Origin of the sequence: Maribacter sp. (genome assembly GCF_049667165.1) — a bacterium.
Taxonomy (GTDB): domain Bacteria; phylum Bacteroidota; class Bacteroidia; order Flavobacteriales; family Flavobacteriaceae; genus Maribacter_A.
On sequence record NZ_JBATHS010000224.1, the window covers coordinates 1 to 47,178 of the forward strand.

The 47,178-nt window shown below is 42.1% G+C and carries 43 protein-coding genes; 12 read left to right on the forward strand and 31 right to left on the reverse strand.

The features are described 5' to 3' along the window. The 4 genes from WBM98_RS11105 to WBM98_RS11120 form a co-directional block, all read right to left on the reverse strand. Window positions 1-795: alpha-L-fucosidase (locus WBM98_RS11105; RefSeq protein WP_424366086.1), on the reverse strand; the 795-nt coding region annotated here is incomplete at its 3' end. Between the two features lie 265 nt (window positions 796-1,060). Beyond that, window positions 1,061-3,421, reverse strand: a complete 2,361-nt coding sequence (locus WBM98_RS11110) for a glycoside hydrolase family 95 protein (RefSeq protein WP_424366087.1) — start codon at window positions 3,419-3,421, stop codon at window positions 1,061-1,063. An 18-nt stretch (window positions 3,422-3,439) separates the two neighbouring features. Beyond that, window positions 3,440-4,849 (reverse strand): sialate O-acetylesterase, encoded by a 1,410-nt coding sequence (locus WBM98_RS11115; RefSeq protein WP_424366088.1) that lies wholly within the window; start codon window positions 4,847-4,849, stop codon window positions 3,440-3,442. Further along, window positions 4,846-6,453, reverse strand: a complete 1,608-nt coding sequence (locus WBM98_RS11120; protein ID WP_424366089.1) for a sulfatase family protein — start codon at window positions 6,451-6,453, stop codon at window positions 4,846-4,848. Before WBM98_RS11120 ends, WBM98_RS11115 begins: the two co-directional genes overlap by 4 nt. A gap of 262 nt (window positions 6,454-6,715) precedes the next feature. On the opposite strand from WBM98_RS11120, the gene WBM98_RS11125 reads away from it, so the two are divergent. Beyond that, entirely contained in the window at window positions 6,716-8,101 is a 1,386-nt protein-coding gene (locus tag WBM98_RS11125) for an exonuclease domain-containing protein (RefSeq protein WP_424366128.1), read from the forward strand. Window positions 8,102-8,198: 97 nt separating this feature from the next. On the opposite strand, the gene WBM98_RS11130 is transcribed toward WBM98_RS11125, so the two are convergent. The 11 genes from WBM98_RS11130 to WBM98_RS11180 all read right to left on the reverse strand — a co-directional run bounded on the left by WBM98_RS11130 (window position 8,199) and on the right by WBM98_RS11180 (window position 19,577). Further along, on the reverse strand, window positions 8,199-8,381 hold the full coding sequence (locus WBM98_RS11130; protein WP_424366090.1) for a hypothetical protein: 183 nt from the start codon (window positions 8,379-8,381) through the stop codon (window positions 8,199-8,201). Window positions 8,382-8,541: 160 nt separating this feature from the next. Beyond that, on the reverse strand, window positions 8,542-8,673 hold the full coding sequence (locus WBM98_RS11135) for a hypothetical protein (protein ID WP_424366091.1): 132 nt from the start codon (window positions 8,671-8,673) through the stop codon (window positions 8,542-8,544). 393 nt (window positions 8,674-9,066) lie between these two features. After that, a complete protein-coding gene (locus WBM98_RS11140) occupies window positions 9,067-9,273 on the reverse strand; it encodes a YgaP family membrane protein (protein ID WP_424366092.1) in 207 nt (68 codons plus the stop codon). A gap of 105 nt (window positions 9,274-9,378) precedes the next feature. Then, window positions 9,379-10,791, reverse strand: a complete 1,413-nt coding sequence (locus tag WBM98_RS11145) for an MBL fold metallo-hydrolase (protein ID WP_424366093.1) — start codon at window positions 10,789-10,791, stop codon at window positions 9,379-9,381. Between the two features lie 70 nt (window positions 10,792-10,861). After that, window positions 10,862-12,583, reverse strand: coding sequence for a SulP family inorganic anion transporter (locus WBM98_RS11150; RefSeq protein ID WP_424366094.1), 1,722 nt, complete (start codon window positions 12,581-12,583; stop codon window positions 10,862-10,864). 265 nt (window positions 12,584-12,848) lie between these two features. Next, on the reverse strand, window positions 12,849-14,669 hold the full coding sequence (locus WBM98_RS11155; RefSeq protein WP_424366095.1) for a hypothetical protein: 1,821 nt from the start codon (window positions 14,667-14,669) through the stop codon (window positions 12,849-12,851). Window positions 14,670-14,853: 184 nt separating this feature from the next. After that, the gene (locus WBM98_RS11160) at window positions 14,854-15,309 is read right to left on the reverse strand and encodes a GNAT family N-acetyltransferase (RefSeq protein ID WP_424366096.1); all 456 of its coding nucleotides are present in this window, start codon (window positions 15,307-15,309) and stop codon (window positions 14,854-14,856) included. Window positions 15,310-15,311: 2 nt separating this feature from the next. After that, on the reverse strand, window positions 15,312-15,905 hold the full coding sequence (locus WBM98_RS11165; protein WP_424366097.1) for a DinB family protein: 594 nt from the start codon (window positions 15,903-15,905) through the stop codon (window positions 15,312-15,314). Then, window positions 15,886-16,680 carry an aldose 1-epimerase gene (locus WBM98_RS11170; RefSeq protein WP_424366098.1) on the reverse strand — a complete coding sequence of 265 codons (795 nt, stop codon included), beginning with the start codon at window positions 16,678-16,680 and terminating at the stop codon, window positions 15,886-15,888. The genes WBM98_RS11165 and WBM98_RS11170 overlap by 20 nt, the downstream gene beginning before the upstream one ends. A 198-nt stretch (window positions 16,681-16,878) precedes the next feature. Beyond that, entirely contained in the window at window positions 16,879-18,273 is a 1,395-nt protein-coding gene (locus WBM98_RS11175) for a CotH kinase family protein (RefSeq protein WP_424366099.1), read from the reverse strand. Between the two features lie 65 nt (window positions 18,274-18,338). After that, window positions 18,339-19,577 carry an ABC transporter permease gene (locus WBM98_RS11180; protein WP_424366100.1) on the reverse strand — a complete coding sequence of 413 codons (1,239 nt, stop codon included), beginning with the start codon at window positions 19,575-19,577 and terminating at the stop codon, window positions 18,339-18,341. 3 nt (window positions 19,578-19,580) lie between these two features. Between WBM98_RS11180 and WBM98_RS11185 the strand changes: the two genes are divergently transcribed. Continuing rightward, complete coding sequence (locus WBM98_RS11185) at window positions 19,581-20,807, forward strand: exo-beta-N-acetylmuramidase NamZ family protein (protein ID WP_424366101.1); 1,227 nt, start codon at window positions 19,581-19,583, stop codon at window positions 20,805-20,807. Window positions 20,808-20,819: 12 nt separating this feature from the next. Here WBM98_RS11185 and WBM98_RS11190 read toward each other — a convergent pair whose 3' ends face one another. After that, complete coding sequence (locus WBM98_RS11190; RefSeq protein ID WP_424366102.1) at window positions 20,820-21,314, reverse strand: YkgJ family cysteine cluster protein; 495 nt, start codon at window positions 21,312-21,314, stop codon at window positions 20,820-20,822. Beyond that, window positions 21,307-21,828, reverse strand: coding sequence for a DUF2059 domain-containing protein (locus tag WBM98_RS11195; protein WP_424366103.1), 522 nt, complete (start codon window positions 21,826-21,828; stop codon window positions 21,307-21,309). The genes WBM98_RS11190 and WBM98_RS11195 overlap by 8 nt, the downstream gene beginning before the upstream one ends. Window positions 21,829-21,885: 57 nt before the next feature. On the opposite strand from WBM98_RS11195, the gene WBM98_RS11200 reads away from it, so the two are divergent. Continuing rightward, window positions 21,886-22,608 (forward strand): class I SAM-dependent methyltransferase, encoded by a 723-nt coding sequence (locus WBM98_RS11200; protein ID WP_424366104.1) that lies wholly within the window; start codon window positions 21,886-21,888, stop codon window positions 22,606-22,608. Between the two features lie 44 nt (window positions 22,609-22,652). Then, window positions 22,653-23,474 carry a hypothetical protein gene (locus WBM98_RS11205; RefSeq protein ID WP_424366105.1) on the forward strand — a complete coding sequence of 274 codons (822 nt, stop codon included), beginning with the start codon at window positions 22,653-22,655 and terminating at the stop codon, window positions 23,472-23,474. A 128-nt stretch (window positions 23,475-23,602) separates the two neighbouring features. Here WBM98_RS11205 and WBM98_RS11210 read toward each other — a convergent pair whose 3' ends face one another. After that, window positions 23,603-24,235 carry a 7-carboxy-7-deazaguanine synthase QueE gene (locus tag WBM98_RS11210; RefSeq protein ID WP_424366106.1) on the reverse strand — a complete coding sequence of 211 codons (633 nt, stop codon included), beginning with the start codon at window positions 24,233-24,235 and terminating at the stop codon, window positions 23,603-23,605. A 73-nt stretch (window positions 24,236-24,308) separates the two neighbouring features. Here WBM98_RS11210 and WBM98_RS11215 point away from each other — a divergent pair, with 73 nt between their 5' ends. The 4 genes from WBM98_RS11215 (at window position 24,309) to WBM98_RS11230 (ending at window position 27,840) form a co-directional block, all read left to right on the forward strand. Next, window positions 24,309-25,814, forward strand: a complete 1,506-nt coding sequence (locus WBM98_RS11215; RefSeq protein WP_424366107.1) for a helicase HerA-like domain-containing protein — start codon at window positions 24,309-24,311, stop codon at window positions 25,812-25,814. A 7-nt stretch (window positions 25,815-25,821) separates the two neighbouring features. Next, the gene (locus WBM98_RS11220; protein WP_424366108.1) at window positions 25,822-26,376 is read left to right on the forward strand and encodes a hypothetical protein; all 555 of its coding nucleotides are present in this window, start codon (window positions 25,822-25,824) and stop codon (window positions 26,374-26,376) included. Between the two features lie 60 nt (window positions 26,377-26,436). Next, entirely contained in the window at window positions 26,437-27,276 is an 840-nt protein-coding gene (locus tag WBM98_RS11225) for an alpha/beta fold hydrolase (RefSeq protein ID WP_424366109.1), read from the forward strand. A gap of 120 nt (window positions 27,277-27,396) precedes the next feature. Continuing rightward, window positions 27,397-27,840: a VOC family protein gene (locus WBM98_RS11230; RefSeq protein WP_424366110.1), complete on the forward strand. Its 444-nt coding sequence runs from the start codon at window positions 27,397-27,399 to the stop codon at window positions 27,838-27,840. Window position 27,841: 1 nt separating this feature from the next. Here the strand turns inward: WBM98_RS11230 and WBM98_RS11235 are convergent, their stop codons facing one another. The 8 genes from WBM98_RS11235 to WBM98_RS11270 all read right to left on the reverse strand — a co-directional run bounded on the left by WBM98_RS11235 (window position 27,842) and on the right by WBM98_RS11270 (window position 36,100). Further along, window positions 27,842-28,813: an aldo/keto reductase gene (locus WBM98_RS11235; protein ID WP_424366111.1), complete on the reverse strand. Its 972-nt coding sequence runs from the start codon at window positions 28,811-28,813 to the stop codon at window positions 27,842-27,844. 1 nt (window position 28,814) lies between these two features. After that, complete coding sequence (locus tag WBM98_RS11240; protein WP_424366112.1) at window positions 28,815-29,003, reverse strand: hypothetical protein; 189 nt, start codon at window positions 29,001-29,003, stop codon at window positions 28,815-28,817. A 9-nt stretch (window positions 29,004-29,012) separates the two neighbouring features. After that, window positions 29,013-29,867, reverse strand: coding sequence for an alpha/beta hydrolase (locus WBM98_RS11245; RefSeq protein WP_424366113.1), 855 nt, complete (start codon window positions 29,865-29,867; stop codon window positions 29,013-29,015). Between the two features lie 168 nt (window positions 29,868-30,035). Continuing rightward, on the reverse strand, window positions 30,036-30,992 hold the full coding sequence (locus WBM98_RS11250; RefSeq protein WP_424366114.1) for a glycoside hydrolase family 43 protein: 957 nt from the start codon (window positions 30,990-30,992) through the stop codon (window positions 30,036-30,038). A gap of 132 nt (window positions 30,993-31,124) precedes the next feature. Next, entirely contained in the window at window positions 31,125-32,819 is a 1,695-nt protein-coding gene (locus WBM98_RS11255; protein ID WP_424366115.1) for a DUF2207 domain-containing protein, read from the reverse strand. 236 nt (window positions 32,820-33,055) lie between these two features. Further along, entirely contained in the window at window positions 33,056-33,607 is a 552-nt protein-coding gene (locus WBM98_RS11260) for a LemA family protein (protein WP_424366116.1), read from the reverse strand. A gap of 134 nt (window positions 33,608-33,741) precedes the next feature. Beyond that, the gene (locus WBM98_RS11265) at window positions 33,742-34,365 is read right to left on the reverse strand and encodes a DUF2306 domain-containing protein (protein WP_424366117.1); all 624 of its coding nucleotides are present in this window, start codon (window positions 34,363-34,365) and stop codon (window positions 33,742-33,744) included. 4 nt (window positions 34,366-34,369) lie between these two features. Then, window positions 34,370-36,100, reverse strand: coding sequence for a hypothetical protein (locus WBM98_RS11270; RefSeq protein WP_424366118.1), 1,731 nt, complete (start codon window positions 36,098-36,100; stop codon window positions 34,370-34,372). Between the two features lie 142 nt (window positions 36,101-36,242). Here WBM98_RS11270 and WBM98_RS11275 point away from each other — a divergent pair, with 142 nt between their 5' ends. Continuing rightward, window positions 36,243-36,392: a hypothetical protein gene (locus WBM98_RS11275; RefSeq protein ID WP_424366119.1), complete on the forward strand. Its 150-nt coding sequence runs from the start codon at window positions 36,243-36,245 to the stop codon at window positions 36,390-36,392. 34 nt (window positions 36,393-36,426) lie between these two features. Here the strand turns inward: WBM98_RS11275 and WBM98_RS11280 are convergent, their stop codons facing one another. The 5 genes from WBM98_RS11280 to WBM98_RS11300 form a co-directional block, all read right to left on the reverse strand. Next, window positions 36,427-38,472: a M13 family metallopeptidase gene (locus WBM98_RS11280; protein WP_424366120.1), complete on the reverse strand. Its 2,046-nt coding sequence runs from the start codon at window positions 38,470-38,472 to the stop codon at window positions 36,427-36,429. 109 nt (window positions 38,473-38,581) lie between these two features. After that, a complete protein-coding gene (locus WBM98_RS11285) occupies window positions 38,582-39,466 on the reverse strand; it encodes a bifunctional 5,10-methylenetetrahydrofolate dehydrogenase/5,10-methenyltetrahydrofolate cyclohydrolase (RefSeq protein WP_424366121.1) in 885 nt (294 codons plus the stop codon). Window positions 39,467-39,624: 158 nt separating this feature from the next. Continuing rightward, entirely contained in the window at window positions 39,625-40,962 is a 1,338-nt protein-coding gene (gene ffh, locus WBM98_RS11290) for a signal recognition particle protein (protein ID WP_424366122.1), read from the reverse strand. A 189-nt stretch (window positions 40,963-41,151) separates the two neighbouring features. Next, window positions 41,152-41,610, reverse strand: a complete 459-nt coding sequence (locus WBM98_RS11295; protein WP_424366123.1) for a hypothetical protein — start codon at window positions 41,608-41,610, stop codon at window positions 41,152-41,154. Window positions 41,611-41,682: 72 nt separating this feature from the next. Continuing rightward, on the reverse strand, window positions 41,683-43,446 hold the full coding sequence (locus WBM98_RS11300) for a hypothetical protein (protein WP_424366124.1): 1,764 nt from the start codon (window positions 43,444-43,446) through the stop codon (window positions 41,683-41,685). Between the two features lie 107 nt (window positions 43,447-43,553). On the opposite strand from WBM98_RS11300, the gene WBM98_RS11305 reads away from it, so the two are divergent. The 3 genes from WBM98_RS11305 to WBM98_RS11315 form a co-directional block, all read left to right on the forward strand. Next, window positions 43,554-44,066 carry an RNA polymerase sigma factor gene (locus WBM98_RS11305; RefSeq protein ID WP_424366125.1) on the forward strand — a complete coding sequence of 171 codons (513 nt, stop codon included), beginning with the start codon at window positions 43,554-43,556 and terminating at the stop codon, window positions 44,064-44,066. A gap of 384 nt (window positions 44,067-44,450) precedes the next feature. After that, window positions 44,451-45,362 carry a FecR family protein gene (locus WBM98_RS11310; RefSeq protein ID WP_424366126.1) on the forward strand — a complete coding sequence of 304 codons (912 nt, stop codon included), beginning with the start codon at window positions 44,451-44,453 and terminating at the stop codon, window positions 45,360-45,362. Then, window positions 45,343-47,178: TonB-dependent receptor (locus tag WBM98_RS11315; RefSeq protein WP_424366127.1), on the forward strand; the 1,836-nt coding region annotated here is incomplete at its 3' end. The genes WBM98_RS11310 and WBM98_RS11315, both read left to right, overlap by 20 nt.

A 47,178-nucleotide genomic window follows, 5' to 3' on the forward strand; every position in this document is an offset into this window, starting at 1 on the left:
CATGGTCATACACAGTTCCCAGTAGGTGCTTTTGGGCCTGGTGATGGGCATACCCTGTTCCGGGGTGGCGTAGTCCCCTTGATCATTAAGCCTTGAATTCAAAATGGTGTTGGGATTCTTATCGAGCAATAACTGTCTCACCTTTGGGGCTTGCCATTCTTCGGAAGTATGTTCCCAATCCCCATCGAACCAATAGAGGTCGGGGTTATAGTTTTCGGAGAGCTCCTTTAACTGTCCTTGGCAATAGTCCAAAAATCGTTGCCAACGTTGGGGTTCGTCCTTTATATCGTATCGTATGGAATCCCTTGTAAAATGCGTATAATCAGAATAAGACCAATCGGGCAATGAAAAGTAGATGCCGACTTTTAGGTCATTTTTACGAAGGGCATTCACAAAGGGGGTCAGAACATCCTTTTTCGCAGGGGTACTTTTTACCACATTTAAATCCCCGAACTTTGTGTTCCACAACGCAAAACCATCATGATGCTTGGAGGTGATGACCGAATATTTTGCCCCACTTTCCTTGATCAGATTTGCCCAAGCCACAGGATCATAGTGTTTTGCGGTGAAACCCTTGGTCTGTTTTAGATAATCCTCATGGGAAATATAACCGTTGAAGAATGACCAGGATTCATCGATGCCGTCTACCGCATACAATCCCCAATGAATGAATATTCCCAGTTTGGCATCTTGGAACCATTGCATTTTTTGCTGATGGACGGGTAGGGAATCCTGGCTTTGGGCATGCATCAACAACCCTGTCAACAGTACGACTATGCTAATCAGTTTTTTCATACGATTAATATTTCTTTAAGCTCCTTTTATAATAACATTACAATTTAAATCTGTTGTGCTTTTCGATAGTTTGGTATTGACTACAGGAGTCAGTTCGAGTGTTTTTTCGGAATGCAATGAAGAAAAAATGTATCGAGAACCAATTCAGTCATAAAATCGTTCTCGATACGCTCGATTTCCGATGAAAAAATCGGTAAATCAAGCACTCGAACTGACATTCTTCCAAAATCAATCAAAATACGCCAAAGATAATTTTAACTATTATTTATCGACTAAGATTTCCATTCAAAAGTACTTTTTTGTTCTTGGGTAGAGTAACCTCAACGTCCCTCTCTGTATACTTCACCCGAATGGATTTTTTTTCGTTGGCCCTTAATCCCACTTGCCATAATACCCCATCTTTCCATTCGATATCGACTTCGATGTCTCCCCGGGCCTTTAGACCCGTAATACGACCATTTTTCCAATGGGAGGGAAGTGCGGGCAATACTCGGAGGAAACCCTCATGGGATTGCAACAACAACTCCGCCACTGCAGCGGTATATCCAAAATTACCATCGATTTGAAAGGGGGGATGCTCATCGAATAAATTATCCGCAATTGAAACCTGGAAGAATTTTTTGATATTTTCCTCGGCGGATGTTGCATCCAATAATCGGGCATTCAAATTGATCATCCAAGCCCTGCTCCAACCCGTGCCTGCCCCGCCATGCAGCAAGCGGTAATCAATCGTCTTTTGAGCTGCTGCAAACGCTTCCATAGTATTCGAAGTAATTTCATCCCCAGGGTGTAAGGCATATAAATGTGACATATGTCGATGGCCTTTTTCGGGTTCTTCGTAAGGTTCGTTCCATTCCAGCAACCTTCCATCGGCGCCCACAACAACTCCTGGGAACAATTTATCCCGTTTGGCACGTACCTCTTTTGTAAAATCATCTTCTATTCCTAAAATTTTGGAAGCTTCCAAAACATTGTCGAACACTTCCCCAATGATCTGATGTCCCATGGCACTCCCATAGGATACCGCCGCTGAATTGCCCGCTGCATCAAAATAGGAGTTTTCAGGAGACGTCTCAGGCGTAGAGACCCAGCTCCTACTTTTTTCATCCCATACCAGCCAATCCAAATAAAACTCAGCAATACCCTTCATCGTAGGATATGCCCTCGTTCTTAAAAATTCCCGGTCTTGGGTAAATCGGTAATGCTCCCAATAGTGCTGTGCACCCCAACCGCCACCATGGATCCAAGAACCCCAATAGGCCTGTTCGGCCCGCATAAATGGCGTTGCCCATAAATCCGAAGCGTGATGTGACATGGTTCCCCTTTCGATACCATATTGTTTTCGGGCCGTTACTTTTCCACGTTCCAAAACCTTATCCAAAAAATCAAAGAAGGGTTGGTGCAATTCGCTTAGATTGGTCACCTCGGCCGGCCAGTAATTCATCTGTAGGTTGATGTTCAAATGATAATCGGCATTCCATGGGGCGGTGATATGCTCATTCCAAATCCCTTGTAGGTTCGCAGGATTGGTTCCTGGGCGTGATGAGGCTATCAATAAATATCGTCCGTATTGAAACAATTTGGCCGCCAAATCCGGGTCGTCAAAACCATCTTTAATTCGTTGTAAACGTCGATCGGTCGGTAGACTGTCCAACTCCTTTCCTCCTAAATCCAAATCTACGCGATCGTATAACTGCTCATGGTCTTCTATATGGACTCTTAAAAGGGATTCAAAAGATTTCGTTGAGGCTCTGGCCAAGGTTTCAGTATTCTTTTGTTCATACTGTTGGGCAAGATAAAAGGAAGTGTTCCCTACGATCAAGAGCTTGGCTCTTTTTACCCCTTGCAACACCAATTGACCGTTGTTCGGGCGAATTGTCCCTGATTCACGCTCCACACGCACCCGTGTCTCAAATTGCACCCCATAATCAAGCGGTAAGGGTTTGGAGTCCCTTTTTCCGTTCAATTGGGTCACCATGCCTTTCATACTGATTTCATTATTGGACGGATTTCGCGTCGTCACTGTTGGTCGGCCTTCATCCTTGGGGCGGTCGAGTTTGATGCTGAAATCCATGCCTTCCGGATTTGTGGTCGACAATTCAACCACCAACACATCATCCGGATGTGAAGCGAAGACTTTCTGGGAATACTCATGGCCTCCTGAAGTATACGTCGCGGTTACCACGCCATCATCCAAATTCAACGCACGGGAATAATTCTCAAAACTTTTGTCCTCTAGAAAATCAATGAACAGATCCCCCATGGTCTGGTGGGAACGTACAATGGTTTTATACGAGAACCGCTCAACCATTAAACTATCAACTTCCTTTGTTCTGCCTTCTTTTAAAAGCTTGCGTATTTCTTCCAAATCTTTTGGTGTACCCCGCCCATCGCCCCAATCGGGTGCACCTGGCCACATAGAATCCTCATTCAATTGAATGCGTTCATGATTGGGATCGCCAAAAACCATGGCCCCAAGGCGACCATTGCCCACAGGTAAGGCCTGCATCCATTCTTCTGCAGGTTGGTCATACCACAGTTTATCAGCGTATTTTGCTTTTTCCTCTTTACAAGTGGTCAGCAATAAAAGGAAACAAATGAAAAAGGAACTGTATCGCATATTCATTGGTTGGGTTTGGTTGGGTTATTCTTGAAACTCCCAAGCGTCCGTTCTAAATGCAGAAGCTGGGAGACCTTCGGCATTGTATAAATTGGGTTGTGCCGTATCGGTAAAGGCAAATCGTACCGCGACGGGGTCTTTAACGTTTTTTGCCGAAACGATGACCTTCTGCCCTACTATTTTTGCCTTGGCCGGATGAAAGACCCGATCGGGTCCTGCCACGGTAAAATCGGTCAGCTTTTTCCCTTTCATCATCAATCCCATACCGGCATGATCGAACAGCAGTGTGATTTTATCCTTGTTTATTTCCATCGTCTTATAGACAGGTCCCGAAAACTCCAATGACGAGACTCCATAATCCTTGGCCAAAGCCCATAAGGCCAAGCGTCGACCTACCTCCTGTTTATTTTTAGGATGTATATCTTCCAGATTTCCAATATCATTGGTCACCGCCATTCCAGTCTTGGGAACCTGTAATTGGGTCTGTAATTGGGCATCCCTGACAATGGCGGCATCCAAAGCATCGGCAGCGTCATAGTTGAATGGGGCTATTTGAGCAAAATAGAAGGAGAATTCATTGCCCCAAACCTCGCGCCATGATTTGATCAACAAGGGAAAGGACTTGTAATAGGACGTGGCATTTTGCCGGTTCGATTCTCCTTGATACCATATACACCCTGCAATCTTGAAATTAACCAATGGATGTATCATGGCGTTATAGGCCCATCCAGATTCATTCGGCCACCACTTTTTTGGTTCGATTTTTTTTGCTGCCTCCATCAATTCGGAATCCTTGGAAAGTACCGCTTCTGGAATCCAGGTCTCTACTGGGGTGCCCCCCCAGCTCGAACTGATCAACCCTATGGGCAACCCAGTTTTTATATGGATGTCCCTTCCAAAAAAATAGGCAATAGCACTGAAATCCGCCATGGTTTGGGGCGTACATTCCACCCAAAACCCGGGAGTGTCATCCTGTGGATATTGGGCCAAATGTCTTTCAACATGAAAAAAACGGATGTTCGGATACTTCGCATTGGAAATTTCTTCCTCAGCGTTCACGATCTTTGAGTTGGCGGTCCATTCCATATTGGATTGTCCTGATGCCACCCATACCTCACCGATCAACACGTTATTAATCACCAATTTCTCATGCCCCTCTATGGTCACCGTATACGGACCCCCTGCAACAGGTGTTGGCAGGCTAACCGACCAAACCCCTTGATAGGCCTCAGTGGTCACTGGAACATCGTTCCAAGAGCCTTTTACCGTTATGGCATCGGAGGTAGCCGTGGACCATCCCCAAATCGTCACATTCGACTCTTGCTGAAGCACCATATTATCAGATAGAATCGAAGGAAGCCATAGCTTGGCCGAACAAATCTGGACCGTGCCAATCAGCATTACAATGGAAATGTACTTTCTTAGGTTTCTCATGTTTTATTTATTTTTTCTTTTAACATTTCGAGTTGCTTCCAATCTTTGGAACCGTAACCTTCAGGGTCGTTCTCCTGTTTTGTTCCCGGAGTGCTTCGCCCATCTTCGATATATCGAAGCATCAATTGCTGTAATTGATGTTCCACTTCGGGATGGTTGCCGTAGAGATTGGTCTGTTCCCCTGGGTCGACCGCCAAATCATAGAGTTGGAAAACTGGAAGATCGGCATTCCCCCCAGCGTTGGGTTTGGGATCGCTCCAACCCCCGGAGCCAAGGCAAAATATCATTTTCCATTGGTCCTTACGAATAGCGAAACTACCATTGATGGAATGGTGTACGGTCGCTTCCCGTTTAAAGTCGGTGGTGTTGGAGTCCATAAAAATGGGCAACATTGAATAACTATCCTCCCCCTCATTGTCCCCTAAGTCTATCTTAACGATATCGGCCAGCGTAGCCATCAGGTCCGTTGTGCAAATGGTTTCTTCCGAAATGCTGTTTGCTGCAATATATTTTGGCCATTGTACTACAAAGGGCACCCGATGTCCCCCTTCGAAAATATCGGCTTTATGGCCCCTAAAATTCCCGCTCGGATCATGGCCTTTCCCCCTTAAAATCTCAAAATCGGCCTGTGGGGAGCATCCGTTGTCGCTTGTAAAGATCACTATAGTATTTTCAGTTAGTTCATTTTGCGCCAGTACTTCTACCAATTCCCCAACATAATCATCCATCATAACCACAAAATCCCCATAAGGATTCAAGCCACTTTTACCCTGCCATTCCTTGGTTGGTACTATAGGGGTGTGGGGTGAGGGCAAGGCCAAGTACAGAAAGAACGGATGGTCTTGAATGGCTTTTTCTTCAATATATGAGATTGCTTTTTTGAAAAAGTTGGGGGTAACCTCCTCATGTATAAAATCAGAAGCTGTCGGCCCCTTACGCCACCAGGTGTACTTCCCTGTATCTACGGTAATTCGATCCACGGGAGCCGTTGGCCGGCCATTTTCTATATAAATATAAGGTGCCATATCCAAGGATCCGGAGTGCCCATAGGCATAATCGAAGCCCAGATCATTGGGTCCGTTGGTTATGGGCTGGTCAAAGTCCATAGTATCAAAATCCTCAAAATTCCATCCTTCACCCCCAAAATCGGTGGAATCCTTAAAGGCCCAGTCCCACCCAAGATGCCATTTTCCGATAAAAGCCGTAGTATACCCTTTGCGCTTTACTAAGGAAGCCACCGTTGTTCTTTGTTTGGGGATCAAGGCTTTTGATTTTCCGGTGAGTACACCACTTTTTATCGGGCTTCGCCAGTTGTACCGCCCCGTCAGTATGCCATATCGTGTGGGTGTGCAAACGGCTGAAGAGGTATGGGCATCCGTGAATTTAATACCATTTGTTGCCAAGGCATCTATATTCGGCGTGGCAATTTTTCCATTGGGATTAAAAGCGTGGATATCGCCATACCCAAGATCATCGGCCAAAATATAGATAATATTCGGGAGTTGTTCGGCTGTCTTAACCGCTTTAGGAGCCTCCTTACAACCGCCCAAAAAGAAAACACCTAAAGAAACCAATAGTAAAAAAAGCGATGGAATGGTCTTCATAATATAGTATGCACCTTTGATTATCGGGATTCACTTTAAAAATAAGCAATCATTGCATTTCTGCCCTATAATATTCTTAAAGATTGCACTTTAGATCTTCGGCCTTTATAAATACCCTATTTTTATAATTCAGGTCTGTTCAAGGACGAAAAAACCTACTCCGCTACGTATTGAAACCTAAGTGACATTTGTGTTTTAATGGCCCAACAATATATTTTCAAGTAACTTTGATAAAATAAACCAGTTTATAAAAATCATTGATCTGTATTCAATAGTTGACATAGAGACAACCGGAAACGGTATTAAAGGGAACAAAATCACGGAAATCTCCATTTTTAAGTACGATGGATACGCTATCGTGGATGAATTCACCTCTTTGGTCAATCCCGAATGTGAGATTCCTTATTTCATTACCAGATTAACGGGAATAGACAATGATTTGGTCCGCGATGCCCCTACCTTGGTTGAAATAGCCGAACAGATTCTCGAAATCACAAGGGACACCATATTTGTGGCGCATAGTGTGGGTTTTGATTATAATGTCATTAAGAATGAATTTAAATCCTTGGGGCTCGAGTATACCCGAAAAAAACTCTGTACGGTGCGGTTGTCCCGAAAATTGATTCCCGGCTATAATTCATACAGTCTGGGCAAATTGTGTTCTGCCTTGGATATTCCTCTGACCGATAGGCATAGGGCCCGGGGTGATGCCCATGCCACGACCCTATTATTTCAAAAACTCTTACGCATAGAAGGTGCTGAAACCGTTTTCAAGCATTTTTTAAATGCCCGTTCCCAAGAAACCACCTTACCCCCTGCGTTGCCCAAACATATCTATGATGATTTGCCCAATACACCGGGCATCTATTATTTTAAGAATGCCAAGGGCAAGATCATTTATGTGGGCAAGGCCATCAATATTAAAAAAAGGGTATTGAGCCATTTTTACGACAAGGCTACCAAAGAGATTCAAATGTGCGCCATAACCGCAGACATCGACTTTGAGCTCTCTGGAAGTGAACTGGTTGCCCTTTTAATGGAATCGACAGCTATAAAACACCATTACCCGGAATACAATCGATCGCAAAAAAGAAATGTACAACGGTATGGTATCTTCACCTATGAAGATCGGAACGGTATTTTTCATCTGGCATTCAATAAAATAAAACAGGCCCCTGATCCTGTTGCTATCTTTTACAATACAACGGATTGCAGATTGTATTTGGAGGAGGTATGCAAAACCTTTTCGCTATGCGCCAAATTCTGTCATTTGCAGGAAAAAGTGGACACCTGTTCACACTATCGAATAAAAAAATGCGATGGTATTTGTCGTGGGGACGAAACCGTGGATGCCTATAACAAAAAAGTGGAGGAGGCCGTTTCCTTTATGCGGGATAATAATGAAAGCCTTCTAATTCGGGAGAAAGGAAGGACATATAGTGAAAGTGCCTTTGTACTACTACAAAATGGAATTTATAAAGGCTATGGTTTTGTGGATAAGGATACTCAAATCAGTAGCTTCGATGATTTGGAAGCCTATTTGATCCCACAGAAAAACACCTTGGAAACCGAACGGATCATTCAATCTTATCTTACAAGGAACCCACAAAAAGTAAAGCAGTTTACGGAGACCTACGACGCTAACTGAACTCAATCATTCAGTTTGTTATACATACGTATAACAAAGAGGATCCATATCACAAAAAATATGGATACGATAATAGAGTAAATCAGGATAAACTCCATTACTTCCTATATTTTAGATAGTTCATAAAACCCAAAATGGTAGGTGCCCAGAATGCAATGAATATGGCGTCCAACTTGTCCCCGGTAAGAAACATAACTTCTGAAACTATAATTATTGAAATAACAACGAGCAGCATAATGCCGTTCATGACCCCAATCCGCTCAATAAAATTCTTCATCATTACAAGTAATATTACGATTTAAATATAAGTATTTAAAGCTAATAATAAGGAATACTGAAAAAATAGGGGAAATGGGGTCAAAAGTTCAAAACCGTCGCCATGAATATTCAAGGTGTGGCAATCCAACCCTGCCAAGCAGACCGGAAACAAAGGGTATGTTTTAGTTTTTGTCCTTTTTGCCGCTATTCATAAAAATAAGTAGAGTGATGACCAGCCCTAGCACGACAGCACCAAAAACACCGATCATAATAATTCCGTTGCTCCAATTTACCAAAGGTAGTATGTATGCCATTGTATTAAGATTTTATCAAAAAGTAAAAATAGAATGTCAGACAATTTCAAAATATGATAAAAGTCAGGAATGACCTAAATCAACAAATAAAGTATGGTCTTATCGTTATTTTTAACCTATAGTGTTTATAGTTGTTGGTTGATAGTTGTTGGTTGTTGGTTGACAGGGGCAAGGAGACCGAAGACCGAAGACGGATGACTGATAGAAGACGTTAGAGACTCGATGCTAGACTTTGAACTTTTTACTTCGGACTTTGTACTTCTGATTACTGATTACTGACTACTTAAAACTGACTACTGGCTTCTGATTTCTGACTTTAAACTCCTGTTACACCGCTTCCATATATGGCATTGCACCCCTGATCTTCGAGGCAAAACCAATGAAACCGATCAACTATCCTTTCTTACTACAGCTGTCTATACCCAGAATCCCATATAAAGGGCAAAAACCAACCAAGCTCGTGAGTACGAAAATTGCAGCTATGGCCAATAACAAGTAGGCCAAGGTATCTTCGACCACATTGAAATAAACCAGAAGTCCTGCGACCAATGCCACAAGCACACGAATGAGTTTATCCGTACCCCCCATATTTTGTTTCATAACATCGTAATTAGGTAACTAAATACTCAATGGTCATCACCATTATTGTAATGAGTGATAGGCATAACAAACAAGCCATTGCAATTTTTAACGTCTTTGATAAACTCATTTCAAAGTGGTTGGGCACACATAATCAGTTACTTTGATTCCCGATTCCTTAATGGCCGAAAATCCTTCGGATATATCGATCAAATTATGAATACCCCTCGCCTTTAAGATCGAGGCGGCTATGACGGAACGGTAACCACCTTCGCAATGTAATAAGAATATTTTATTTTTTGGAAATTCCATAAAGTGATCATTTAAAAAATCCAAGGGTATATTGATGGCGTTGACCACGTGTTCTTTCATGTATTCATTTTCCTTACGAACATCGTATAACGGCACCTTGTTCGCATTGATTTCCTCGCTTACCTCATCCGCAACGACCGCCGTGATATTATCATAATCTTTCCCAGCATCTTTCCAAGCTTCGAATCCTCCTTTCAAAAAGCCAAGGGTACCATCAAAGCCTACCCGTGACAAACGGATTACAGCCTCATTTTCCTTACCCACGGGGGCCACCAATAAAATAGGTTGTTTTACATCGGCGATCAACGCCCCCACCCAAGGTGCGAAATCACCATTTAAACCTATGAAAATGGATTGTGGTATATGGCCTTTTACAAATTCATCCTGATGCCTGACATCCAAGACCACGGCACCGGTTTCGTTTGCGGCGGTTTCAAAGGCTTCAGGGTCCATAGCCGTATTCCCACGTTCGAGGACGTCCCCAATATCCTCATACCCTTCTTTGTTCATTTTTACGTTCAAAGGAAAATATTTTGGAGGTGGCAACAACCCTTCGGTCACTTCCGCAATGAACTCTTGCTTGGTCATATCGGGACGTAAGGCATAATTCATCTTTTTCTGATTCCCCAAAGAATCGACAGTTTCCTTCATCATGTTCTTGCCACAGGCCGATCCTGCACCATGGGCAGGATAGACGATAACATCATCTGCCAACGGCATTATTTTAGTGCGTAGACTATCAAACAAAATACCCGCTAAATCCTCTTTGGTCATATCGGCCGCTTTTTGCGCCAAATCTGGTCGACCTACATCGCCTAAGAATAAGGTGTCCCCCGAAAAAATGGCATGGTCCCTACCCTCCTTATCCTTTAAAAGATAGGTAGTACTCTCCATGGTATGCCCGGGAGTATGCAGCACTTTGATTGTTAGATCCCCGAGTTTGAATTCCTGGTTATCAGCCGCAATAATTGCATCAAAAGTAGGATTGGCCATAGGCCCGTAAACAATGGACGCCCCGGTCATTTTAGCCAAGGTGACATGCCCACTTACAAAATCGGCATGAAAATGGGTCTCGAAAATATACTTGATCTTAGCGTTGTCAGCCTTGGCCCTTTGAATATAGGGCTCTACCTCCCGCAAGGGATCAATAATAGCAGCTTCTCCCTTGCTTTCGATATAATAGGCCCCTTGGGCCAAACATCCTGTATAAATCTGTTCAATGTTCATCTTCTTCCAATTCTAATATTTGTTCAAAAGTAAGGCTTGAGGGTCCTATCTTCAGTAACAATAGTTACGCTTATGTTTTCCGCTGATGGGCTACTTTTTGACAGGTATCCCCTATGTTGTTGGGATCATCAAAACAGGCCACAGCTTCCTTTGTACGAACATAAAGAAAATCCTTACCCAATACCTCCGCGATACCACTATTGAAAATGATATCCCTTGTGGGCCCGATGGCACCCACAATATAAAACTGAATATTCCGATTATGCAATTCCCCGATTACGGATATCAGCATACTTGCAGCCGTTGAATCGATGTAATTGATCGGTTCGGCATTCAGGATGACCCCTTTTAAGGACGGACCCTTTGCATTGACCTCCTTAAGTAATTTTTTCTTGAAATAATTCTTATTTCCAAAAAACAGTTGTGAATCAAAGCGTATGATCAGCAGGTCATCCCGTTGTTCTATATCCTCCCCAAATCGGCTGATATTCTTATAATATTCAGACCCCCTCACTTTTCCCAAAACCGCATAATGGGGTTTGGAGATACGGTACACCATCAGCAACAAGGAAATAAGAACCCCTATGAGCACCCCTTCCTTAATCCCAACAAATAGGGTAATCAAAAAAGTGAGCATCAACACGCCATATTCATCCTTTCTAAATTTAAACAATGTTTTGGGATAGGCAAAATCAATTAAACCGTACACCGAAACCATGATAATACTCGCCAGGACCGCATTGGGTAAATAATAGAACAATGGGGTCAAAAACAACAGGGTAATGACCACCATAACTACACTGAACAGTGCAAAACCATTCGTTTTGCCCCCGGCATCCTTACTGATCGCAGAGCGTGAAAAGCTCGCAGTTACCGGATACGAATGAAAGAACGAACCCACCATATTCGAGGTGCCCAACGCAATGAGTTCCTGATTGGCATCGATACGATCTTCCTTGGTTTTTTCTTCGATCGACTTGCCAATCGAAATCATCTCCAGATAACCGACCAAAGCCAATGTCAAGGCCATAGGCCAAAGGGCAATACCTTTCTGTATATCGAATTCGGGGACTTTGAAGTTAGGGAGCCCTTGGGGAATTTCACCCACAATTGCAACTCCGTAGTGCTGTAGGTCAAAAAAGTATACCGCCAAGATTCCCAATATCACCACTACTAATACCGATGGTATTTTTTTGTTCCATTTTTTAAGAAGTACAATGACCACAATACCGGCCGTACCAAGAGCCAGGTCATAGATGTTCGTACCCCCGAGCTTCCCGATGACATTAAGTGCCAATTCATGGAACTTACTACTATTTTCCATCTCTATCCCCAATAGATGTTTTAATTGACTGAAAATGATTACAAAGGCCACGCCAGAGGTAAAACCACTGATTACCGGCCTTGATAGGAAATTGACCAAAAAACCCATTCGCAACAGCCCCAGTATAAATTGGATCGACCCCACCATAAAAGCCAAAAAGATGGCCATGGCAATGTAATTTTCAATCCCGGTTATGGCCAAGGCACCCAAACCGGTAGCCACCAATAAGGAATCCATGGCGACCGGTCCAATCGCCACTTGTCTGGAGGTACCTAAAAAGAGATATACCAAAAGTGGAAAAACCGAGGCATATAACCCATATACGGGCGGAAGTCCGGCCACCATGGCATAGGCCATTCCTTGTGGAATAAGAACAATACCCACGGTTAGTCCGGCTAACATGTCATTTAACAAGAACCTTTTATTGTAATTGGAAATCCAATCTATAAAGGGGAAAAACTTTCGCATTTGTCAAAATTAATCAAATCGAGCGTTATTCACTGTAAAAATCATACAACGACAAAAGCGATTATTTTTTTACAGTCCTTTAAGTCAAATGGGCAAGGTTATGGTTTATTGGATTATTCCGACCCTATGGAAACCTTGTAAGCGAACCGTTACCAATACGGTTACCTTCAAAGTTCATTTGCCCGATAGGTCATTGATCGAAGTCAATTTAGTAAAAAGAAAGGTTCCCAAGTTGTTTTCAAACACCACACCGTAACACCACGGCCTATGTGCTTATCGCATTGAATTCAACAAGTTGTCCGATTTCTAAATGCAAAAGCTGTATTTTTTTCTTATTCACTTCCAATTCACTCATGATCAAATCCTTAGTTTCCCTGAAGGCTTCCTTCGAAGAATTGAACAAGGACTCGTAATAGGCGATACCTTGGTTCAAGTTGTTGGCAAAGGTCGTCAAGTAGCTTTCTTGTTTTTTATTGAAGGTATCCTTTAGTTCCTCTATTTTATTTTCCAAATAATCTATATAGAGCATAAGTTCTTTAACGAACATATTTGGACGATCGACTCTTGAAATCACATTGCCCCTTCCATAGATATGGTCGGTGATCTCTTTAAGGCTCATCAATTTTGAAAAATAAGCCATATTGGGTCCAGGACAGATGGAGACCCCTGTGCCTTCTACCCGTGTATCCAAATTGTTCGCCAATAGCACGGAGGTTCCCAAGCCAACGCAAATACAGGATTTATCGACTATTTTGGAATATTGTGCTTGGTGTTGCTTTTCGGGCAATCCCAAAGAATCCAATTGCTTTAATTTCAAGTGCTGATATTGTCGCGAAGCCACGCAAATGTCCTTTTCTGTAAATTCATTGTTCAACGAAACGAATTTTCGCGGACAGGGACTACCCGGTCTTCCCTGGGCGATCCATGCGTTTTTTTCCTCATCCTTGGTATTCCCTTTTAAACTATTGAAGGGTACCCCTAATGGGGAGATATTGCTTAGGTACAGATCTTTCTCGGTCGCACCCATCAATTTTTCCAAGGTAGGGTTATCAACCGTGGTGGCTTCGGGCACTAAGAGAAAAGGAGTGCCCCAACCTACGGAATCCAATTCGTAGGTATCAATTAAAAACTGATGTTCCTCAGCGGTGCCAACCCCACCTTGGGCTGTTATCCTCAGTGGTAAAACGGTTTTGGGTATTGGGCGATTTTTGACCTCTAGTGATTGCACCAGAATTTCATAAGTCGACGTGATCAATTCTTCCCTTTTTTCTTTGAATTCCTCAAGTACGGGACCTAGAAGATAACCATCACTTGCAAAGGCATGACCACCACAATTCAGTCCAGACTCAACACGATATTCCGATACCCATAGTCCTTTTTTAGCCAAGTACTTCCCTTGGATGGATGCAGAGCGAAAATCGCTCACCTTTAAAACGATCTTCTTTTTCAAATCCCCATTCCCATCGGGATAGAAATCCTCAAATTGCTCCATATATCCATATAATCTGGGGTTCATACCCGCTGAAAGGATTACGGATGACTTTAGGTCACTTTGTGCAAAACCCCTTAGGGCTGCATGGGCATCATTGTATTCGGATGGCAGTTTTTTACCTTTCGAATAATTCACTTTATCTACCTTGGTCATTATATTCACATCAATGCTTCCGAGGCTTAATTGATCCTTTATCCAGTTGCCGGCTTCATTAAGGTTCATATACTTATCCGACAGGTTCTTGAATTCCTTTTTTATGGAATTTCCATCGGGCAACATGCTAATGTATTCCTTCAGTTCGTTGCCTTTATTGATCGTGGTATCTTTTAACTCCTCAAATTTTCGCTCCGCCAAACTGTTGATCAAATTGAGATAGGAAGTGATTCGTTTTGCCCTAAAATCCTCGATTTTATCCGTAATTTCCTTATAGGGAATCTCATATAACTCGCAATACATTTTCCGTAACTTCTCAAGAAGAATATCATCAACGAGGGAGATTACCGAATCCATGCCATATTGGGCGACTTTAAGAGGGGTATCTGCCGTAAATCCAATGCCCATTACAGGGATATGGAATGTGTGTTTATTTGTCATAGTACACTAATTGCCTTGGAAGTTTCCGAAACTATTCCCAAGGGGTTAAATGAATTCGCAAAGTTACAAAAAAACCGACAATTGGGTTCGAATAAACAGTATGACCGTAGACTTTAACAGGTTTCAGTGGCAATAAAGCAAAATGACCAGCAGGGGACCGCCCAAAATAAGCCTTGCCGAAGATTCATTGGCGCAGTGATTTCTTGAAACAGACACTATTTTCCACCCCCTTGTATTGCCCATAATTTGCAATGGACCGATACCCATTTTTAACATAAAGGGAAATCGCCTCAGGTTGCCTTTTGCCTGTTTCTAGCATACACGTGGTATAACCCATCTCCGCGGCCCATGTTTCCAACTCGGTCAATATTCTGCTGGCAAAACCCTTACCCCGACTTTCAGGTAAGGTAAACATTCGTTTGACTTCCATCACTTTTGAATCGATTTCCTTAATGGCCCCACAACCTTGTGCTTTTCCATTTTCGAAAAGTACGATGGTATAAGCAATGTTTTGGATCTTATTGAACTGATCATAAAAAGCATGGTCTTCACCATCCCTTTCGGCCAAATCGGCATCGAGCAACCGTACAAGGGCCTTAAAATCGCTGTTCTTTGAATTGGTTCTTACTATTTCAACCATAGCTACTCCCTAACCTTACCTAATAGGACATTTGCTTTTGAATTATACGGATTCCCTGCAGAACGCCGCATCAATACGATTTGGCCCGTATGCCAAACCGCATCCTCTATGGGTCCGTTGATCTGGTTCCAAAATGGAAATTCAGAGGTCCCCTTTTCACTTTTGAATATCATGGTATGCTGGGACAAATCATCGGAGGCCTTGATCAATTCACTGGCATTTTTAAAATTTGTCAGTGTGATGGCACGCAATTCTTTCCCCGCCGGCTGTTCATGTGCCACCGTTCGGTCATTGGGCATTTTCTTTGCTGCATTAAGTATTATTACGGATAAGCCATAAACATGTTCCATGGTTTCGGCAATACTTCTGCCCTCCGTACTTGGCCTATATTTCAAATCCTCCACGTTAAGCCCTTCTGTTGCCCAGTAATAACGAAATCCGAGACCATCGATCATTCTAGCAGTTACCGTTACTGCGGTATATGCAGATGGGGCTTCGGGTATTTCGTAATAGGGCAGTTCTTTTTTCATGGTTTCTTGTGCGCTCACAGCTATGGCTGTAATTAAGAGGATATAACTAATATAGATCTTTGTCATTGTTGGGATATAAATGTATCATAAAACGCGTATTTTGATGGTCTAAATGCATGAACCCTTTGTCAAGCCTATCCTGTTCCACGGCATAGGGATAAAACGTTATGGGTTCAATACAAAGCATGTTGGGCACTTCTGTCCAAAGCATGAAATTACCGAACCCTTCGGTCGTGATCGTTAGGTGTTTCGTATCCTTCAACCTAATCGATTGGCAATCGGCAATTTCCATGGCCCTACTACCCACCGCTAGTATTTCGGGAATCGTTATGCTACTGCCCTTGGCTTCGACAACCGTATTTTCACTCTGTAATTTAAAGGCAGGATGATACCCCAACATAAAGGGCATCCCCAGCTCCCCTGAAATCTTAAAGGTTATTGTCAGTCCATTTTCATCGAGTTGCACGTGTTTTTCAACTGTGAAGGTATAAGGCCAAAACAATGTTTCAACTGAGGAAGCATCTGGAAATTTGGAGTTTTTTATACGCGTATTCGCCATGTACTTCTTTTGAAAAACAGCATGAAGTTCTGAATGTCCCACAAGTTCATACCCAAGCTCCCTTAAAAGTCCATGTTGGTCTTGAAGCGCCTTACCTCGAGGTGTTTTCACCTCGAAATCGGCACCTGCCGTGGGTCCAATAATCGGAAACATTTCGGTATCGGAACTGCGCCAACCCGGACTCCCTTTTTGATGGATGTACTCATGGCCCCCAACCCTATACCCGACCAATTCCCCCTTGTCAAGGGTTGCCTTTTGATTATCCTTAGAAAGATGTATCATATTGTGTTGCATAAGTTGACTGGTCTATATATAGTGAACGATGCTAGATGTTAGACGCTAGATGCTAGAATAAAAAGTACAAAGTCTAATGTCTAATGTCTAATGTCTAATGTCTAATGTCTAAATGTATAAAATCCTTTTATAAATAGGTGTTCCATATTCCCTTGACGAAATCAATCTAACACCCATGGCAAAGAATTACAGATCTCCTATCGCTTGATCCAACCAATCCAAGCGATTGCCTATCCAGCTTTTTAGATAGTCCATTTCATCCGCATGACTTTCACCAATATAGTTGTTGGGCCAAATATAAATCCCCAAAACATCCCAAGTCTCAAAATTAGTGTCCAAGGCGCCGGCCTTATCCAACGTGGTGATATAGCCATCGACTTTGGCCAGTATAGCTCCTTCGGCGAATACCCCGGCCCGTAATGCAGACCAACGGGTCTTGACTTTAGCTACAAATGACGGGTCCTCCAAGAACCTATCCCACCAAAAGGGAACTTGCCAATAATCCTCAGAACAGCGTTGGTTAAACCTATAGGCCCAAACATCATAATCCCCACCACCACAGTAATCCGCATTGCCAAAGGCGAGATTGAAATCCCAAATAGGTCCCATATTGAGTTTTTCATTTTTGTCCTTATACAAAAACGTACTCAGGCGATAGCCATCCACATTATTGGAAAGTTCGTTCAAGAGGAAAAAATCGATAAAACTATCCACATCGATAAAGGCATTGTACCCCACCTCAGGGTCCATAAAATCGTCACTGGCCAGGGCATTCTCAAATTGGGTCACATACTCCGAAATATAGGTTCGTTGTTCCGCTGTGATATCCTCGGGTTTCGGTTCTTCATATTGAAATGCAATCGTCTGGTTCATGGTGGCGTTACTCGGTGGATATGGGGAAGTAAATGAATTTAGTTCGTTCAATGCCCCACCAGAAATCCCAGTGGTTTTATCGATTTTTAAAATATACCCACCAGTAAGGTCTTCCCCTGTATTTTCATCGATTTTCAATTTGTTGATATTGACCCGGAAATCATCCCGTTTTATTTTCTCCATTACTACATAAACACCCAAATAGGCATCATTTATATTCAATTCGACAAATTCAGTGCGACTGGCATACCCTCCTAAATCCCTTGCAAGGTCGAAAATCAATTTGTTGCGCACCAAACTCTTATCGCTATAGGGCGCATAGAGAATCCAGTCTTCTTCCTCGGGAAAACCAAGAAAGGGCACATCGATATCCTCATTATTGGCATCCCTCGTTTCGAAGCCATAGGATTTTTTTGGAAACATCTGGGAGGATGATCCCCGTATCTCCACACCAATCAGGCCCGTAAAGGTTTCTTCACCTTTCTCCAAGACTGTGACCTGCGCATCGATTTTCGGTTCATCCGGAATTTTTGTCCCATTGGTATTGATCGTGATAAGCGGTATTCTATCGGCATCCGCTATGGTTATTTTTTCCTTTTCCTTTTCCGTCTTTGCCTCATCTTTGTTACAGGCCGAAGCCAGTAAGAGTAAAATCAACAACGGAACAGGGGAAACCAAGGAAGAAAAATGACGGGAAAGTATTTTCATATGCGTATAATTTAATCGAAGCTATTATTTCTTTACCAATCTTTTTTTTATTTGACACATGGTCCTCATTCAAATTTTATCGCTTTTACCGGACTGATCCTTGTAATGATGTAGGAAGGAACCAAAAGCATCAACAAACATAAAATCAATACGCCAAGGTTCAACAAAACCACCGTAACAACATCAATATGTACAGGAATATACTCCATATAATACTCCTGTGGGTTTGGAAATTTCAGGAGGCGGTACTTTCCTTGGATCCAAACAAATCCCAATCCCAATAGATTGCCCCAAAAGAGTCCAATGGCAATCAAATAGGCGGCATTATACAGAAATATCTTTCTAATACTCCAATTTACGGAACCCAAAGCCTTCAAGATACCGATCATCTGGGTACGTTCAAGGATCAATACCAAAAGGGCCGTAATCATATTAATACCTCCAACAATGATCATAATGCCTATAATCAAGGCAATATTGAAGTCGAAAAGCCCGATCCATTCAAAAATCTTATAATACTTATCAGTGATCGTTTGAGTATCCAAAGTTGAAAGAATGGTGCCATAAATCTCCCGATTCTTTTGCTCCAAATCGTCAAATCCGTTAAGAAAAACCTCGAAATTACCCACTTGGTTTTCCTCCCATTTATTCATGCGTTGAATATGTCGAATATCGACAAAAACGTACATGCTATCAATTTCCTCAAAACCGCTATCATAAATACCAACGACCAAAAATTTTCTTTGATTCGGTTTTAGGGGATCTTCCTCTTTCGGGAAAAACGCCGAAAAGGTGTCCCCGACCTTTAATTGCAACCTATTGGCCATTAATCTTGACAGCATTACTTCGGTATTCAATGCGCCGGAATAATCAGGCAAGGTGCCCTCGACCAGGTATTCCCTCAAAACCTCCCAATTATAATCGGCACCAACCCCCTTTGCAATAAAACCCTCAAAGGTATCCTCCGTACGGATTATACCCCCTTTGGTGGCCACGGCCTGCACGTGCACGATACCATCAACAGTCTTGAAATCAGGGTAAAAATCCTGTTCTTTTGAAACCGGAACCACGGAAATGTCCGAGGTATTGTTATCATAATTATAAATTTGAATATGCCCATTAAAAGCAGCAACTTTTTCACGTATCTTGTGCTTGAGTCCAACGCCGGTGGCAATGGCGATCAGCATCATAAAAACGCTAATGGCTATGGCTGCTATGGCTATTTTTATTATCGGTGCGGATATACTGATTTTATGGGCCGCCCCTTTAATAAGTCGTTTGGCTATAAAATATTCTAAATTCAAATTATGGCAATTTTATCCAGTTTCAAAAATACAGTTTTCTTATGGGTTTTAATTGTGTCGGCATGTGGAAACACTGAAAAACAGTCGAAAAGCAATCAGGAGGCAGCATTAGACACTACCCAAAAACCGATCATCGTAGGTGCCAATAGCACCGAGGCCTATCTAGAATTGTTAAAAGGTAAAAGAGTGGGTGTGGTTGCCAACCAGACCAGTGTGATCTTCAAAAAAAACGGCCACACGCATCTTGTAGATTCGCTATTGAGTTTGGATATCGACATTAAAAAGGTATTTGCACCCGAACACGGATTTCGGGGACAGGCCGATGCCGGGGAAAAAGTAAAAGACGGATTGGACTCCAAGACCGGATTACCCCTGATTTCATTGTACGGGAAAAATCGAAAACCTTCTAAGGAGCAACTGCTAAATCTAGATGTGGTCCTCTTTGATATCCAGGATGTCGGCGTTCGTTTTTACACGTATATCGCTACGCTGCAATTGGTCATGGAGGCCTGTGCGGAAAACGGCATTCCTATCGTGGTGTTGGACCGACCCAATCCGAATGCCCATTATGTGGACGGTCCCACCATGGAAAAGGAACACATGGGTTTCCTCGGCATGACCCCCATACCCCTGGTCTATGGCATGACCATAGCGGAATACGCCATAATGATCAATGAAGAAGGCTGGTTGGCGAATAAGGAAAAGGTTGATTTGACTTTTGTACCCTTGGAAAATTACACGCATACATCGGAATATAGCCTGCCTATTCGACCTTCGCCCAACCTACCCAACGATACCGCCATCAGTCTGTATCCCAGTCTGGGATTGTTCGAGGGCACCCATATCAATGCGGGTAGGGGTACCGAGTTTCAGTTCCAACGGTATGGTGCATCTTTTCTTGATAGCAGCCAATACAGCTTCAAATACTGGCCCAGACCCAATTTCGGTTCAAAAAACCCGAAAGAAAATGGCAAGGTCTGTTATGGGAAAGATCTTTCCAAAATTCCTAAAATGAACGAGGTTTCCTTAAAGTGGATTATCGATGCCTATAAAAATGCCAACGATAAGTCCAAGGTTTTTATCACCAGTGGATTTACTAAACATGCCGGAACGGAAAAATTACAACAACAAATCGAAGCCGGATTATCCGAAGCGGAAATCAAGGCGACCTGGCAAAATGATCTGGACAAATTCAAGGCGATTCGAGCGAAGTATTTATTATATAAATAGGGACAATTACGCTTACGGTTTTATTCTTTTTTTCATTGCCTCGACGATATTGTAAGCTGCCGGGCAAATGGCCACATTCTGGAGCGTGAGATTACTTATTTGATGGAATTTTTTACGGTCGGTATGTGGAAACTCCCGACACGCCTTAGGTCTGACCTCGTAAATAGCGCATAGATTGTCCGACCCCAAAAAAGTGCATGGAAGTTGCTGTAATACATAGTCATTCTCTTCATCTACCTGCAAAAAATCCGATATGAATTTATGTGGCTTCATTCGAAAATGTTTCGAAATACGTTCAATATCCGAATTGGTAAAAAGAGGTCCCGTGGTCTTGCAACAATTGGCACAGGTTAAGCAATCGGTCCTTTGAAATTCGGCCTCGTGCAACTCCTGCATTACGTAATCCAAATGCTTCGGGGGTTTCTTTCGTAATTGGGCAAGGAATTTTTTGTTTTCCTTATGTTTTTCAGCGGCCTTTTTGGGGAGCTGTCGTATCACCTCATCCATTTTTCAAAAGGCTCATTGCCGTTTCATACAATTCACGACTCCAGTTTTCCGATACTTTTGAAATCTCCGCGGTAAGTACCTCTTGTTTCCCAATTATCTTTTGACCAACCGTTGTATTGTAAAAGCTGTTCAATTCCTCTTTATGCGCATCGGTCATTTTTGAACGATCGTTCATCAACAAAACGCCGGCTTCGGTTTTATAGAAAGTGACCATTTGCCTGATATCATCCTGGGTGAAATGTGCTTGATAGATGGGCACCAACAAGCTTTTGATCTCTTCCAGGGCCTTGTTGCCATGCTCCTCCATATAGGCCCAACCTTCGGTATTGGTATCATCTTTGGGAAACTGTCCCTCGAGCATTTTCAGTAATTGCCCATAGGCAAATTCATATTGTTGCATTGTACCATTATGCTCCAAATAATCGGCGACATCCTTTGAATAATCCGATTCTTGTGCCATAAAGGCCATCGGGGCCAAAAGCAAGCAAAAAAACACAATCTTGATTTGTTTCATCTTCGGTTTTTTAAAACGGGTTAAAAATCCCAATTTTGTCCGCAAAGTACAAATTATATGGAAACCGATATTTTCGGAAAGGCCTTATTGGATTATATGAATGGGAATTACAAGGAGGATATCGTTACGTACTCGTCCTTGGATGAGGAAGATACAATTCCCATTCCCTATCTTTTCAGAACCTTTGATGACATGCCCGGCATAGAACAAAAGGCACTGGGCTTGTGTCGCGGGAACGTATTGGATATTGGCTGCGGTGCGGGTAGCCATAGTCTTTACCTTCAAGAAAAAGGAGTACAGGTGACCGCCTTGGACCATTCGTTGGGCGCTATAAAGACCTGCATTCGACGGGGTATAACCAACACGATAAACTGCCCCATACTTGATTTAACCCTACCGAAGTTCGATACCCTGCTCCTGCTCATGAACGGCATCGGTATCGTGGGCAATCTCGATGCGTTAAAGAACTATTTAATGCATTTTAAATCACTGCTACGCCCCAAGGGTCAAATCTTGTTGGATTCCAGTGACATCATCTACATGTTCGATACCGATGAAGGCGATTCCGCCGACAATCGGGATGATCTTGTTGCTGAAGATGGGTATTATGGGGAGGTTTATTTCACCCTTAGGTATCGAGAATTGACCAGTGCATCATTTCCTTGGTTATATTTGGATCAAAATACATTAAAGAAGGTGGCCTTGGCGTGTGATTTACGCTGTGAGATAGTAAGCTTAGGCGAACATTACGACTATTTAGCCAGATTATCTTGCCTTTAATACCAATGGTATTATTTTTGCGTTATATTTTTAAAAGAAAAGCTATGAAAAATCGATTTTTGGCATTGGTGCTCCTTTTTTTGACGGTGATCATCAGTTGCTCTAAAGACTCGAATGACACCGAAGATCCAAAAACGGTCAATCATTCTGCCAACTATAAAGCTTCTGGTGATTCTGCCAACGATATCCTCTCGAATACCACCTTTGACAAACTGCTCATTGAAATTGCCTATGTATCCGGGTATAGACCAACCGCAATAGCAATGACCGATTTTGTCGCCTTCTTGAAACAATATACATACAAGGATGATATTGAAATCATATACAATGAATTACCTTCCCCCAATGAAGAAAAATTGACGCTGGAGGAGATCAACGACCTGGAAAAAAAGAACAGGACCGCCTTTAATGATGGTAGTACCTTGGCCATTTTCATCTATTTTGCCGACGCCCCTTCTGAAGAAGATGTTGAAGAGGAGGACCTGGTTACCTTAGGCGCTGTTTATTGGAATACTTCGATGGTCATCTATGAAGAAACCATAAGAAACTTGGCGGCGAAAAGTTCTGCTGTTGACGTTGACGATGTGGAGACCGCCACCATGAACCACGAATTCGGTCATTTAATGGGGCTGGTGAATCTTGGTACGGTTCCCGTAAATGAGCATGAAGGCACGACTACCGATGATGACAACAATGAGATTGGTGATAATCACTGTACCGTTGAAGGTTGTCTTATGCGGGCAGAATTACAGTTTGGCCCAAGTATGAAAAAACTATTGGAAAAAAGAGTGGCAAAAGGGTTGGTCAGTATTCCCGATCTCGGAGCTGAATGTTTGATGGACCTTCAGGCCAATGGTGGTAGATGAACTGTACTAAGTCTAAAGTCTAAAGTCAGAAGTCAGAAGTCAGAAGTCTAAAGTACAAAGTCTAGCATCGGTCTTCCGTCTTCGGTCTCCCGTCAACAATTAGCCATCAACCAGCTTCGTACTTCCGACTACGGAATGTTCAAATATTTATGGGTCTGCAAGGATACTTTCCATTTAGGATGTGCCATCACATAATCTACGATAAGGGGAATGGTCTTCTCACGTACGCTCCATTCCGGCTGTAAATATAAAATACAGTCTTTCCCCACCTTTTCGGCCTGTTCCTCTGCAAAAAGCAGATCGTGTTTATTATACACAATTACTTTCAGTTCATGCGCTTGCTTATAAACTTCGGCCGTGGGAAGTTTGTTTTTCTTTGGGGAGAGGCATATCCAATCCCAAGTGCCACTTAGTTCATAAGCCCCGGAGGTCTCGATATGGGTCTGTAAATTTCTGGCCTTTAGTGCCGTGGTCAGCGGTCCCATATCCCAAGTAAGGGGCTCTCCACCCGTGACAACAATGGTATCGGAAAAAGTTGCCGCTTTCGCCACAATGCTCTCGATATCGGTTGGTGGATGTGTATCCGCATTCCAACTTTCCTTCACATCGCACCAATGACAACCTACATCGCAACCCCCAACACGAATAAAATAGGCGGCTGTACCCTTGTGGTACCCTTCCCCTTGGATCGTATAAAATTCTTCCATAAGCGGAAGCATCAATCCCTTGTTCACCAATGCTAAAACCTCCATATTCATCATTTGGCAAAGATAGTACTTACATATCGTTTTATTGTTGCCTAAAAATGCCCTATTTTTATCGAAAATTAGACGCATGAGCTCCAAAGACGAATTCTTTGCACATATCGAAAAAGGGTATACAACCAAAGGCGATTCCATAATCATGGGCGCCGCCATGCTCGATGGGGAGGCCGTGACCAATGCCCTCGTCAAAATACCCCTTAAAACCTTAAACCGGCATGGATTGATCGCCGGAGCTACTGGAACGGGGAAGACCAAGACCTTGCAAGTCCTCGCCGAGAATTTATCCGATAAGGGAATTCCCGTGCTTCTAATGGATTTGAAAGGCGATCTTAGTGGTCTGGCCCAACCCAGTCCCGGACATCCTAAAATCGATGAACGACATGCAAAAATAGGCATCCCCTTTGAGGCGAAAAGTTTTCCTGTAGAAATCCTTTCCCTGTCAGAACAGGATGGGGTAAAATTACGCGCAACAGTTTCGGAATTTGGGCCGATACTCCTCTCAAGAATATTGGATCTATCGGAAACCCAAGAAGGCATAGTTGCCGTGGTATTCAAATACTGTGATGACAATAAATTGCCGCTTTTGGATCTTAAGGATTTCAAGAAAGTGCTTCAGTATGCCACCGGTGCAGGCAAACAGGAATTCACGAAGGATTACGGACGAATTTCCACCAGTTCCACAGGCACCATACTAAGGAAGGTCATTGAATTGGAACAACAGGGTGCCGAACTGTTTTTTGGGGAAAAATCGTTCGAAGTCGATGATTTGACACGTATCGATGAAAACGGCAGAGGATATATAAACATTTTACGATTGACAGACATCCAAGATCGCCCTAAATTGTTTTCAACATTCATGTTAAGCCTTTTGGCAGAAATATATTCCACTTTCCCAGAACAAGGTGATAGCGACAAGCCTGAGCTTATTCTGTTTATAGACGAGGCCCATTTGATCTTCAAGGAAGCCTCAAAGGCTTTATTGGATCAGATTGAAAGCATTGTTAAATTGATCCGCTCCAAAGGCATCGGCCTTTATTTTGTAACACAAAACCCGACCGATGTACCCAATGAGGTTTTGGCACAATTGGGACTAAAAGTACAGCATGCCTTGCGTGCCTTTACGGCAAGGGACCGAAAGGCCATTAAACTGACCGCTGAAAACTACCCCATATCGGATTATTATGACACAAAGGAAGTCCTGACTTCGCTAGGTATCGGGGAAGCCTTGATTTCTGCCTTGGATGAAAAAGGAAGGCCCACCCCGCTGGCCGCCACTTTGTTACGTGCCCCCATGAGCCGTATGGATATACTTACGGATGGCGAACTGAAGTCGGTTATCAAGAATTCGAACCTGGTGGGGAAATACAACGAAGAAATTGATCGGGAAAGTGCTTATGAAATACTGAACGAAAAAATCGTAAAGGCTGAAAAAGAAGCGGAAAAAGAAAAAACAAGTTCTTCGGGTAGACGTACATCGACCCGAAGAAGTACAAGACAGAACCCGGTTATCAAAGTATTGACGAGCGCCACTTTTATCCGTGGGGTTTTAGGGGTTTTAAAAAAGGTAATGCGATAATCAGCCTATGAAAAAAATAGTTGTAGTTATGGGCATCTGCGCTATTGCCTTATTGGCGCAGTGCGAAAAAGAAAAAGACACTACATTCCTCATTACCAATAACAGTGTAGGTCAACTTGAAAAAGTCAGTTTGATACGGGATCTGGAAGTTATTTTTTATCAGGATTCCATAGTAAAGGATACGATGAAATTAACTTCGGGCTTGGGTGCCAGAAGTATCAAAATATATGAAAAGGGAGGAAATCATCTTTTAACGTTGACCCCCAGTTCCGATAGTATTCCAAGAATCCAGAATGTTAGGATCAATGACCCACGTTTCAAAACTGAAAAAGGCATTGGCCTCAATAGTACGTTCAAGGACATCAAGGAAAAGTATACGATTCAAAAAATCGTAACCGCAATCAACAACATCGTTATTTTCGTCAAGGACAGCGATATCTATTTTACCATAGACAAGAGCCAACTGCCCGAAAGCCTTCGTTATGTATCAAGCCCTAATATTGAGGCCGTTCAGGTGCCTGATCATGCGAAAATAAAATATTTGATGGTGGGTTGGGAATAATATTTTTACCATCACCGACCAAGCCTTTACCCAAATCCTATCCAATTGCCTAAATACATAATGCAAAAAACACTTCATAAATTCATTCCCCTTGCCTACGGAGCTTATTTTAATTCATTGGCACTTTTTTCCCAACAAAATACGGCAAAAAAGGCTTTTGGATTATTCTGTAGTCCTCGGAAAGGCAAGGTACTTCCCGAGCAAGCAGCTTTCCTTGACGATGCCAGGCACCAGCGTGTAAAGACGATGAACATTGAACTACAGACCTATCAATGGAAAGGGGACCGAGAAACCGTGCTTTTGTTGCATGGATGGGAAAGCAACACCTTTCGGTGGAGAAATTTAATAGCATTCCTAAAGGATGAAAACTATAATATCGTGGCTTTTGATGCCCCGGCACATGGGAATTCAACTGGGAACATCTTCAATGTTGCCCTTTATACGGAATGCACCAAGGTTATTGTAGATGCTTACAAACCACAAATTATAATTGGTCATTCGGTAGGTGGCATGAATACGCTGTACCATCAGGAAAAATATCCCAATCCTGAAATTGAAAAAATCGTAACCATAGGTTCCCCGTCAAAACTTCAGGACGTAATGCAACACTACCAACAAATCTTAAAATTCAATGATGTTGTCTACGAAGCGCTGGATGATTACATATTGAAAAACTATGGTTTTAGAATCCATGAATTCAACTCGTCGGATTTTAAGGGACATTTAGATAAAAAAGGGCTCATCATACATGATAGGAGGGATACCATTGTTCCTTTCAGCGCATCTGAAGGGGTACATGCCTCATGGAAAAACAGTGCGTTTTATATCACAGAGGGCTTTGGGCATTCCATGCATCAAAAAGAGGTGAATCTCCGTATTATGGATTTTATTAAATCATAGGAATAAGGTAATTTTATGTTTCGATTGATTCCTTCAGGGATCGGCCGAAAGAAGGGGTGTCAAAAACATCCCTCTTAATCCCCCTTTTAAGGGGGAATCTATCAAATTAAACTTTTATATATGCAAAATGTAACTCCTTTCCACATTGCGATACCCGTCCACAATTTGGCCGAATGCCGTAAATTCTATGGTGAGATCCTAAATTGTGAAGAAGGCCGTAGCAGCGAACATTGGGTTGATTTCAACCTATTTGGCCATCAGTTGGTCATTCATTATAAACCCAAACCTGCCACGCCGGCAGGTAGGTCCAAGGAAGCACTGCACACGAATCCCGTCGATGGTAAAAATGTACCCGTACCCCATTATGGCGTGGTCTTACCCTGGGATACGTTTCAAACCTTTTCAGAGGAGTTGAAATCTAAAGGTGTGAAGTTCGTTATTGCACCTTATATTCGTTTTAAGGGGCTTGTCGGGGAGCAGGCCACCATGTTCTTTATGGACCCTGCAGGAAATGCATTGGAATTCAAGGCTTTTAAGGATATGGGGCAGTTATTCGCCAAATAACTTATTGAGACCAAGCGGTAGGTACTCTATCCCAACGATGTTTTCGTAATTCATTGAATAGGGTTTCTGGGAGTCCTTTTCCGTCACTAACAGCGGTATTGGCCAAAACATTCCTTTCTTTTCTCATGCCCGGAATCATCGTACTAACCGTTTTATTCATCGTGATAAAACGCAAGGCCATTTCGGCCATGGTCATTCCTTCAGGAATTAAGGGCCTCAACGCATCTGCCCTTTCTACACTTGAAATCAAATTTTCAGGAACAAAATAGGTGCCTCGCCAATCTCCTTCTGGAAAGGTAGTTTCTTTGGTCAAACTTCCTGTTAAGGTACCCTCGTCAAAAGGAACTCGGGCGATTACAGCTATGTCAAGCTCATCACATAATGGAAAAAGAGCATCTTCAGGGGCTTGGTCAAAAATGTTGTAAATCACTTGTACGGCATCCAACATTCCGGTTTTTATTGCTTTTATTCCATTTTCGGGTTCCCACCGGTTCATACTAATACCCATTGCTGCAACCTTGCCAGCTGTCTTCAAATCTTCAATGGCCCGTTGCCATTCTTCCCGTTCGGCCCAAACATCATCCCATGTATGTAATTGCATTAGGTCAATTTGCTCCAATCCTAAATTCTGCAAGGTCTTATGGGTGTATTCCATAATATGGGCCGCTGGATAAGAATCCTCGAAGTTATATTCCGGTTTTGCGGGCCACTTAAAATTTTTGGGTGGAATCTTACTTGCTGTATACAATTTTCTATATGGATGCCTTCGAACCAATTGGCCTAATAATCTTTCGCTATGACCTTCGCCATAACCCCAAGCCGTATCAAAGAAATTAACACCGTTTTCCACGGCTAGATCGAGGGATTTGGCGGACTGAATATCGTCTGAGTCCGTCCATCCACCCATACCCCACATACCATATCCAACTTCACTAACTTTCCAAGCAGTTCTTCCAAATCGTCTATATTCCATATTATTCACTTTTGTTTCTCCATTTTTCCCTGAACCAGATAAATAGGCCATATAGAAGACCGAAAATCAGACCTTCGATAACTTCGCGAAGAATTATATCATTGGAATACTCTTTTTCCAATATCAATGAGATGATGACATATAATAGGATCGCCGCAAGGACTTGTAGTATCAATCTTTTCTTATTCATTTTTTGCGCTTAATACTGATGAAATGCTTGTGAAACAAATTCCAACACCTTAGGTAAAGATTCCCGCCAGTAGGTCCAACTGTGCCTTCCTTCCCTAACCCGGTATTCATGGGGTATCTCTTTCTTTTTCATGGCTATATGTACCAAACTGTTCCCCTCGTACAAGAAATCATCATCACCACAATCGATATACCATCGTACAGATTTTATATCTTCAATGGGAACACTTTCAATTAAATTAATGGCATTGTGTCGTTCAAAATATGTTTGGATCTCTTCCTCCGTATATTGTTGATCATCTCGTTTGAACCGCTCTTTTAAATCCTCAATAGTCAATGGACCCACATAGGCACTTAAAGGACAGGCCGAAGAAAACAATTCAGGGCGATGGAGTGCATACATGAATGACCCGCCCCCGCCCATGGAAAGTCCAGCCACAGCACGGTATTTTTTTTCACCCTTGATGCGATATCTCTGTTCTACAAAAGGCATGAGTTCCTCAAAAAAGAAATCCTCATAACGCCAATTCCCTTGGTTAAAATAACCTCTTTGGCCGGTATTGGCATCGGGCATGACAATAATCATGGGGGTTGCCGTACCATCCTTAATGGCATTATCGGTTATTCGAAGCACCTCCCCAAATTGCACCCAACCCGTCTGGTCGTCGCCAGCACCATGTAAAAGGTAGAGTACGGGATAACTACGCTCCGAAGTTTCATAGTCCGGTGGTAAGTACACTGCATATTTGCGTTCACCCTTAAGAATTTTGCTGGTCATGGCAAGGTCGTCGCATACCTTACCGCTTTGGGCACTTGAACTTAAAATACCCAAACAAATGCAGAGTACTGACAATAGATTTTTCATGTTCAATTATAAGGATTGATTATATAAAATTAAAAGGAATACAAGATAAGAAAACGAGACGTATTTTTAGTGCATTTGACATTAAGAAAGAACCTTTAAAATTACTTTATCCGAATACATATAACCCCAATCATACAAGAATAAAAGTTATACGAACCATTAAAAAAATCAATACCCTTCAATAGGCGTTTTATGCATTCCTGTAAAGGTCATTTGTACCGGTTTTATCGTTCCATCCGAATTAAATTCCATTTTATCCATACAGGTAACACGGTGGTCGCGATCTTCATTGGGTATTGGCCTGCGATGATACACCATAATCCACGCATCGGTATTGGGAATGTTGATCACTGAATGATGGCCTGCTCCGGTTGCGATATTTTCATCGGACTCCAAAACGGTGCCTATACGTTTATAAGGTCCTATGGCCTTATCGGCTATGGCATAGACCACCCTATAACTATCATCGGTCCAATTACCTTCGGACCACATAAAATAATAAATACCTTTTCTTAAAAACATAAACGGACCTTCTACATAGCCATCCGGGGTTATTTCCTTGAAAAGAGCCCCATTTTCCCAAGGTATAAAACCGGTAAAATCGGAATTCAATTTACCGAGGTTACAATGGCTCCATCCCCCATAGAATAAGTAAAACGTGCCATCCACATCCTTAAATACAAATTGGTCTATCGGCTGGGCATTGTTGTAGAAATCAGAAACCAAAGGTTTGCCCAAATAATCTTTAAATGGGCCAGCAGGAGAATCGGAAACGGCAACACCAATACCCCCAAAATGATTGATATCGTTATTGGGGTCGTATGAATCCCTTCCGGGTCGTTGAATATCATTGGCCCCAAAAAAGAGATAAAATTTACTTTCCTTTTCTATCACTGATGGCGCCCATAAGGCCTGTCGGCACCACGTTATGATCGTCGTATCCAAAATATGTTCATGCTTTTGCCATGTGATCAAATCTTTGGAAGAAAAAGCATCCAAAAACACTTGTTTTTCAAAATCATCGGAATAGGTAGGATATACCCAATATTCGTTATTCAACACCGCACCTTCCGGGTCAGCATACCATCCTTCGAAAATAGGATTGCCCGATGTAGTTGTATCCATGCTGGCAGGATCTTTTTTTGGAGACTCCTTGCAAGCCATAAAAAGAAAAACCATCATGAATAGGGTAAATTTAATCTTCATCATTATTGTTTATATCCAATAAAAATCGCCATCCAAAAATACCACCGGAAATTACCAACTTCCGCCACCGCCACCGCCGAAGCCGCCCCCTGAAGAACCGCCTCCAGAAGAACCACTGCTCGAGGGGGTACTCACCATATTGGATTTAGCCATTGCCATAGAACTCGAGAACGATTTTGAAAAATTGTGCATGGTTAGGGTATTGTATGATGGGGAACTATACCATTGTGGTGGTGGCACGTTTAAAACTTCGAACTTTCTGGCCCATTTATCGAACATACCGAAGGCAAGGGCATACCCCATGGTATTCTCAAAATAGCTTGGGTCGTCCTCTAACAACAGCTTCAATTTATTTTCCTCTGCTATTTTAATAAATTGCTTGAATCCCTTTAATTCCGAAAGCGTGCGGTTACCTCTTGTATTTTTTTTAACCATATAGACATTGAGGATCATCAATAGGATGCAGGTAATTAAAAGGGCTATGGCAGCTAGAATACCCCAATAAACCAATCCCACAAAGGTCAATACTATGGCCATGAAGACTAAAACGGCCCAAGTAATGCCCTGTATTTTCCTTGATTCGGCCACATAATAGGGTTGTGCCTTTTTCTTTAGGATGCTCCGGGCTTCTTGCATGGTGCTATAAAAGGTGTCTTTTAGACTACTTACCAGCACTTCGACCCCTTCTTTGTCCTGATCATTTCCAAACAGCCCATTGAACACCTTAAGTTCATAATCCCCCACCTCGTTCGGTAGTGGTTTTATGCGGATAAGTTTGGTATCCTTTTTTCCGAACAGTCCTTTTTTGGGTACTTCCTCAATCCGTAAATATCCTTTGGACCCCCAAAAAGGCAACAATGAAATCAAATCCGCATTGTCTGCTTTATCATCAATGAGGAAACCTGCCATTGCGGGATCTATATTCTCGGGTGCATAGTAACTCGTAGTGCGCACCACCCGTTCGTCCTTGCCAAATTTCCGCCATATCAAAAAGAATGCGATAATCAATGCACCAACGAAGAAAAGCCAGCCATACGCGTTCCAAAATGGCCATAAGGGTTTTATTTCTTTAACAGCATTGGCCGGAAGGTTGATCAATACGGTCACACTTTCCCCTGGGTGCGATACGAAATTTTCGATACTCCTACCTTCCATAACCCCCTTGTCAAAATGTACTGTGAAATCACTACTCAGGGTAGAGGTCCCTCTATCGCCCGAATACACAAAACCAGTCTCCTTGCTGAGTGTTATTTCATCGGGAACGTGTACCTTAAAAGTTATTTGATGGAAATCGGCCTGCCAGCCATCGGGTTTTATATTCCAATAAAACCGTATTTGGGAATCTCTAAATAGAAAGGCATTGTAGACCCTATAGCTGATTTCATAATGCTGTGGGCCTATAAGGGTTTTATTCTTATCCCCGATTTTGATATCGATCTTATCACTTAACTTTTGGACAAAATCAAATGGGGCATCGAATTTGTACTTGGGCACCTCTATATCGCTGATTTTTATTCGCCTTTTCTGGGCGTTCCCTGCTTCATCAACAAGATCATAGTTGGTTTGAATGGTCCGGTAAATACCATGCTTATAGGTTTCAAAGTTGAGGTCGTAATTTTCAACAACATCAAAGTAGCCCTCTTGATGAATGAAGATTTCGACGGAGTAATTATGCACCGTGAAATCCTGTGCATACCCGTTTAAAATGGGAAGCATGGCGAACAGTACCAAAAAAATCCTTTTCATCGCTTTAAATTCAGTTTTCTTAAACACCACTATAATTAACGACCACGAATTGTTGACGAATATTAGGTTGCAAGATTCCCATGCTTATTTTTAGGGTTTGGTACGGAGGGATGATCAAAAGCGTAACACTACCTTAATTATGCCATATGGTATCACCAACTAACTTCTTGGTGCGCTATGATAGCCCTAGAATTGTTTCCACAAAATCTTGGTTATCTCCCCCATTTAATAAGCATCTAAGAAAAATCCACTTTTACATTGGCCCTGCTTACCTCATCTACTTCGAAAAAGTCAAAATGCTGGTATTTGAACATTCCAGCAAAAAGCACTCCAGGGAAGCTTTCGCCATAGGTATTATTTTCCCTTACCGTTCCATTGTAATAACGACGGCTGCGCTCCAGATTCTCTTCTATTGCATTCAATTTCTCCTGCAAATCCAGATAATTTGCATTGGCCTTTAAATCGGGATAAGCTTCCCCAAGGGCAAAAATACTTCGCAAGCTTTGTTGTAATTGATTCTCGGCCTTGATCTGGGCGTTAATGTCCCCTTTAGGGACCTGCATAGCGGCATTTCGGGCATTGGTCACATCTTCCAGTGTCGATTTTTCATGTTTTGCATACCCCTTTACCGTTTCCACCAAATTCGGAATCAGATCGTACCGCCGTTTCAAGGCCACATCGATATTGCTCCAGGCATCATTTACCGTATTCCGATTTTTTACGAATCGATTGAATATCCCAATAAGTAATAGTACAACTAGAACCAGTACACCGAGTAAAACTATCATAGTTATCATATTCGTTTTATTTTATTATTGATCAATTGTGTAAAGACATACTAAATTACATTTATTTAAGATCATCTAATAGGAAAGCCCCGATTTTCCTTAAGCCTTCCCGTGTGGTCCCAACATAGATTCAATCAGCCCAAGATCAGCCCTTTTTTCCGAACCCAGAAATAAGCGAATATGATATTGGGCACCCAACATAACCAAGCAACAATTCGATATGCCACAATGAAATCATCAAAAACCAAGTTCAAAATGGGCAACCAAATACGCAGGGTTACTGCTGCAAAGCAAGCGGCGTAGCTATAAATCATAAACCCCTTATGCAATGAAAAATCCTTTTTTCGTGCCGCATTGTAGGCCATGCCTGTTGTAAACAACCAAATAATCCCCAAGGAAATAAAACCTAAAGAAGCGATCATACCACCAGTGGCATAACCCCCGATATATAGTGCACAAATTCCACTTATAAATACTGAAATAATATAAATCTTACCTACCAACCGGTGCCTCTTGGGATGTGAGCGCCTTATTTTTTCGCTAAACTGAAGCCATCCTATAAGTAGGGCCAATCCACCAAACAGAATATGTCCATAAAATCCGATATTCCAAAACGTATTTGATAGCAATGCCTCACTTTTCGATGCCAAGAGACCAAACTTTCGATCTACCACAAAATACACCAAAGGATATACCCCGATGGTCACGGCCAAAACCGCGAAAACCACCCATGATACTTTATTGGTTGTATTTTTCATTATACTATTTATAGCGCCAACTCGTTACATCGGCCCCTTTGGGGGCACTTTCGGCAATGCGCTTCATGATCTTGGGCACATACATCGAATTGTATCGCATTCGACTTATCGCATTGGGTTGATCGGGATCGCCATTCCAGCAATGCTCTGCCCGATCCCCATAGGTTATCTCACCATCATAATAAGGTTCAGTAGTACTTTCCAAAAAGTCCTCCATCAAATAGACCGCATTGTTCAGATAGTAGTTATCCATGTCACCACAGAAGAGATGTATTTTACCTTTAAGATTATCACCCAACTTATCCCAATCACGTTCCAAGATATGCCGTAAATCATAATTCTCTTTCCAATATTCAGCCACTTTATGATCGATATCCCCCGAATATTTATCCCATAAACGAACCGGATAGCCATCTTCCCCTTGGGGCGAGTAAGTCGCTTCCCAAATATCCCATTGCTGACCAGACCTAGATCTATCACCTAAAACCAATTCTAAATGATTGCCTTGTCGTAAAGTCGATTGAATTTGACCCAAATAATTCCTATGCGATGGGACTTCCAATTTTTTATGATCACTTTTATAATAATAGGCATTATCATCCTCGTAGATATTGGTCAAGCAATAGGCCCTAAAATCTATGGGGTCGGGACAGGCTGCGAAACAACCATTGTATTCGTTGGGGTATTTGACCTGCACCGCCAAGGCTTCCCATCCTCCAGTAGAGCCTCCATATAGAAACCGTGACCAACCTTCGCCCATGCCCCGAAACTGTCTTTCTATCTCAGGAATCAGCTCATAGGTTATGGCATCGCCATAGGGCCCTTGACTTGCAGAATTTACTGCGTAGGAATCGTCATAATAAGGGGTCGGATGCTGTATTTCTATAATGAGAAATCGTGGAAAATCAGGATCGATCCATCGCTTATAGAAATCATAGGATTCTTGTGCCTGAATAATGTTATACCCTTCCAGATTAAAACGTGCTGAATATTCGGGCTTCATGTTCGGATCGGGCGGGGTGGTACTAAACCCGCCAAAATCGGATGGGAAATGGCCGTGGAATACCATCAACGGATATTTGGCTTCCGGATGCTCCTTGAATCCTTTTGGCAATAGAACATGGGCCCCCAAATAAATATCCCTACCCCAAAATTCAGATAATTTTTCAGATTTCACCTTAATATGCTTGACCCATTCCGTATCTGCGGGTTCTTCGATGGGTGGGATTACTTGATCCATGACCACATCAACATTTTGGATACCCTGTTCTGTTATGGTAATTTTAAAAGGTTGGCTGTATAAGTTGCCTGGAGATTTATTCCATTGTTGACCCTCCCCATTATCCATGGGCAACTTTACCGTATGTCCTGTTGATAAATTGAACGTTTCGTACACATGTAAAAGTGCCTGAACGTTGTATTCGCCCGCAGGTACGTCGGCCAGACTTGAAAAGGGGTATCCAAATACCGTTTCATCAAATACCATCGCTTCCCTTGCCGCCATTCCCTCAACATTCATCCCAAAAATCAATTGCGTCTCGAGCCCGTCATTGATTTGAAATCGGGGTTCAATTTCATCGTTGCTTGAAAGCATCAATAGCAATCTACCGTCTTTATTTTCTGGGCTCACAGTTTCAGAAAAGGAAACATTGATACTGTTTTTATTTGTTTTATCGGACGCGCAGCCAACAAGGCCAAAAACTATTGAAAGAAAAAAAGGCATCAGTTTTTTCATAGTAAGTATTGATTTTAAACAAAAGATACTGATTTGCAGCCAATCATTCAAACTAAATCGGGCTCTTCGAGTAAGAATTCAAGGAATATTACGTTAAGGAATAACAGCAACTTGGTACGTATACCTACTAAAATCATTGATGATGAAAAAGATACTACTTCTAGGAATCGTGTTGGCCAGTGTGATCGGAATGGGCAGTTGTGACTATGATGATAGCAATGATATCGATGTGCTTACACCAAATGACAGCATAACATCGGGAATTGACCTGAATCAAAAAACCCTCAATTAAGAGGGTTTTTTTAATTTCCATTATTCCTTGAGCGCTACCAAATCTTCACTCTTTCCTCAGGTGCCAAATACAAAGAATCTGTTTCTTTAACATTAAAGGTCGTGTAAAATTCAGGAATGTTCCTGACCACGCCATTGACCCTATAGTCGGCTGGGGAATGGGGATCAGTATTTATCTGTACCCGTAACGATTCATCCCTTGCTTTGTTCCTCCAAGATTGGGCATACCCGATAAAAACCCTTTGGTCTCCTGTAAAACCATCGATCATAGGCGACTCCTTATCTCCCAACGACATTTTATAGGCTTTCAAGGCAATACTCAATCCACCGAGGTCCCCAATGTTCTCACCAAGGGTAAACTCACCGTTTATATTCAAATCAGGCAATACTTCAAAACCATTATACTGTTCGACCAATGCCGAAGTTCGCTTTTTGAACTCCTCTTTGTCAGCTTCGGTCCACCAGTTACGCATGGCCCCATCCCCATCGAAAGTACTTCCCATATCATCAAACCCGTGACCGATCTCATGCCCAATAACGGCTCCTATTGACCCATAGTTAACCGCATCCTCTGCATTCAAATCAAAGAACGGGGGTTGTAAAATAGCCGCCGGAAAAACAATCTCATTCATGGTTGGATTATAATAGGCATTTACCGTTTGGGGAGTCATACCCCACTCATCCTTGTCGATGGGTTGACCCAATTTGGCCAATTCCCTATCATATTCCATAAGTGAGGACCTTCTCAAATTACCGTAAAGGTCATCTTCCTTTATTTCCAAATCGTAAGCCTTCCATTTATCTGGGTACCCAATTTTTGGGGTAAACTTGCCCAACTTATCCAACGCCTCTTTTTTGGTGTCTTCACTCATCCAATCCAAATCCTTGATACTTACCTCATACGCCTTTAATAGATTATCGACCAAGGTTTCCATTCGTTCCTTCGCTTCGGGTGGAAAATGTTTCTTTACATAAACCTTGCCCACAACCTCACCCAATGTTCCATTTACGGTTGAGACACCTCTACGCCATAAAGGCCTTTGCTCTTGTGTGCCTCTAAGTTCCTTGCTATAAAATTCCCAATTTTGTTGATCTAAAGCTTCATTTAATCTTGAAGCATTGGCATCCAAGACACTCCATTTCAAATACGTTTTCCAAGTGTTCAAATCTGTTGATGTGATAATGCCATCAAGTGCCTTTGAATAATCCAACATAAGCACTCCCAATTTGTCTTGCTTATCTAAACCGGCTTCACTCAAAAACGCCTTCCAATTGAATTTGGGCATGATGTTCGTCAACGTATCTACCGGGAACATGTTATAAAGTGCGACCAAATCCCGGGTTTTTTCCTTTTCCATGTGTTTGGATGCAATTGTAGTTTCCAAATCCATCACTTTTTTTGCAGCTACCGCCCCATTTGGCACATTGGCCAATGCAAACATTTTTTCAATATGTGTAACATATTTGGTTTGAATTTCCTTTGACCGTTCATCATCATTTAAATAATACTCACGATCCGGCAACCCCAACCCAGCTTGCCAAGTGTAAACGGTATAAATCGTAGGATCTTTTAAATCCTGATATATAAAAAGCCCCAAAGGAACATTTACCCCAACCTTATTGGCATAGGCAAAATAGGTGGCCAAGTCATCGTAATTCTTTATCGCATCTATTTTGGCAAAATCCTCGGTAAGCGGTGAAACGCCAAGTTCATTACGCTTTTCCATATTCATAAAGGACTGATATAAATCGCCCACTTTTTGTTCATCGGAACCCATTTCGAAATCTCCGGAGGCCGATTCCTCAATAATATTCTTTACATTATCCTCCGACTCCTCATGTACAATATAGCCAACACCATACGAGGATTTATCTGCCGGTATTTCGGTATTCTTTACCCAAGTGCCATTTACATAGGCTGTGAAATTATCCCCGGGATTCACCAGGGTATCCATGTACTGTGTAAGAATTCCGGATGTTAATTCCTTATTTCCCGTATTTTCGGTTGCGTCATTTTTACACCCAAGGGCCAATAAAACGACCATAGCAATGGCGGATTTTAGTACTACTGATTTTTTCATATTGTTCTTGTTGAAATAATTTTAGAATTAGACTATAAAATAATGATAATGTTACGGGGCATCCTTAAAAATACCAATCAATATATGGATGTTACCTGGTGGATGGATATTATTTTCTACCCCTATGCCTTTCCCTGGCCAATAAGGTATTCTTGAGTAACATAGCTATCGTCATGGGACCAACGCCCCCAGGTACCGGTGTTATGTAGGAGGCCTTTTTACTGACATTTTCAAAATCAACATCTCCGGTAATATAATAGCCTTTTTCCTTGCTATCATCCGGAACACGGGTTATACCAACATCTATTATTACCACATCGTCCTTTACCATTTCTGCCTTTAGGAAATTGGGGACACCCAAAGCGGATATGATAATATCGGCCTGGGAGGTGATCTGGGTGATATTCTTTGTACGACTATGGGTCAAGGTAACCGTTGAGTTACCGGGAAACCCCTTACGGCCCATCAAAATACTCATAGGGCGACCTACGATATGGCTCCTTCCTATTACCACCGTATGTTTACCTTGTGTCTCTACCCCATAACGTTCGATCAACTCCAAGATTCCAAAAGGAGTGGCTGGAATGAAGGTGCTCATATCGAGTGCCATTTTACCGAAGTTGGTAGGATGGAAACCATCAACATCCTTATCGGGGTCAACGGCCATAATCACCTTTTGGGTGTCGATCTGGTCAGGTAAGGGAAGCTGTACGATAAAACCATCTATATCGTCATTTTGGTTTAGCTCCTCGATCTTTTTCAATAATTCGATCTCAGACGTTGTATTTGGCAATTGCACTAACGTCGATTCAAATCCTACGCGCTTGCATGAACGCACCTTGCTCCCGACATAGGTTAAACTGGCTCCGTCATTACCCACGATTATTGCGGCCAAATGAGGGACTTTTTCGCCATTTTCCTTCATTTTTGCTACCTCAGCAGCAATTTCCTCTTTAATTTGATTTGAGATCTTCTTTCCGTCGAGTATTTTCATTTTTTTTATTCATTTGGCTGTTGCAGTCAGCAGTATTTTTTTTCAGAAGCATATACCTGTAGCAGCATAATTCTTATACTTAAAATTTACTAGGGTTGTTCGACCTAAGATAAAAAGGCGTCCAATTTCCTTGAACTTTGAACTCTGAACTAAAAAACCTATTTCATTCCTTTCATGCCCCCCATCATCTGCATCATCTTTTTACCGCCACCACCTTGCATCATCTTCATCATTTTGCTCATTTGGTCGAACTGCTTCAAGAGCTGATTGACTTCCTGAACATCGCGGCCGCTACCCTTTGCTATTCGTTTTTTACGACTGGCATCCAATTTTGAGGGAGTGGACCGCTCCTCAGGGGTCATTGAATGGATAATCGCCTCAATATGTTTAAAGGCATCATCGTCGATATCCAATCCCTTTAATGCCTTGCCTGCACCAGGTATCATCCCCATCAGATCTTTGATGTTTCCCATCTTCTTGATTTGTTGGATCTGGCTTAAGAAGTCGTCAAAACCGAATTTATTCTTGGCAATTTTCTTTTGGATCTTTCGGGCTTCCTCTTCATCAAACTGCTCTTGGGCCCTTTCAACCAAAGAGATCACATCGCCCATGCCGAGAATACGATCGGCCATTCTTGAGGGATGGAAAACATCGATGGCCTCCATCTTTTCACCTGTACCGATGAACTTTATGGGTTTATCGACGACCGATTTAATGGATATCGCGGCACCACCCCGGGTGTCACCATCCAACTTGGTTAGGATTACCCCATCAAAATTCAAGACATCATTAAAGGCTTTTGCCGTATTAACAGCATCCTGACCTGTCATGGCATCCACAACAAAAAGTGTTTCCTGAGGTTTTATGGCATTACGGATGTTCGCTATCTCGTTCATCATCCTCTCATCGACCGCCAAACGACCTGCGGTATCAATGATAACCACCGTATGGCCATTCGCTTTTGCATGGGCAATACCTGCTTGTGCAATGGCTACCGGATCATTATTCTCCCTATCCGAATACACCTCAACACCTATTTGGTCCCCTACCACCTGCAGCTGGTCTATTGCTGCCGGGCGATAAACATCGCAGGCAACCAACAATGGCTTTTTATTCTTCTTAGTTTTGAGATAATTGGCCAACTTTCCTGAAAAGGTTGTTTTACCGGAACCCTGCAAACCAGACATCAGAATGATCGAAGGAGCACCTGAAAGATCTATACCTTCTGTTTCGCCCCCCATGAGTTGGGTAAGTTCGTCCTTTACGATCTTGACCATTAATTGGCCCGGTTGTAAGGTCGTCAAGACATTCTGGCCCAAGGCTTTTTCCTTTATCCTAGTAGTGAATTCCTTGGCGATTTTAAAGTTGACATCAGCATCAAGTAAAGCCCTTCGGACTTCCTTGGTGGTTTCTGCCACATTTATTTCGGTAATCTGCCCATGTCCTTTGAGAACGTGCAGGGCTTTATCGAGCTTTTCGCTTAAATTATCAAACATATTCTTTCTTAATTAGCGGAGGTTTGCAAAGTAAAGAAATATAGTGCCCCTAGACAAGGGAGTGTTAATAAGAATAATGCATTGTTCAGTCTTTGATCGAACACCATTGCGCCGTATCCTCTTGCAGTAACATAAAAAGGCACCCATTTTTAATGGACGCCTTTTAAAAAAATGTGGGGCAAAAAAGGTTTATTGTTTTTCGAAGGTCAAATAATCAATGGTACTATCGTCATCACTTGTATCGATCAACTCGATCTTCGAATTGGAATAGGTTTTAATTTCCCAATCATCGGTAAGGACTTCAAAAATATCCGGTGAGGAAAAGAAAATATTAAAATCCAATTCATCAACATCGGATGTGGTCAATGACCAAGCTCCTGAAATGGAAGTATTACCATCGGTTACCCCTAGGGTACCATCCGTATTGAACGTAAAACCAAAACCTGCATAGTTGAAGGTTTCATCCGTATCAGCTTCCGTATAATTCGCAATGCTCCAAGTACCTGCCTCAACCGCTGATTTTATCTTGGACATATCCGCCGCGGTCACTTTTTCTTCGACTTCCGTTTTTTCTTCGTCCTTACTGCAGGAGAGCGTGAACCCTATACTAAGTAAGGCTAGTGCCATACATGTAAATCGTAGTTTCATAGGTAAGTAGGTTTTTGGGGTTATATTTTCAAAGTAACCCCGATGCACAATGGCATCGGGGTCAATACACAGTTATTTCTTTTCGAAAACGAGATGGTCATAACCACCGTATGCATTTTCATGTTTTAATTCCAATCGATTATCGACTACCTCAAGGATCTTGTAATCATTGCCCAATGGGTAGAAGTTACTTTCCGATCCAAAACGAATGATCATTTCCAATTTGCTTTCGCTATTGCGATAAACGTACCAGTTACCCGTACTGATTTCGATCATATCCTGATCAACTATGGTGAGCACACCATCCATACCAAACTGATAGGTATACCCGTCATAGGCTTCGGTAAGGGGATCTTCATTTTGGGAAAACATTGCCAAGGCCCATGCCGTGTCATTGAATAATTCCCTGATCCATGTAACATCCTCATCATTTTCGTCGTTGTCACAATTTCTTTCAAGGATCAACTCATAGTCGGTCTCAGGAATCTCGAACTTCAATCGTTCATTTTTAAGTTCGCTCAAAGGCCATTCAAAACTTACCCCTTCTTCATCGCCCATGGTAATCGCCATAACCAAACGACCTTGGGCATTGGTGGTAATCTCCCAACTACCTTGGGAAACCATATCCCCGTTGCTTAATGTAACAACACCTTCCGCCTCAAAATTGAATTCAAATCCTAATAATCTTTTAATATCCTGCCCTTCATTGAATACTTTTTTGATTATCCAGTTACATTCTTTCAATGCTTCACGCAACGTACTTGGATCATTGTTGATGACATCACACCCCTTCTTCATGATAATCCTATTGCCATCACTTACATGCAATAAAATTGTACCTTCGCCCTGCTCATATATGAACCACTCAAGATTAAAATCGACAAGGGTATCAAACTCTAATTTTAGAAGTAAGGCGAATTCAGATTCCCTGATACTCCAGGTACCTGTCATGCTGTTTCCTTCCCTATCATTTACAGTTACTTCACCATCCTCTTTAAAATTCATTACATAATCGAAGTATTGCTCTGTTTGTAATTGATCGTTTCTCTTTACCTCCTTGACCAACCATGGGCACGAGACCAAATAATCCGCTAAATCCGCTTGGGTAAAATCATCGTCATTATGGTCATTGTCATCATCCTCATCACATAATTCTTTGGCATTTTCAATGGCATTGGCCAATTCGGCGTTTGTGTTCACTACCATCTCGGTACCATCATAAAGTTTTAAGGTAATCGGAAAATCAATCCCAATCAAATCATTCTGACCCAACCCTGCAAAGAAACGCCTAAGGTCCCTATCACTTTCCACAGTGAAATTCCCGGTTTCTTCTTTATTAAGATTAAAGGTATATACGGTAATCGGGTACATAAAATCAATACATTCTATATCATCATCATCTCCATTTTCTTTACATTCCTGGGCAAGTTCCCTTAAATCTTCGATACCGTTAATGGTAATCTCGGCATAATCGGCCAAGGTGATGGTAATTGGAAATATGATATCCAAGATATCCTCATCTTCCTCAAGGGCATCAAAAATCTCTTCTATGTCATCAAGGTCATCGATAGAATTGATGGTTACATCAACCCCATTGGCCTTCACTTGATACGGAAAATTAATATTGAAACAGCTTGACTCATCAACAATATTGTCAAAAGAGCCATCATTGGAACAGGTGTCCTCGATTAATTTTGCTGTTGATGAACTTGCTGCTATAGCCTCTGTCAGGGCATCATCTTGCGGCAGGGGTTCAATTTCATCTTGACATGAGGTAAAACTCAGTGCCACTACCAGTAGGCTGGTATAAAATGTGTAACTAAAAAACTTTTTCATAACGATTTGGTATTTTTTGTTCGTATGTCATTGAAACAACCCACTTTAAAAAAACCCTACCCTTTTATTTCGATTTTTTCAAATATCTTTGGTACAAAACCAACACATTGAACACTGAAACCAAGGATAACGTATGTGATGAAGAGGTATACAGCAAACTCTTCAAGGCTAATTCCAAAACGGTTTTTAACTATATATATTATAAGTACGGCAATGAAGAAAAATCGTATGATGCTGTACAGGAGGCTTTTGCACGGCTATGGGAGAACTGTGCCAAGGTGACCCCCGCAAAGGCCAAGGCCTATGTTTACACCATCGCAAACAACCTCTACCTGAATGTCCTAAAGGCCGAAAAAGTGCGTTTGAAGTATGCCGACCGGGTAAATACAACCAATCATGAGACCCCGGAGTATGTCATGGAGGAAAACGAGTTCAAGGAAAAATTGGACGTTGCATTACAAAAGCTGCCCGAAAACCAGCGGACCACCTTTTTATTAAACAGGATCGATGGAAAAAAGTATGCCGAAATTGCGGAGATTGAAGGTGTTAGTGTGAAGGCCATAGAAAAAAGGATGCATTTGGCACTTAAAACGCTAAGGGAGCAGATTGATGGAATCTGAGATGGTTGATGGTTGATGGTTCACAGAAGACGGAAGACGGAAGACGGAAGACCAAGTAGAAAAAACAATAAATAATGGACGTGAAATTTAATGCCTTAAGAATTGGGGGCTATAGAAAAAAATACACTGCTGAGATTGTTCTAAAACAGAATTACGACCTATTGAAAAATAGTGTTCGTGACTTTTAAAAGGGCGAAAAAAGTAAGCATGATAATAATACAGCCCATATGACCATTGTTATTCCTGGAAAAGATGATGCAGTCGATGACAATATAAAAAAATCGAGTGTTTCGTTAAAATTGTTCATTATAAACTGATTATTGTTAATTGATAAAGTAGGGTTTTTTTACCCTGGATTGTTATTAAAACATAAAGCTAGAAATCATGCAAGAGAATTACTTGGCAAAATGGCTCGCCAACGAACTCACTGAGGAAGAGCTCGCAGCATTTAAAAAATCTGATGAGTATGCTACCTATCAGCGAATTCTGGATGCCTCCAATACGTTGGAAGCGCCAAGTTTCGATGTTGAAAATGCCCTCGAGGCAGTAAAGAACAAAAGAATCTTGCATGCACCAAAAGTCGTGCAACTGAAACCCTTCAAAAGATTCTTGCAGGTGGCCGCAGCCATTGCCATTATCATGGTAGGTTCCTATTTTTATATAAATTCCCTGCACGAAAATTTCACCACCCAATTTGCGGAAAACAAAGTGGTAATGCTCCCTGATGCTTCTGAAATCATCATGAATGCCGATTCTGAGATCTCGTACAACAAGAAAAAATGGAATTCGGAAAGAAACATATCCTTAGAAGGGGAAGCGTTCTTCAAAGTGGCCAAAGGCAAACGTTTTACGGTAGCGACAGACCATGGTACCGTCGCGGTTTTGGGCACCCAATTCAATGTTGAAGGTCGTGAAGGCTTTTTTGAGGTAACCTGTTATGAAGGTTTGGTCCGTGTTACGTATAAAGGCTCGGAAACCAAATTGCCAGCTGGGACTTCCTTTATGGTCATTGACGGTGAAATCGTTCCTTCAGAAGAACCAACGACCCAAGCGCCTTCTTGGATCGATAAGGAAAGTACGTTTAAGAGTATTCCCCTGAAATATGTTTTGAATGAATTCCAAAGACAACACAATGTAACGGTCACGACCCAGAATATCGATTTGGGTAAATTATTTACCGGCACTTTTAGCAACACAAATACAGATTTGGCGTTACAGAGTATTAGTGTACCTTCCCGTATAAAATTTAAATTAGAAGGGAATAAAGTGTTGTTCTATGCCGAAAGCGCACCGTAAATCACTTTTATCGATTCTTGTATATCTGCTGTTATTTTTTTCCTTTCCCAGAATAATGGCACAGGATACTAGTGCCAAGACAGAAAAACTTATTTCCATACTACAGAATCTTGAATTTAAATATGATATTAAATTCTCCTATATCGATGAGGACATAAAGGAGATCACCATCATTGGCAACCACTCTGAAGATCTTAAAGCCATACTTTCCGATATTCAAGCGCAGACGCAGCTGAAAATCCAAAAATTGAACGAACGCTATTATAGCCTTGTAAAAAGTACCACGGTCGCTATCTGTGCCACGGTTTTGGATAATTTCAAAGAGAATACAATCCCTGGATCATCGGTGGAGGTGTTAGATACCGATATTGCGATAATCACCGATAGTGAAGGCCATTTTTCCTTGGAAAACATTCCTCGAGAATCCGTGATCCAGATCAAGCACATCGGTTTTAAACCCCTTTTCGTTACTGCCGAGGAATTGGTGAGCCATAATCCTTGTAAGGACCTGTTGTTGGATCTGAAATACGAACAATTGGATGAAGTCATCGTTTATCAATTTTTAACGACAGGGCTTAGTAAGGAAATCGATGCCAGCATTCAAATGACCACCACCGATTTTGGCATTCTACCAGGCTTGATAGAACCAGATGTATTACAGACCATTCAAGCCCTGCCAGGCATTGAAAGCATAGACGAAACCGTATCGAATATCAATATCCGTGGCGGGACGAATGACCAAAACCTTATGCTCTGGGATGGTATTAAAATGTATCAATCCGGACACTTTTTCGGTCTTATTTCAGCGTTCAATCCCTATTTGACAGACAAGGTTACCCTCATAAAAAACGGTACCAGCGCCCAATACGGTGATGGTGTCAGTGGTGTGCTCGATATGGAAAGCAAAAATGATATTACCGATGATCTATATGGCGGGGCTGGTTTCAATTTAATCAATGGGGATGTCTATGGGTATGTACCTATTGCCCAAAATGCCGCTTTCCAGTTCTCGGCAAGACGCTCATTGACCGACTTTTTTGATACCCCGACCTATAGCCAATTTTCAGATAGGGCTTTCCAAGATAGTCAAATCATGGGGTCTAGTGGTCAGACCGACGAAATCAAAAGATCTCAGGATTTTTATTTCTATGATTTTACAGGAAAGCTTTTGTTTGACTTAAGTCCCGAGCATAAGGTTCGCATCAGTTTCATCAACATCAACAACAAGCTGGATTATACGGAGCAGAACCTTACGGCATCGCGAGAAACCCAGAGCTTATTAAACCAGACCAACCTTTCATTTGGGGGTAGTTTGGAAAGTCATTGGAGTGATGTCCTCACCACGAAAATCAACGCTTATTACACCCGTTATGCCTTGGATTCAGAGAATATAACCGTCAATTCCGCCCAACAACTCTCACAAGAAAACGAAGTTATCGAAACCGCCTTAAAGGTCAACACTACCTATAGCCTTAATGAAAACCTGTCATGGGCCAATGGCTACCAAGTAACGGAAACGGGAATTTTCAACTTTTCCGATGTTACCCAACCCCCATATAGCAACAAAATAAAGGGCGTCATGCGGACACATGCCCTTTTTTCCGAATTGGAATACCGCTCGCCCAATCAGAGACTCTTTGCCCGGGGGGGAGCCCGTCTCAATTATATAGAAAACCTAAACACCTTCAGCGAATTTCGTGTCGAACCTCGACTTAATGTCAATTATGAATTTGTAGATCATCTTAAAATTGAATTACAAGGGGAGTTCAAAAACCAAACCACCCATCAGGTGGTTGATCTGGAACAGAATTTCTTG

Bases quoted from the DNA above. Each gene is read 5' to 3' on its own strand.
- WBM98_RS11110 (WP_424366087.1), bottom strand. From the start codon at position 3,421: ATGAATATGCGATACAGTTCCTTTTTCATTTGTTTCCTTTTATTGCTG.
- WBM98_RS11115 (WP_424366088.1), bottom strand. From the start codon at position 4,849: ATGAGAAACCTAAGAAAGTACATTTCCATTGTAATGCTGATTGGCACG.
- WBM98_RS11120 (WP_424366089.1), bottom strand. From the start codon at position 6,453: ATGAAGACCATTCCATCGCTTTTTTTACTATTGGTTTCTTTAGGTGTT.
- WBM98_RS11130 (WP_424366090.1), bottom strand. From the start codon at position 8,381: ATGATGAAGAATTTTATTGAGCGGATTGGGGTCATGAACGGCATTATG.
- WBM98_RS11135 (WP_424366091.1), bottom strand. From the start codon at position 8,673: ATGGCATACATACTACCTTTGGTAAATTGGAGCAACGGAATTATTATG.
- WBM98_RS11140 (WP_424366092.1), bottom strand. From the start codon at position 9,273: ATGAAACAAAATATGGGGGGTACGGATAAACTCATTCGTGTGCTTGTG.
- WBM98_RS11145 (WP_424366093.1), bottom strand. From the start codon at position 10,791: ATGAACATTGAACAGATTTATACAGGATGTTTGGCCCAAGGGGCCTAT.
- WBM98_RS11150 (WP_424366094.1), bottom strand. From the start codon at position 12,583: ATGCGAAAGTTTTTCCCCTTTATAGATTGGATTTCCAATTACAATAAA.
- WBM98_RS11155 (WP_424366095.1), bottom strand. From the start codon at position 14,669: ATGACAAATAAACACACATTCCATATCCCTGTAATGGGCATTGGATTT.
- WBM98_RS11160 (WP_424366096.1), bottom strand. From the start codon at position 15,309: ATGGTTGAAATAGTAAGAACCAATTCAAAGAACAGCGATTTTAAGGCC.
- WBM98_RS11165 (WP_424366097.1), bottom strand. From the start codon at position 15,905: ATGACAAAGATCTATATTAGTTATATCCTCTTAATTACAGCCATAGCT.
- WBM98_RS11170 (WP_424366098.1), bottom strand. From the start codon at position 16,680: ATGATACATCTTTCTAAGGATAATCAAAAGGCAACCCTTGACAAGGGG.
- WBM98_RS11175 (WP_424366099.1), bottom strand. From the start codon at position 18,273: ATGAAAATACTTTCCCGTCATTTTTCTTCCTTGGTTTCCCCTGTTCCG.
- WBM98_RS11185 (WP_424366101.1), top strand. From the start codon at position 19,581: ATGGCAATTTTATCCAGTTTCAAAAATACAGTTTTCTTATGGGTTTTA.
- WBM98_RS11190 (WP_424366102.1), bottom strand. From the start codon at position 21,314: ATGGATGAGGTGATACGACAGCTCCCCAAAAAGGCCGCTGAAAAACAT.
- WBM98_RS11195 (WP_424366103.1), bottom strand. From the start codon at position 21,828: ATGAAACAAATCAAGATTGTGTTTTTTTGCTTGCTTTTGGCCCCGATG.
- WBM98_RS11200 (WP_424366104.1), top strand. From the start codon at position 21,886: ATGGAAACCGATATTTTCGGAAAGGCCTTATTGGATTATATGAATGGG.
- WBM98_RS11205 (WP_424366105.1), top strand. From the start codon at position 22,653: ATGAAAAATCGATTTTTGGCATTGGTGCTCCTTTTTTTGACGGTGATC.
- WBM98_RS11210 (WP_424366106.1), bottom strand. From the start codon at position 24,235: ATGATGAATATGGAGGTTTTAGCATTGGTGAACAAGGGATTGATGCTT.
- WBM98_RS11215 (WP_424366107.1), top strand. From the start codon at position 24,309: ATGAGCTCCAAAGACGAATTCTTTGCACATATCGAAAAAGGGTATACA.
- WBM98_RS11220 (WP_424366108.1), top strand. From the start codon at position 25,822: ATGAAAAAAATAGTTGTAGTTATGGGCATCTGCGCTATTGCCTTATTG.
- WBM98_RS11225 (WP_424366109.1), top strand. From the start codon at position 26,437: ATGCAAAAAACACTTCATAAATTCATTCCCCTTGCCTACGGAGCTTAT.
- WBM98_RS11230 (WP_424366110.1), top strand. From the start codon at position 27,397: ATGCAAAATGTAACTCCTTTCCACATTGCGATACCCGTCCACAATTTG.
- WBM98_RS11235 (WP_424366111.1), bottom strand. From the start codon at position 28,813: ATGGAATATAGACGATTTGGAAGAACTGCTTGGAAAGTTAGTGAAGTT.
- WBM98_RS11240 (WP_424366112.1), bottom strand. From the start codon at position 29,003: ATGAATAAGAAAAGATTGATACTACAAGTCCTTGCGGCGATCCTATTA.
- WBM98_RS11245 (WP_424366113.1), bottom strand. From the start codon at position 29,867: ATGAAAAATCTATTGTCAGTACTCTGCATTTGTTTGGGTATTTTAAGT.
- WBM98_RS11250 (WP_424366114.1), bottom strand. From the start codon at position 30,992: ATGGATACAACTACATCGGGCAATCCTATTTTCGAAGGATGGTATGCT.
- WBM98_RS11255 (WP_424366115.1), bottom strand. From the start codon at position 32,819: ATGAAAAGGATTTTTTTGGTACTGTTCGCCATGCTTCCCATTTTAAAC.
- WBM98_RS11260 (WP_424366116.1), bottom strand. From the start codon at position 33,607: ATGATAGTTTTACTCGGTGTACTGGTTCTAGTTGTACTATTACTTATT.
- WBM98_RS11265 (WP_424366117.1), bottom strand. From the start codon at position 34,365: ATGAAAAATACAACCAATAAAGTATCATGGGTGGTTTTCGCGGTTTTG.
- WBM98_RS11270 (WP_424366118.1), bottom strand. From the start codon at position 36,100: ATGAAAAAACTGATGCCTTTTTTTCTTTCAATAGTTTTTGGCCTTGTT.
- WBM98_RS11275 (WP_424366119.1), top strand. From the start codon at position 36,243: ATGAAAAAGATACTACTTCTAGGAATCGTGTTGGCCAGTGTGATCGGA.
- WBM98_RS11280 (WP_424366120.1), bottom strand. From the start codon at position 38,472: ATGAAAAAATCAGTAGTACTAAAATCCGCCATTGCTATGGTCGTTTTA.
- WBM98_RS11285 (WP_424366121.1), bottom strand. From the start codon at position 39,466: ATGAAAATACTCGACGGAAAGAAGATCTCAAATCAAATTAAAGAGGAA.
- ffh (WP_424366122.1), bottom strand. From the start codon at position 40,962: ATGTTTGATAATTTAAGCGAAAAGCTCGATAAAGCCCTGCACGTTCTC.
- WBM98_RS11295 (WP_424366123.1), bottom strand. From the start codon at position 41,610: ATGAAACTACGATTTACATGTATGGCACTAGCCTTACTTAGTATAGGG.
- WBM98_RS11300 (WP_424366124.1), bottom strand. From the start codon at position 43,446: ATGAAAAAGTTTTTTAGTTACACATTTTATACCAGCCTACTGGTAGTG.
- WBM98_RS11310 (WP_424366126.1), top strand. From the start codon at position 44,451: ATGCAAGAGAATTACTTGGCAAAATGGCTCGCCAACGAACTCACTGAG.